The 56,217-nt window shown below is 58.7% G+C and carries 53 protein-coding genes, 1 other RNA gene and 1 riboswitch (1 of these 55 only partly in view); of the genes, 34 read left to right on the plus strand and 20 right to left on the minus strand.

What is annotated here, in order from left to right; genetic code table 11:
* Positions 1 to 219: 219 nt before the first annotated feature.
* The gene (pdxR, locus tag ACR0DJ_RS19470) at positions 220 to 1,680 is read right to left on the minus strand and encodes a MocR-like pyridoxine biosynthesis transcription factor PdxR (RefSeq protein WP_171725098.1); all 1,461 of its coding nucleotides are present in this window, start codon (positions 1,678 to 1,680) and stop codon (positions 220 to 222) included.
* A 133-nt stretch (positions 1,681 to 1,813) separates the two neighbouring features.
* Here pdxR and ACR0DJ_RS19475 point away from each other — a divergent pair, with 133 nt between their 5' ends.
* Positions 1,814 to 2,122: an ArsR/SmtB family transcription factor gene (locus ACR0DJ_RS19475; protein ID WP_170347301.1), complete on the plus strand. Its 309-nt coding sequence runs from the start codon at positions 1,814 to 1,816 to the stop codon at positions 2,120 to 2,122.
* Complete coding sequence (locus tag ACR0DJ_RS19480; protein WP_480686071.1) at positions 2,115 to 3,146, plus strand: permease; 1,032 nt, start codon at positions 2,115 to 2,117, stop codon at positions 3,144 to 3,146. Before ACR0DJ_RS19475 ends, ACR0DJ_RS19480 begins: the two co-directional genes overlap by 8 nt.
* A 56-nt stretch (positions 3,147 to 3,202) precedes the next feature.
* Here ACR0DJ_RS19480 and ACR0DJ_RS19485 read toward each other — a convergent pair whose 3' ends face one another.
* Positions 3,203 to 3,592, minus strand: coding sequence for a hypothetical protein (locus tag ACR0DJ_RS19485; RefSeq protein WP_209835528.1), 390 nt, complete (start codon positions 3,590 to 3,592; stop codon positions 3,203 to 3,205).
* 51 nt (positions 3,593 to 3,643) lie between these two features.
* Positions 3,644 to 4,405: a DUF1013 domain-containing protein gene (locus ACR0DJ_RS19490; protein WP_209835527.1), complete on the minus strand. Its 762-nt coding sequence runs from the start codon at positions 4,403 to 4,405 to the stop codon at positions 3,644 to 3,646.
* Between the two features lie 131 nt (positions 4,406 to 4,536).
* On the opposite strand from ACR0DJ_RS19490, the gene ACR0DJ_RS19495 reads away from it, so the two are divergent.
* On the plus strand, positions 4,537 to 5,178 hold the full coding sequence (locus ACR0DJ_RS19495) for a ribonuclease T2 family protein (RefSeq protein ID WP_425080278.1): 642 nt from the start codon (positions 4,537 to 4,539) through the stop codon (positions 5,176 to 5,178).
* On the opposite strand, the gene ACR0DJ_RS19500 is transcribed toward ACR0DJ_RS19495, so the two are convergent.
* The 5 genes from ACR0DJ_RS19500 to ACR0DJ_RS19520 all read right to left on the minus strand — a co-directional run bounded on the left by ACR0DJ_RS19500 (position 5,175) and on the right by ACR0DJ_RS19520 (position 9,475).
* Positions 5,175 to 5,663 carry a hypothetical protein gene (locus tag ACR0DJ_RS19500; protein WP_425080277.1) on the minus strand — a complete coding sequence of 163 codons (489 nt, stop codon included), beginning with the start codon at positions 5,661 to 5,663 and terminating at the stop codon, positions 5,175 to 5,177. The genes ACR0DJ_RS19495 and ACR0DJ_RS19500 overlap by 4 nt on opposite strands.
* 273 nt (positions 5,664 to 5,936) lie before the next feature.
* Positions 5,937 to 6,197: a hypothetical protein gene (locus ACR0DJ_RS19505; RefSeq protein WP_170347295.1), complete on the minus strand. Its 261-nt coding sequence runs from the start codon at positions 6,195 to 6,197 to the stop codon at positions 5,937 to 5,939.
* Between the two features lie 80 nt (positions 6,198 to 6,277).
* Positions 6,278 to 6,871 (minus strand): recombination mediator RecR, encoded by a 594-nt coding sequence (gene recR / locus ACR0DJ_RS19510; protein ID WP_170347294.1) that lies wholly within the window; start codon positions 6,869 to 6,871, stop codon positions 6,278 to 6,280.
* 61 nt (positions 6,872 to 6,932) lie between these two features.
* Positions 6,933 to 7,286, minus strand: coding sequence for a YbaB/EbfC family nucleoid-associated protein (locus ACR0DJ_RS19515; protein ID WP_170347293.1), 354 nt, complete (start codon positions 7,284 to 7,286; stop codon positions 6,933 to 6,935).
* A gap of 422 nt (positions 7,287 to 7,708) precedes the next feature.
* Entirely contained in the window at positions 7,709 to 9,475 is a 1,767-nt protein-coding gene (locus ACR0DJ_RS19520) for a DNA polymerase III subunit gamma/tau (protein WP_425080276.1), read from the minus strand.
* Positions 9,476 to 9,645: 170 nt separating this feature from the next.
* Here ACR0DJ_RS19520 and ACR0DJ_RS19525 point away from each other — a divergent pair, with 170 nt between their 5' ends.
* Positions 9,646 to 10,158, plus strand: coding sequence for a protein-tyrosine phosphatase family protein (locus ACR0DJ_RS19525; RefSeq protein ID WP_170347291.1), 513 nt, complete (start codon positions 9,646 to 9,648; stop codon positions 10,156 to 10,158).
* Here ACR0DJ_RS19525 and ACR0DJ_RS19530 read toward each other — a convergent pair.
* Positions 10,150 to 10,557 (minus strand): hypothetical protein, encoded by a 408-nt coding sequence (locus ACR0DJ_RS19530; RefSeq protein WP_425080275.1) that lies wholly within the window; start codon positions 10,555 to 10,557, stop codon positions 10,150 to 10,152. The two genes, ACR0DJ_RS19525 and ACR0DJ_RS19530, sit on opposite strands and share 9 nt — an antisense overlap.
* Positions 10,558 to 10,648: 91 nt before the next feature.
* Positions 10,649 to 10,870, minus strand: a riboswitch (cobalamin riboswitch).
* A gap of 70 nt (positions 10,871 to 10,940) precedes the next feature.
* Between ACR0DJ_RS19530 and ACR0DJ_RS19535 the strand changes: the two genes are divergently transcribed.
* Positions 10,941 to 11,861, plus strand: coding sequence for an alpha/beta hydrolase family protein (locus ACR0DJ_RS19535; protein WP_480686072.1), 921 nt, complete (start codon positions 10,941 to 10,943; stop codon positions 11,859 to 11,861).
* A 39-nt stretch (positions 11,862 to 11,900) separates the two neighbouring features.
* Here the strand turns inward: ACR0DJ_RS19535 and rsgA are convergent, their stop codons facing one another.
* From rsgA to ACR0DJ_RS19555, 4 genes are all read right to left on the minus strand, one after another.
* Positions 11,901 to 12,926 (minus strand): ribosome small subunit-dependent GTPase A, encoded by a 1,026-nt coding sequence (gene rsgA / locus ACR0DJ_RS19540; protein ID WP_480686073.1) that lies wholly within the window; start codon positions 12,924 to 12,926, stop codon positions 11,901 to 11,903.
* 168 nt (positions 12,927 to 13,094) lie between these two features.
* Positions 13,095 to 13,193, minus strand: an RNA gene (ffs, locus tag ACR0DJ_RS19545) — signal recognition particle sRNA small type.
* Positions 13,194 to 13,232: 39 nt separating this feature from the next.
* On the minus strand, positions 13,233 to 15,101 hold the full coding sequence (locus tag ACR0DJ_RS19550; RefSeq protein WP_480686074.1) for a bifunctional 2',3'-cyclic-nucleotide 2'-phosphodiesterase/3'-nucleotidase: 1,869 nt from the start codon (positions 15,099 to 15,101) through the stop codon (positions 13,233 to 13,235).
* Positions 15,098 to 15,229 carry a hypothetical protein gene (locus tag ACR0DJ_RS19555; RefSeq protein WP_480686320.1) on the minus strand — a complete coding sequence of 44 codons (132 nt, stop codon included), beginning with the start codon at positions 15,227 to 15,229 and terminating at the stop codon, positions 15,098 to 15,100. The genes ACR0DJ_RS19550 and ACR0DJ_RS19555 overlap by 4 nt, the downstream gene beginning before the upstream one ends.
* Before the next feature lie 54 nt (positions 15,230 to 15,283).
* Here ACR0DJ_RS19555 and nudC point away from each other — a divergent pair, with 54 nt between their 5' ends.
* Genes nudC through ACR0DJ_RS19575 form a run of 4 tightly spaced genes read left to right on the plus strand, consistent with a single transcriptional unit; the run spans position 15,284 to position 17,834 of the window.
* Positions 15,284 to 16,267: an NAD(+) diphosphatase gene (nudC, locus tag ACR0DJ_RS19560; protein ID WP_480686075.1), complete on the plus strand. Its 984-nt coding sequence runs from the start codon at positions 15,284 to 15,286 to the stop codon at positions 16,265 to 16,267.
* Positions 16,268 to 16,304: 37 nt separating this feature from the next.
* Complete coding sequence (locus ACR0DJ_RS19565; protein WP_480686076.1) at positions 16,305 to 16,775, plus strand: SRPBCC family protein; 471 nt, start codon at positions 16,305 to 16,307, stop codon at positions 16,773 to 16,775.
* Between the two features lie 24 nt (positions 16,776 to 16,799).
* Positions 16,800 to 17,267, plus strand: a complete 468-nt coding sequence (locus tag ACR0DJ_RS19570; RefSeq protein WP_480686077.1) for an N-acetyltransferase family protein — start codon at positions 16,800 to 16,802, stop codon at positions 17,265 to 17,267.
* 24 nt (positions 17,268 to 17,291) lie between these two features.
* Entirely contained in the window at positions 17,292 to 17,834 is a 543-nt protein-coding gene (locus tag ACR0DJ_RS19575) for a chloramphenicol phosphotransferase CPT family protein (protein ID WP_480686078.1), read from the plus strand.
* Positions 17,835 to 17,838: 4 nt separating this feature from the next.
* Here the strand turns inward: ACR0DJ_RS19575 and ACR0DJ_RS19580 are convergent, their stop codons facing one another.
* Entirely contained in the window at positions 17,839 to 18,672 is an 834-nt protein-coding gene (locus ACR0DJ_RS19580) for a prephenate dehydratase (RefSeq protein ID WP_480686079.1), read from the minus strand.
* 120 nt (positions 18,673 to 18,792) lie between these two features.
* On the opposite strand from ACR0DJ_RS19580, the gene ACR0DJ_RS19585 reads away from it, so the two are divergent.
* The 5 genes from ACR0DJ_RS19585 (at position 18,793) to ACR0DJ_RS19605 (ending at position 25,157) form a co-directional block, all read left to right on the plus strand.
* A complete protein-coding gene (locus tag ACR0DJ_RS19585) occupies positions 18,793 to 19,305 on the plus strand; it encodes a c-type cytochrome (protein WP_170347303.1) in 513 nt (170 codons plus the stop codon).
* 170 nt (positions 19,306 to 19,475) lie between these two features.
* Positions 19,476 to 21,380 (plus strand): extracellular solute-binding protein, encoded by a 1,905-nt coding sequence (locus ACR0DJ_RS19590; protein ID WP_425080267.1) that lies wholly within the window; start codon positions 19,476 to 19,478, stop codon positions 21,378 to 21,380.
* Between the two features lies 1 nt (position 21,381).
* Positions 21,382 to 22,476, plus strand: a complete 1,095-nt coding sequence (locus tag ACR0DJ_RS19595; RefSeq protein ID WP_152459198.1) for a microcin C ABC transporter permease YejB — start codon at positions 21,382 to 21,384, stop codon at positions 22,474 to 22,476.
* Complete coding sequence (locus tag ACR0DJ_RS19600) at positions 22,477 to 23,583, plus strand: ABC transporter permease (protein WP_170347282.1); 1,107 nt, start codon at positions 22,477 to 22,479, stop codon at positions 23,581 to 23,583.
* The gene (locus ACR0DJ_RS19605; RefSeq protein ID WP_480686080.1) at positions 23,580 to 25,157 is read left to right on the plus strand and encodes an ABC transporter ATP-binding protein; all 1,578 of its coding nucleotides are present in this window, start codon (positions 23,580 to 23,582) and stop codon (positions 25,155 to 25,157) included. Before ACR0DJ_RS19600 ends, ACR0DJ_RS19605 begins: the two co-directional genes overlap by 4 nt.
* Before the next feature lie 24 nt (positions 25,158 to 25,181).
* Here ACR0DJ_RS19605 and ACR0DJ_RS19610 read toward each other — a convergent pair whose 3' ends face one another.
* Complete coding sequence (locus ACR0DJ_RS19610; protein ID WP_480686081.1) at positions 25,182 to 27,110, minus strand: elongation factor G; 1,929 nt, start codon at positions 27,108 to 27,110, stop codon at positions 25,182 to 25,184.
* Positions 27,111 to 27,322: 212 nt separating this feature from the next.
* Complete coding sequence (gene hemN, locus ACR0DJ_RS19615) at positions 27,323 to 28,678, minus strand: oxygen-independent coproporphyrinogen III oxidase (protein ID WP_480686082.1); 1,356 nt, start codon at positions 28,676 to 28,678, stop codon at positions 27,323 to 27,325.
* A 61-nt stretch (positions 28,679 to 28,739) separates the two neighbouring features.
* Here hemN and fnrL point away from each other — a divergent pair, with 61 nt between their 5' ends.
* Both fnrL and ACR0DJ_RS19625 read left to right on the plus strand, forming a co-directional pair.
* Positions 28,740 to 29,483, plus strand: coding sequence for a transcriptional regulator FnrL (gene fnrL / locus ACR0DJ_RS19620; protein ID WP_480686083.1), 744 nt, complete (start codon positions 28,740 to 28,742; stop codon positions 29,481 to 29,483).
* Positions 29,484 to 29,554: 71 nt separating this feature from the next.
* Positions 29,555 to 29,809, plus strand: a complete 255-nt coding sequence (locus ACR0DJ_RS19625) for a GlsB/YeaQ/YmgE family stress response membrane protein (protein ID WP_170347277.1) — start codon at positions 29,555 to 29,557, stop codon at positions 29,807 to 29,809.
* 37 nt (positions 29,810 to 29,846) lie between these two features.
* Here the strand turns inward: ACR0DJ_RS19625 and ACR0DJ_RS19630 are convergent, their stop codons facing one another.
* Positions 29,847 to 30,686 (minus strand): universal stress protein, encoded by an 840-nt coding sequence (locus tag ACR0DJ_RS19630; RefSeq protein ID WP_480686084.1) that lies wholly within the window; start codon positions 30,684 to 30,686, stop codon positions 29,847 to 29,849.
* Positions 30,687 to 30,887: 201 nt separating this feature from the next.
* Here ACR0DJ_RS19630 and ccoN point away from each other — a divergent pair, with 201 nt between their 5' ends.
* The 10 genes from ccoN to nusG all read left to right on the plus strand — a co-directional run bounded on the left by ccoN (position 30,888) and on the right by nusG (position 39,990).
* Positions 30,888 to 32,495 (plus strand): cytochrome-c oxidase, cbb3-type subunit I, encoded by a 1,608-nt coding sequence (ccoN, locus tag ACR0DJ_RS19635; protein WP_480686085.1) that lies wholly within the window; start codon positions 30,888 to 30,890, stop codon positions 32,493 to 32,495.
* A gap of 14 nt (positions 32,496 to 32,509) precedes the next feature.
* Positions 32,510 to 33,238, plus strand: a complete 729-nt coding sequence (gene ccoO / locus ACR0DJ_RS19640; RefSeq protein ID WP_480686086.1) for a cytochrome-c oxidase, cbb3-type subunit II — start codon at positions 32,510 to 32,512, stop codon at positions 33,236 to 33,238.
* Between the two features lie 12 nt (positions 33,239 to 33,250).
* Positions 33,251 to 33,436, plus strand: coding sequence for a cbb3-type cytochrome c oxidase subunit 3 (locus ACR0DJ_RS19645; RefSeq protein WP_170347273.1), 186 nt, complete (start codon positions 33,251 to 33,253; stop codon positions 33,434 to 33,436).
* Positions 33,433 to 34,296 (plus strand): cytochrome-c oxidase, cbb3-type subunit III, encoded by an 864-nt coding sequence (gene ccoP / locus ACR0DJ_RS19650; protein WP_170347272.1) that lies wholly within the window; start codon positions 33,433 to 33,435, stop codon positions 34,294 to 34,296. The genes ACR0DJ_RS19645 and ccoP overlap by 4 nt, the downstream gene beginning before the upstream one ends.
* A gap of 431 nt (positions 34,297 to 34,727) precedes the next feature.
* On the plus strand, positions 34,728 to 36,155 hold the full coding sequence (gene ccoG / locus ACR0DJ_RS19655; protein ID WP_170347271.1) for a cytochrome c oxidase accessory protein CcoG: 1,428 nt from the start codon (positions 34,728 to 34,730) through the stop codon (positions 36,153 to 36,155).
* Positions 36,156 to 36,157: 2 nt separating this feature from the next.
* Positions 36,158 to 36,616 carry a FixH family protein gene (locus tag ACR0DJ_RS19660; protein ID WP_170347270.1) on the plus strand — a complete coding sequence of 153 codons (459 nt, stop codon included), beginning with the start codon at positions 36,158 to 36,160 and terminating at the stop codon, positions 36,614 to 36,616.
* Positions 36,617 to 36,618: 2 nt separating this feature from the next.
* Positions 36,619 to 38,796 carry a heavy metal translocating P-type ATPase gene (locus ACR0DJ_RS19665; protein WP_480686087.1) on the plus strand — a complete coding sequence of 726 codons (2,178 nt, stop codon included), beginning with the start codon at positions 36,619 to 36,621 and terminating at the stop codon, positions 38,794 to 38,796.
* A 5-nt stretch (positions 38,797 to 38,801) separates the two neighbouring features.
* On the plus strand, positions 38,802 to 38,960 hold the full coding sequence (ccoS, locus tag ACR0DJ_RS19670; protein ID WP_117872195.1) for a cbb3-type cytochrome oxidase assembly protein CcoS: 159 nt from the start codon (positions 38,802 to 38,804) through the stop codon (positions 38,958 to 38,960).
* A gap of 99 nt (positions 38,961 to 39,059) precedes the next feature.
* The gene (gene secE, locus ACR0DJ_RS19675) at positions 39,060 to 39,257 is read left to right on the plus strand and encodes a preprotein translocase subunit SecE (protein WP_050605011.1); all 198 of its coding nucleotides are present in this window, start codon (positions 39,060 to 39,062) and stop codon (positions 39,255 to 39,257) included.
* A 199-nt stretch (positions 39,258 to 39,456) separates the two neighbouring features.
* Positions 39,457 to 39,990 (plus strand): transcription termination/antitermination protein NusG, encoded by a 534-nt coding sequence (nusG, locus tag ACR0DJ_RS19680; RefSeq protein ID WP_152459924.1) that lies wholly within the window; start codon positions 39,457 to 39,459, stop codon positions 39,988 to 39,990.
* Between the two features lie 87 nt (positions 39,991 to 40,077).
* Here nusG and ACR0DJ_RS19685 read toward each other — a convergent pair whose 3' ends face one another.
* Entirely contained in the window at positions 40,078 to 41,307 is a 1,230-nt protein-coding gene (locus ACR0DJ_RS19685; RefSeq protein WP_425080257.1) for a peptidoglycan-binding domain-containing protein, read from the minus strand.
* A 382-nt stretch (positions 41,308 to 41,689) separates the two neighbouring features.
* On the opposite strand from ACR0DJ_RS19685, the gene rplK reads away from it, so the two are divergent.
* Together rplK and rplA are read left to right on the plus strand one after the other, a co-directional pair.
* A complete protein-coding gene (gene rplK / locus ACR0DJ_RS19690; protein ID WP_170347267.1) occupies positions 41,690 to 42,139 on the plus strand; it encodes a 50S ribosomal protein L11 in 450 nt (149 codons plus the stop codon).
* Between the two features lies 1 nt (position 42,140).
* Positions 42,141 to 42,839 (plus strand): 50S ribosomal protein L1, encoded by a 699-nt coding sequence (gene rplA / locus ACR0DJ_RS19695; protein WP_257599368.1) that lies wholly within the window; start codon positions 42,141 to 42,143, stop codon positions 42,837 to 42,839.
* Between the two features lie 65 nt (positions 42,840 to 42,904).
* On the opposite strand, the gene ACR0DJ_RS19700 is transcribed toward rplA, so the two are convergent.
* The gene (locus tag ACR0DJ_RS19700; protein ID WP_170347266.1) at positions 42,905 to 44,176 is read right to left on the minus strand and encodes a DUF2254 domain-containing protein; all 1,272 of its coding nucleotides are present in this window, start codon (positions 44,174 to 44,176) and stop codon (positions 42,905 to 42,907) included.
* Between the two features lie 330 nt (positions 44,177 to 44,506).
* Between ACR0DJ_RS19700 and rplJ the strand changes: the two genes are divergently transcribed.
* The 6 genes from rplJ (at position 44,507) to ACR0DJ_RS19730 (ending at position 55,789) form a co-directional block, all read left to right on the plus strand.
* Positions 44,507 to 45,025 carry a 50S ribosomal protein L10 gene (gene rplJ, locus ACR0DJ_RS19705; protein WP_170347265.1) on the plus strand — a complete coding sequence of 173 codons (519 nt, stop codon included), beginning with the start codon at positions 44,507 to 44,509 and terminating at the stop codon, positions 45,023 to 45,025.
* A gap of 79 nt (positions 45,026 to 45,104) precedes the next feature.
* Complete coding sequence (gene rplL / locus ACR0DJ_RS19710; protein ID WP_152459178.1) at positions 45,105 to 45,482, plus strand: 50S ribosomal protein L7/L12; 378 nt, start codon at positions 45,105 to 45,107, stop codon at positions 45,480 to 45,482.
* A gap of 250 nt (positions 45,483 to 45,732) precedes the next feature.
* Positions 45,733 to 49,869, plus strand: a complete 4,137-nt coding sequence (gene rpoB, locus ACR0DJ_RS19715) for a DNA-directed RNA polymerase subunit beta (RefSeq protein WP_170347264.1) — start codon at positions 45,733 to 45,735, stop codon at positions 49,867 to 49,869.
* Between the two features lie 50 nt (positions 49,870 to 49,919).
* Complete coding sequence (gene rpoC, locus ACR0DJ_RS19720) at positions 49,920 to 54,161, plus strand: DNA-directed RNA polymerase subunit beta' (protein WP_480686088.1); 4,242 nt, start codon at positions 49,920 to 49,922, stop codon at positions 54,159 to 54,161.
* A gap of 186 nt (positions 54,162 to 54,347) precedes the next feature.
* On the plus strand, positions 54,348 to 54,830 hold the full coding sequence (locus ACR0DJ_RS19725) for a hypothetical protein (protein WP_425080252.1): 483 nt from the start codon (positions 54,348 to 54,350) through the stop codon (positions 54,828 to 54,830).
* Between the two features lie 89 nt (positions 54,831 to 54,919).
* Positions 54,920 to 55,789 (plus strand): DMT family transporter, encoded by an 870-nt coding sequence (locus ACR0DJ_RS19730; RefSeq protein WP_480686089.1) that lies wholly within the window; start codon positions 54,920 to 54,922, stop codon positions 55,787 to 55,789.
* On the opposite strand, the gene ACR0DJ_RS19735 is transcribed toward ACR0DJ_RS19730, so the two are convergent.
* Positions 55,774 to 56,217: the 3' portion of a putative rhamnosyl transferase gene (locus tag ACR0DJ_RS19735; protein ID WP_480686094.1), read on the minus strand. The gene runs 363 nt beyond the window's last position; only the last 444 of its 807 coding nucleotides appear in the window; its start codon lies off the right edge, out of view — the gene reads right to left on this strand; it ends in the stop codon at positions 55,774 to 55,776. The two genes, ACR0DJ_RS19730 and ACR0DJ_RS19735, sit on opposite strands and share 16 nt — an antisense overlap.

Here is a 56,217-nt window from a genome sequence, read left to right on the forward strand (position 1 = left end):
TCGGCATCATCGCAGATCCAATGATCCCGAACGCATGCTCGATCCCGTGCATCTGCAAAACCTTAACAAACGCCTCTTCCGTCGTCATCTTCATGTGGGTGCTCTCCAAACAAGAGTGAGTGAAACCGGGCACTGTGCCCGGCGTTTGATATGGTTTTGGCGCAAGGGTGCGACCTGCGTTAGGGCCAAAACGAAAGCCGGATTAGGTCCAGATGAGGCTTAAACGGCCCGAATTGCATCTGCGATCAGTTTCACGCCGGGCGCGATGCGGTCTGTTGGAATGGAGGAATAGCCCAAGCGATAGAAATTCTGTGGCCTGTCGGGCCCCGAGAAAAACGGTGCGCCGGGCTCAATGTGAACACCCTGGTTTTGCAGTCTTAATGCCAGTTGAGTTGTGTCGACATGCTCAGGGGCTGACATCCACATTGAAGAGCCGCCGATCACACCCCGCCCAGCCACGGTCAGCCCACTTTCCGCGATGGCTTTGTCCATCGCGTCGCGCCGCTCTTGCAAGGCCTTCGACATACGCCGAATTTGCGCGTCGTAGTGGCCCAACGACAGGAAATACGCCGCCGTGCGTTGAATGTGGCCTGGTGGGTGGCGCAGGACCAATGAGCGCAGCGCACGTGCCTCGCGGATAAAAGGTTCCGAGCCGACCATGTACCCGAGTCGCAGCCCTGGAAACAGCGACTTGGAAAAACTGCCGACGTAAATCACGCGGCCATCCCGGTCCATGGATTTCAGCGCCGGCGAAGGCGCACCCCGAAAGGCCATCTCAAACTCGTAATCGTCCTCGACGACCATCGCGTCGAGTTCGCGTGCTCGATCCAGCAATTGGTTGCGGCGGTCGATCGGCATCGTCGCGGTCGTCGGGCTTTGATGGCTGGGGGTGGTAAAGATGACGTCCGCTTCGTCGGGAATCGCCTCGGGAGGCAGACCGTCCCGGTCCACGCTCAAGGGCGTGACCGCGCAGTCCCAATGGTTCAGAAGGCTGCGCAGCGCATAGTAACATGGGTCTTCTATGACGGCCGTGCGATTGTGGGTCAGCAAGATGCGCGATGCCAGCCAGAGCGCGTTCTGCGCGCCCAGAGTGATCAAGATCTCTTCGGGGCGGGCCGCGATGCCACGGCGTGGTAGAGTGTGACGGGCAATAAACTCGATCAACAACGGATCATCCAGATCCACGTAATCTCCGGTCAGTGAATCGAAATCTTTATGCCCCAGCGCGCGGACGGCGCATAACCTCCAATTGGCGTGGTCAAACAAGGTTCGGTCAGCCTGCCCGTAGATGAACGGGTAACGGTACTCTCGCCAGTCGCTGGGTTTTGGCAGAACGTCGCTGTCCAGAAAGCGGCGTGCCAGTGCCTTGTCCCAGTCGACGGATTCGGTGCCGCGCTGGACAGGTGAATACTTGGGGGGGACAGGTGCGTTTTGCGATACGTAGTACCCGGACCGCCCCTTGGCCGTCAGGTAGTCATTGGCCAACAGTTCGGTGTAGGCCAATGTCACCGTTATTCGGCTGACCCCCAGATGCGCGGCCAGTTTGCGTGACGAAGGGAGTTTTTCTCCGACGTGAAAGCGACCCGACAAGATGCCTTCGGCAATCATCTGCTGGATCTGGGCCTGCAATGTGCCCTGACCATTGAGTTCAAGAAAGAATGTATCGACCGAAATCCCCATGCCTGCTTATAGGGTGGACTTAAGGGCGGGGCAATCTGGACTTACATCGCAGTCACGAATTTTTGTCAGCAGGGTTGACCGAAGATCCCCTTCGAGCTAAATAACTAAAAATCTAGTTTAGTGGAGATAATGGATGTGGGAAGCTGCTGCTGCGGGGTTTTCTGCCATGGGCTCTGAAGCCCGGCTGAAAGTCCTGAAGACGCTGGTCCGGGCTGGCAAAGCCGGATTGACCGTTGGCGAGATACAGGACCGGACAGGGATTGCCCCTTCGACACTGGCCCATCACCTGCGGTTTCTTGCGGCCGGTGGTGTGGTCGAACAGGAAAAGGTCGGTCGCACCACGATCAACCGCGCCAGTTACGACGAATTGAGAAATCTTGCGCAATTCATTCTCAGCGAGTGTTGCGCCGACGAAGTTGGAAAGGCTGCGAACGATGGCTGAGTTGACACAGAACCCGCGCATGACTGCCAAAGGGGTGCTGGACCTGATCAAGACGCCCTGGACGCTGATCGTCGTCATTCTTGTGGCGGTGGCAATCCTGGATCCCGGAAACTTGACCGGGGTGGTGACATTCGCAGCCAAGGCTCTGGCGCATACAGGGCAATATATTCTGTTTGCAGTGCTTCTGCTGTCTTACCTCAAGGCGACCGGCGCAGAGGTGATGGTGGCGCGTGCCTTTGAGGGGCGCGAGACCCGGATGATCTTTCTGGCTGCCTTGTTCGGTGGTCTTGCGCCGTTCTGTTCTTGCGAGGTTATCCCCTTTATCGCGGGTCTTCTGGCCCTTGGTGCGCCGTTGTCCGCAGTCATGGCGTTCTGGCTCAGCTCACCCTTGATCGATCCGCCGACGCTTTTGATTACCGCCGGTGCGCTGGGATGGCCCTTTGCCATCGGCAAAGCTGTCGCTGCGGTTGCGCTTGGCCTGTTCGGTGGGTTCGCGGTTCGGTTGCTGATGCGCAAAGGTGCGTTTGCCCAGCCTTTGCGCGAATACAAGCCCGCCGGATGCTGCGGATGTGGTCCGAAAATGGACGACAAACCTGTCTGGAAATTCTGGCAGGAGCCCGAACGCTGCGTCCGGTTCCGTTCGGAATTCATGCACAACGGTCTGTTCCTGTTGAAATGGCTTGCGCTGGCTTATGTGCTTGAGGCTCTGCTGGTTAACTATGTGCCTGCCGACCTGATCGCCGGCGTGGTTGGCGGAGAAGGCGTGCTGCCAATCGTCGTTGCTGCGCTGGTGGGTATGCCGGCATACCTGAACTCGTACGTGGCACCGCCTTTGCTGGCAGGGTTGATGGAGCAAGGTATGACGGCGGGTGCTGCCATGTCTTTCATGGTTGCCGGTGCTGTCAGTTCCATCCCGGCGATGGCCGCGGTCTGGTCATTGGTCAAACCACGCGTCTTTGCAACCTATCTGACCCTGGGCGTCGGTGGCGCAATCGTTGCTGGTATCATCTTTCAATTGGTATGAACGCAAAAGCCGCCCGGTGTCACATCGGGCGGCTTTTATCCGTTCGGTTCCGTCGATCAACTGCCGTCGCAAAGACGCGGCAATTTGAACCGGTATCGGGCTTCTCCGCTTTCGACATATACGCGCTTTTCGATACAGGCCGTCGTGCCCACTGTCTGCGAAATCTGCGCATCCGTGGACGTAATCGATGTGGCGGAACCATCCGGCAAGCGGACCGATGCCACGACGCCATTCTTCAGGTCTCCGTTCACCGGAGTTGCAGACAGTACCGGGACGGTCAGGAACGCCTCATGCTCGTGTTCGCCTTCATCCCCCAGCAGGAACAATGTCGTGACGATGGCAATCATGACAACGCCGCCGGCCAGACCAAGCCCCCACGTTTTCAGAAAGGCATAGATTGTGACGGCGCGATGCGGGCCAAGAACCGCAGATAGAACGTTCAGCATGGCAAGTCCGTGAAAAAAGCCCCAGCCGAAATGGCCGAGGCTGTTTGCGTGTTATGTGCGAGGATCTTCTTCGTCTTCGTCATCCGCCCCACCCTTGGGCAGGTTGAAGAAGCTGTCTGCGTCGAGGATCGGCTCGTCGTCTTTCTCGTCCGACGGCTCGTCGGACAGCGAGAAGGTTTCCAGACCTTCAATTGCGGTCGGGATCTTCGGCGCTGCGTCCATTTCCAGCGACTGCTCGGTCGACACCAGCTTGCGACGTTCGTCATCGCTCATCACGCCGCCTTCAGCCGCTTTCTTGGCCGCCGCTTTCTGCACGGCGGTGTCCAGTTCGGACTGTTTGCACAGACCCAGAGCAACAGGATCAATCGGCTGCATGTTGGCGATGTTCCAGTGCGTGCGTTCGCGGATCGACTGGATGGTGGGCTTGGTGGTGCCTACCAGCTTGGCAATCTGGCCGTCGCTGAGTTCCGGATGGAACTTGACCAGCCACAGGATCGAGTTCGGACGGTCCTGACGCTTGGACAAAGGCGTATAGCGCGGACCACGACGCTTTTCCTCGCCAGCGGCCGACGGGTTGAACTTGAGCTTCAGCTTGTGAAGCGGGTTGTTCTGCGCCGCGTCGATCTCTTCCTGGGTCAGCTGGTTGTTGGCGATCGGGTCAAAGCCCTTGACGCCGGCGGCGACGTCGCCATCAGCAATACCCTGCACTTCCAACTCGTGCATTCCTACGAAATCCGCGATCTGCTTGAAGCTGATCGTGGTGTTGTCCACCAGCCATACGGCGGTTGCCTTGGCCATAAGCGGTTTTGCCATCAGCCCGTCTCCTATACATACATCTGTCCCGTCGCCGGAATTCGGCGGCCCCTTGGTTTTTGGGGCAGGTTTCCGTTGTCGGGGAACTTGGCCCGTATATAGTCGCGCAAAGGCAAGAAGGGAAGAGGCGAATGCGCCAAGGGATTATGGGGCTGGTTTTGTGGGTCTTAAGTGCGATGGCTGCGCTGGCCGAGGGCGAAAAGGCGGGCGAATTCGACTACTACGTTCTGTCGCTCAGCTGGTCGCCCAACTGGTGCGCGCGCGAAGGTGATGCGCGCGGATCGGATCAATGTGATGATCGGCATGATCACGGTTGGATACTGCACGGGCTTTGGCCACAGTTCCATCAGGGCTGGCCGTCCTACTGCCGTACCCCCGCAAGCCCACCTTCGCGACGCATGACGCGGGAAATGGAGGATATTCAGGGCAGTTCCGGCCTTGCTTGGCATCAATGGAAGAAACACGGCACATGTTCGGGATTGTCGGCATCCGACTACTTTGCCTTGTCCCGGCGGGCTTATGAAGCGGTCAAGCGCCCTGAGGTGTTCCGCAAGCTGGATTCATCCGTCAAACTGCCGGCTTCGGTGGTCGAGGAGGCATTCCTGAAGGCCAACCCAGAATTGGAGCGCGACATGATCACGATCACCTGCAAACAGGGCTATATCGAAGAGGTCCGCTTGTGCCTGTCCCGTGATCTTGCGCCCGTCCCCTGCGGTCGGGATGTGATCCGCGACTGCACAGCCAAGGACGCGCTGTTCGATCCGATTCGCTAGAGCTTTTTGTTCTGACAGTCCCGCGCATAATCCAGCGCCTTGGCGGTCCCTCTTAGGTCAATGGCCATCACCACCTCACCTGCCGGATTGTAGACCGTCATTGTCTTGTTCTGGGCGATGGCGTTCACGAAACTCCGGTCGGTGAAAAACACGGTTGCGCCCGGCACGTCGCGTTCGTTGAATCCAATCGCAGTGGCATCATAGCTTTTGCCGTCCAGATCAAAGCGGATCGGATAACTCTCACCCTGTTTAATGTCGCCCCAGGCTTTGTTGTAGACGGCGAAATACCCACGATTGCCCAGCGCGTCATAGCCCAGCCGCACCACCGAGAGATCCTGATACACCGTCTGGATCAGGCACCCGTTGCCAAGTGCGGGGTCCATCATGATGTTCCAGCCTTCGACGTAGCCTTTGTCAATGAGGTCTTGGGACAGCGCGGAAGTTGCGGTGAAGGCGGCGAAGGTAAGGGCAAGAAGGCGGGTCATATTGTGTTTCCCAGTACAGGAGTGGAATGGTGTCCACGTTACTAGTTAAATGAACCCTGCCAAGCATTTTCTCTGTGTGCGAAATTTCTGATTCAATGGCCAAAGTTGATCATGTCTGAAAAACACAAAAAGAGCTTGGCTTTGTGATGCCTGTATTTGCCGAAGCTAATAGTTTTAAAGGCATGACCCGCCGTACATCGACTTTAATTCGGTGACAACTCCACCTTGGTCTGTCCAAAAGACGCGCCAGAAAAGCATGCAGGGAAACTGTTGTTATTCAAAACTGGCGTAGTCTTTTTCATCAAAGACGGAGAACCCCTTCTGTTTTAGATTACGAACTAGCTCCCGCTCATTTAACGGCAGGCGGAACTCAGTGGCTATCCTTCGCGCGAACTCCTTGTCAGCCTCGGAAAAACTGCTAGGCAGCTCTCTTCCGATTTCTGGTGGCAAACGAAACGGTGTAAAAAGCAATAGATGCATGCCAATCACGATAATCAGCACCAATGCGCAGACCGTTACAATGAACTTTCGCATCAAACGCTCAAATTTCTGAAAACGAAAAGAAGAACAGTGGCGGCTGTCTTCAAGGTCCGCAAGGTCAACATAGCATCAACCTATATTTCCTTCCGTGCCCGCAGCGCCGCTGTAATCGTCCCGTCATCCAGATAATCCAGCTCGCCCCCAATCGGCACGCCCTGCGCCAGCGAAGTCAGGCGCACCTGTCCTTCCAACTGATCGGCGATGTAATGCGCGGTGGTCTGGCCGTCGACTGTCGCGTTCAGCGCCAATATGACCTCGGTGATACCCTCGGCTGTCACCCGATCCCTGAGGCGGGGAATGCGCAGTTCGTCCGGCCCGACCCCATCCAGCGCCGACAGCGTGCCGCCCAGAACGTGGTAGCGGCCTTTGAAGACCCCGGCGCGCTCCATCGCCCAGAGGTCGGCGACGTCTTCGACCACGCACAGCTCGCCGGTTGCGCGGGCCTCATCGTTGCAGATATCGCAGATATCGGTGGTGCCCACGTTGCCGCAATTCAGGCATTCGCGGGCGGTGATCGCGACCTGCTGCATGGCATCAGACAGGGGCGTCAGCAGCAGGGCACGTTTGCGGATCAGATGCAGAACGGCGCGTCGGGCCGAGCGGGGGCCGAGGCCGGGCAGCTTGGCCATCAGGTCGATCAGGTTGTCGATGTCGCTGTTCGAACTCATGGCCAATCCTGTCTTGCGCCGGAGGGAGCCTCCGGCGGGAGTATTTTGGAAAAGATGAAGCTCAGAACGGCAGTTTGATGTCTGCGGGCAAGCCCATGCTTTCGGTCAGCTTGGCCATTTCTTCCTGCGAACGTTCGGCTGCCTTGGTCTGGGCATCCTTGATGGCGGCCAGGATCAGGTCTTCGACCACTTCCTTGTCATCGCCGTTGAAGATGGATGGGTCGATATCCAGACCTTTGAGTTCACCCTTGGCTGTCGCCGTTGCCTTGACAAGGCCTGCACCGGATTCGCCGACAACCATCATGTTGTTCAGCTCTTCCTGCATCTCGGTCATCTTGGTTTGCAGGTCTTGCGCGGATTTCATCATCTTGGCCATGTCGCCCAGACCGCCAAGCCCGCCGAGTCCTTTCAGCATAGTATTCTCCTGTGTCTCCGTTTGCGCTCTAGATACGGGCAGCAGCCACATGGCACAAGGGTTCTCCCGCCGGTGGGTGGCTCAACCGTTACGGCCGGCATGTTGACCGGCGCAGGCGCCAGCAGGAACCTACCGCCCATCTGCGACGCCAAATTTGCCAGCAGGCCCGACAAGCGCAGATCGTCCTTGGCGCGCATTTGGTCTGCAACCGAGAGTGATTGAATGGGGCACAGAAACTCTGGGCGGGGTTTGAATGGCCAGGGAGCACCCGGATCAGAGTTGTCACGGGTCACCTTCCGCTGGCCGATGTCGCAACAAACGATCTGAGACATGCAGGCAGAGGGGATATGTGCACAAGTCCCTGCCTCACATCAAGGGTGGATGTGTTCGATTGAAACCGGGGGGGGAAGGGCGGCGCGAGGTCAATCTTCCTCGAACGGGTCCCACTCGTCTTCAACCTCGGGAAGCGCTTCGGTCTCGACCTTGGCGGCGCGTTGTTCCGGCGTTTCGATACTGGTGATTCTCGCCTTGGGGAATTGCGCCAGCACAGCCTGAACCAAAGGGTGTTTTTCAGCCTCGGATTTCAGCGCCAGCTCGGCCTCGTCCCGTATTTCTGCAATTGTGGGTGCATCCCCGTCCGAGACGATCGAGACCGCCCACCGGTTTCCTGTCCAGCGTTGCAAGGCAGAGCCCAGCCGTGGAGCCAGATCCGCCGGTGCCTGGGCGGCTGGTGTGAATTCGATTCGTCCGGGTTGATAGGAGACGAGGCGCACGCCGTTTTCCACCTCGACCAGCAGCTTCACGTCGCGATTGGTCCGGATCAGTTCGACCACGTGGTCGAAGGTCGGGTACCGCGCAAGGGCCGTTTGGGTATCCTGCGCCAAGGCTGCAACCGGCGCACCACCGGCACCGCGAGAGAGCGATGCGAAGGTAGGCGGATGGGCCGCGCCAGCCGGCGCCGGACCGGCGGCGCCCGGTCGGGATATCGAAACGCCGCCATTGGGCCCGCCCGGCGGCAGTGGCGGGGTATCCTGCAATCGCTTGATCAGTTCTTCGGGGCTGGGCAAATCAGCCACATGAGTCAGGCGGATAACGGCCATTTCGGCGGCCATCATGGCGTTGGGGGCAGCCGAGACTTCCTCGAGTGCCTTCAGCAGCATTTGCCACATCCGGGTCAGAACCCGCATCGGCAGAGCCTCGGCCATCTGTTGGCCCCGGGTCCGTTCGTCCGGAGAAACCGTCGGGTCCTGCGCCGCGTCAGGCGTGATCTTCACGACGGACACCCAATGCGTGATTTCGGCCAGATCGCGCAGCACCGCCAGCGGGTCCGCGCCTTCGGCGTATTGGCCGCTCAACTCGGTAAGTGCTCCGGCGGCATCGCCGCGCAGGATCATATCCATAAGGTCCATAACCCGGCCACGGTCTGCCAGTCCAAGCATTGCACGAACCTGATCGGCGGTCGTCTCGCCAGCCCCGTGCGAAATCGCCTGATCCAGCAACGAGGTCGCGTCCCGGGCCGATCCTTCCGCTGCTCGGGTGATCAGCGCCAGCGCGTCTTCGGCGATCCGGGCGTTTTCCGATTCGGCGATCTTGCGCAGAAGGCCAATCATGTCTTCGGGTTCAATCCGGCGCAGGTCGAAGCGCTGGCAGCGGGACAGCACAGTGACAGGCACTTTGCGGATTTCAGTGGTCGCGAAGATGAACTTCACATGCGCGGGCGGTTCTTCCAACGTCTTGAGCAGCGCGTTGAAGGCGCTGGTCGAGAGCATGTGGACCTCGTCGATGATATAAATCTTGTAACGCGCGCTGGCAGCGCGATAGCGCACGCTGTCGATGATCTCGCGGATATCGTTGACGCCTGTGCGGCTGGCGGCGTCCATCTCCATCACGTCGACATGGCGGCCTTCCATGATGGCGACACAATGTTCGCACTGACCGCAGGGTTCGGTTGTGGGGCCGCCGGTTCCGTCCGGACCGATGCAATTCATGCCCTTGGCGATGATCCTTGCGGTCGTGGTTTTGCCGGTGCCACGAATGCCAGTCATGATGAAGGCCTGCGCGATCCGATCGGCCGCGAACGCGTTTTTCAGGGTGCGCACCATGGCATCCTGACCCACCAGATCGGCAAAGGTTTCCGGGCGATATTTGCGGGCGAGAACCTGATAGGCGGGGCTGGAGCTGTCTGTCATGTCTTCTCGTTGGGATTCGGGGCTTGGGCACAGCGTAGTGGCCACCGTTGCCCGCGTCCACAGCGTGGTGTGATGATTTTTGTTTTAGAAACGAGTCGCTTTCGCACTAAACTGCGTTAGCAGATTTAATGACTCATTTTGTAAAGAGTTCTTTGGGGAGGACACGTTTCATGTCGCAGTTGGTGATCTACGCCCTGCAAGTCGGTGGCGGAACGCTTGCACTGACCTCGATGCCCGGACGTGGCGGGGATTATTTCAGCGATCTGGATATGATCGCAGGCTGGCAGCCGGGGCTTGTTGTATCCATGACAACGGATGTCGAGATGCTTCAGGATGGGGCGAAGGATTTCGGCAGCGACATTCAAAGCCGCGCCAGCAGATGGGTTCACCTGCCGATCGAAGATTTCGGAGCGCCGACACAGGCGATTGATGACGCGTGGCCGTCCGTCAGCGCCGCAGCCCGACACGCGCTGTCAGGAGGAGGTCGCGTTTTGGTGCATTGCCGTGGGGGCTGTGGCAGGTCAGGTATGGTTGTTCTGCGGCTGATGATTGAATGCGGCGAACGCGCGGACACAGCGCTGGAACGATTGCGGGCGGTGCGCCCCTGCGCCGTCGAAACGGATGCGCAACTGGCCTGGGCCTCGCAGCGTGCGCAGGCACAGGTCAGTCTGGACTCAGATTGAAATCTGCGCGGGCGCGCAAACAGGTTTTCGCGGCCGGATCGTGGAAACTTCGATCATCGCGCAGGGTGGGGTTTGCACGACGCCGGATGGCATCGCACTGACCGTGTTTCCGAAGACCAATTCGGCATAGAGGTTCAGGGGCTCAATTGCGGCTTCGGGCTGCGTGCCGCAAAAGACACGAATGCTGTCTGATTGCGCCCTGAAAACTGCGTGACATCCGTCGGTGCAATGTGACAGCTCGCTGCTGCCCTCAATCTCGAAATCATCACTTGTGGCCGAGGTCGCCTGGGTCATGGCTTCGGATATCGAGCGCGCCAGCCGCGCCAAAGCGGGGCAGGTTTTGCCCGTCCGCTGACATACTGTTGCACTGAATTCATGCGTTTTTGTCTTCCAGATCATCCTGCGCCCTCCGCGCGTGGTGGACAGGATATTTGGGACAGGTGGGACAGCGTGATGCCGTCAGGACCTGCCCGGACACCCCGTCCGAGTTTCGGTTTCGTTTCCGATGGCAGGTCTCCTGACTTGCGGGTCATCGCTTTGCCGACCTTCCCAGCCTTTCGGGCCAGTGGTGTTTTGGCATCGCTTACCGCTTACAGTTGCGGGGGCAGTCGCGGATTTGGTTGTTGCCTGCATGACCAGACATTACCGCACCGTGTTCCCTTTTCATCCCGACCCCTTGTGGAGGCCGGAAACCATCACACAACCGCTAGCGTTTGAGCACGCATCGAGTCAAGCCGATCTTTTGGCCGGACGCTTGGTCATGCTGGATACGATGTAGGTTCATGCATAGTGTCGAGGGTGTCGAGGTTCGGAAACCGGATTTACCAAGCGAAAAGCCAGAGATCATGTTGGATACAGAGCAAACGGTATTGACCGAGGAGTTTCGCTTTCCTTCCGGGCAGAAAACACTGTCTGCCCGGTTGTATAGCCCGCTGACTTCGCCCGAAATCGTCGTCGTGCTGAACAGTGCAACGGGTGTGCCGCGTGATTATTACCGTCATTTCGCACGATGGCTTGCCGCTGAGAAGGGTATGGCCTGCCTGACCTATGACTATCGGGATTATGGGCATTCCTTGACCGGCCGCCTGAAAGACTCGCGTGCGACCATGGCGGATTGGGCCTTGATCGACATGCCCGCGGCACGGGCGGAAATGCGTCGGCGATACCCGAATGCGAAACACTGGACCATCGGCCATTCCGTCGGCGCGATGTTGGGGCCTGTGCAACCGGATATCGATCTGATTGACCGGATGATCTGTGTGTGTTCGGGGCTTGTGACCCTGAGCGACCATCCGTGGCCCTATCGGGGTTTGGCGGGGTTGTTCTGGTACGGCCATGCTCCGCTTTTGGCCCGAGCCCTTGGCTACCTTCCCGGAAAGGCGATCGGGTTTGGCTCGGACCTGCCGGCATCGGTCTATTGGCAGTGGCGCAAATGGTGTACCGCGCCTTTGAATTATGTGCCTGAAATCGGGCATGAGTTACCTGCGGCGCAGTGGAAGGATTCTGGAACGCCCGTGGATTTGTTCACCTTCGAGGACGACCAGATGGTGCCGCCGGAAGCGGTTTGGCGGCTTGCGGACCTTTACGGCCCCGATGCCAACCGTCACCTGCTGAGCCCCGCCGATTTCGGGTTGCCTGAGGTTGGACATATCGGAGCATTTGCCCGGCGCAACGCAGCGGTTTGGCCGCGACTGATCGCCTGACCAGACGCGGCGCAGGACGGGCCGGGCACCGTCCTGCCATCACCGGTTACGAAGCTTCTTTTCCTTCATGACGCCACGGACCATCTTGCCGAACGCTTTGTCCCGCGCCCGGGACTGCGCGACAGTTTCTGAGTTGCGCTGATCTTCGCGCCGAAGCTTGCGCCACCGGTCCAATCGAGCCGGGTCAAGCGTGCCGTGGCTGATCGCCTTTTGCACGGCACATCCGGGCTCGGAGCTGTGCTGGCAATCCGAAAAACGGCAGTCCCGGCTCAACGCGGCAAGGTCCGAGAAAACGTCGTCGATCCCGTCCTGAGCGTCCAGCAGGCGCAACGCGCGCATACCGGGTGTATCGATCAACCAGCCGCCGTTGCGCATCCGGTGCAGTGCCCGAGCGGTCGTCGTGTGCCGGCCCCGCGCGTCATCCTCGCGAATGTCCGAGGTGGCGAGATCCTGACCGGTCATGGTATTGGCAAGCGTCGTCTTGCCAACGCCCGACGAGCCAACCAGCGCTCCGGTCTGGCTTTTGGGGCACCAGGACAGAACCTTTTCAACCTCTGCCGGGTCCAGCGCGTTGATCGCCAGAACCGTCAGGAACGGGTCCAGTGATTGTACCTGTCCCGTGAAACTTTCAGGGTCCGCCGATTTGTCGGCCTTCGTCAGAACGACGACCGGGTAACACCCGGCCTGATACGCAAGCGCCAGATATCGTTCCAGCCGGGGCAGATTGAAATCGGCATTGCAGGAACTGACGATGATCAGCACATCGACATTGGCTGCGATCAGTTGCGTCGCGGCACCTGTTCCGGCGGCGCGCCGGTGCAGCAGGCTGCGCCGGTCGAGCAAATGGCGCACGCGTTTGTCGTCGTCGGTGAGAACCCAGTCGCCAACGGCATAGGTGCCGGTTGATTGATCGAGGGTCAGCAACGGGACTTCACCATCCGGGTTCAGCCCGATCAGGCGGTCCCGATGAACGGAAGTGATGCGAAAAGGTGTGCAGGAAGGATAAGCCGCGTGTTGCGCAGCAAAGTGAGAGGACCATCCCAGGTCCGAAAGTGTAAGAAACATTGGTCTGCCTGTCGTCAGAAACAGCACTCCCGACGGATGGCAATCGCTCATCCCCGGGTCATGTGTTCAGGCAGTCAGTTGATACCGTGAGGTCAGAACCGTGCTGCCCGAAGGATCTTTGCTACAATCATAAAGCCCTCCTGCGGCCAAGGTTCATTAAGGTTCATAAAGTGAGAGGTTGGACATCGACCCAAGCGGGGCTCGTTGTGGCTGCTTCCTTCCGGACCTGACCAGGTTGGCGAGGCGCTCGCCCGCGCCAACCTCTCGACTCTGGATATAGGGAAGGCTTCGGAAAAAGACAACCCGTCAGAGCGTCAGGCGAATGCGCGCAAAACCCTGTTCGTCAGGTTCCAGAATCGTGGGGGCAAACCTGTTCAATTCGTCGACATATTTCAAAGCACCGGGCCCTGTCCGAAGAATGGTCTTCATCCCCGATTTCGGCATCAGCGAGAACGGATAAGGTTGCCGGGCCAATGGGTCGGGTGGCAGGCGGTGCGTCATGTAGTCTCGCAAAATGTCCCGGATATCCAGCGGGGGCAGATCTATGGCAGGGGCCGATGACACATGCGGGAAATGTCCGCCTCCGCTTGCGCGATAATTATCGAGCGCAACGACAAATGTCTGATCCGGCCGCACGGCTTGGCCCGCGCAAGTCAGATGATGCACTCGCCTGTGGCCGGGATGGATCATTTGCCCCCCGACATCGTAACGCGCCGGTTGCGACGGGTCGATCTGATAGGACAGGCCAAAGATGACATCGAAATTGTATCCCGCCCGATCCCGGTCGAACAGTTCTGCCTCGGCATCGGGGAATTGTTGGTTGAATGCACTGGCTGACATCTCCAACCATTCCAGCAGCTGCGCACCCGTGATCTGAACCGCGCGCAACTCGTTGGGAAAGACATGCAGGTCCGCCACGTGACGCAGACAGATTTCACCGGGTGGCACGTCCGTGTAGTGCCTGGGGCCAGAGCGTCCGCCGCATTTGGCTGGTGACGCGGCTGACAACAGCGGCAGCTCTGCAAGCGGGGTGCCGTGTAAAAAAGGGCGCAACGCGGCTGCTTGTGCGGCGGCAACAAGCGTCAATCCACGATCCGGCGCACAGAAGCTGAAATAGCTGTGCAATGTCTCCGAGACGTGCGCAACGGGCGCTGCCATGTCCTGACGGGTCTGCTGATGTGCGTGTTCAACCAGATGCGCGATTTCCAAATCTTCGCCAATCGCGGTGCCGCCCATCGAAATCGGGCGCAATTCGGCGTGGCTGTCAACAACACGCAGCCCCGACTGGGGCTGTAGGGTAACGGCGAGATCGATTACTCCAAGATATGCGCCTGCCGAGCCGGGCATGACAACCGGCGTTCCATGCACCAGCCCTTTCACGTAATCCACATTCGGGGTTTGCGCGCCGGTGCGTGCGGGAAGGGTCAGGTGAGTGTGCCCGGCGACCACAGCGTCGATGCCCTCGATCGCGGCCAGGGGAATAACGGCATTTTCAGTGTCGGTCGCTGTGTCCGGGTGTCCAAGCCCGGAATGGGCGAGCGCCACGATCAGATCGCACCCCTTTACGCGCAAAAGACGCGTCAGGGACCGGGCCGCGACAACGATGTCGTCCGCCTCTACGGTTTCGTTCAGATTGTGTTCTTCCCAACGTGTTGTCTGCGGTGGCAGAACCGAAAACACGCCGACGCGAATGGGTACATCCTTGTTTCCCACCGACACGATACGGTCGAGGATCGCAAAACGCTGCCATGATTGTCGTTCTCCGGACCGATGAAGATTGCCGCACAGAACCGGGCACGGAGCTTGCGCAAGGGTCTTGTCCAATGTAGGCAGCCCGAACCCGAAATCATGATTGCCCAGACCAATCGCATCATAGTCCAGCGCCTTGAATGCCTGCATCATCGGGTGGGGTTTGTCGTTCCGAACGGCCCATTCGCCCATCGGCGTTCCCTGGAGCGAATCCCCGTTGTCGAACATCAGTACCAGCGCGTCTGTGGCCTCGTGTCGGGCCTTGCGGATCAGGCTGGCGGTGCGAGTCAACCCAAGCGTTGGGTCTGGTGTGTCCGCGTAATAGTCAAAACCGGTCAGATGCATGTGCAGGTCGGAGGTGGCAAGAATACGAATACGCCCACGGTCTTTTGTGGGGTGAGCCTGCGTCGTTGGGTTTTGCTTCACTTTTGTTGTTCTGCTTTTGAATGTGGCAATGGGCTAAAATCATCAAAACGCAGTCTAGATGATTTTTCCGAGGCTGCCATGCGGCTTTTCGGCGGCGCGTCTCTGTGTTTTGCGTCTTGAATTGCCATTGCAACAGGGCCTGAGACATGGCAGCCCTGTGCGCAAGACCAGAAGGAATTCCAATGAAAAAAGCAGAGCAGGTGACTTTCGGCGGCTCGGGCCTGAATCGGGCAGCACATCTTCGTGGGGATTCCGAGAAGCTGTCCGAGATGGCGCGCAACCCTGCCGCGCGATGCATATTGTTGTGGCGAGGCAAGCTTCTGGTCGTGGGCGCGGCGCTGGATCAGCTTGCCCTGACGCAGATGACCCACCCGCTGGTCAGCGATGGCCCCGGCGGCGTAATCGAAGCACCGGTTTTTCTGGGTCTGAGTGCCGAGGGCGCTCCCCTGTTTGCCGCGGATATCTCGGCCTGGGCGGCAGAGGGATTGGATCTGACCGGCCTGGGAGAGTTCGTGGACAGATCCGAACAGCAGCACCCGGATTTGCCCCAAGGACATGTCTTTGCCGAGCTTCGCCGGATCATGGCGCGATTGTCGCCCCGTGATGCCGAACTGGCCGCATCGGCCAAGGCGGTCGTCGGTTGGCACGAAACACATCGCTTCTGTGCCCGCTGCGGCGCAGCCAGTGATGTGTCGCAAGGGGGGTGGCAGCGCAGTTGCCCGTCTTGCGGCGGGCAGCATTTTCCGCGCACGGATCCGGTTGTGATCATGTTGATTACGCATGGGGACAGTGTGCTTATGGGGCGATCTCCGGGGTGGCCCGAGGGGATGTTTTCCTTGCTGGCAGGATTTGTCGAACCCGGCGAAACGCTGGAAGCGGCGGTGCGCCGCGAGGTGATGGAAGAGGCAGGCGTACCTGTTGGCGCGGTGTCTTACCTGTCCAGCCAGCCCTGGCCTTTCCCGGCATCCCTGATGTTCGGATGCGCCGGCGAGGCCCTGTCGCGCGACATCGTGATCGATCCGGTCGAGATCGAAGAGGCGATGTGGGTCAGCAAATCCGAAATGATGCAGGCATTTGCCGGCGAACATCCCTGGTTGTTGCCGGCGCGCAAGGGGGCTATCGCTCATTTTCTGCTTCAGAACTGGCTTGCGGATACGCTGGACTGAAGAAAAACTGGTGAAGCCATAAACAGCAAAGGTCATTATGCAGTTTTCAGCGCGCGAAGATATCGAAGCCCCGATCAATTCGGTGTTCGACATGGTGTCGGATTTCGAAAGGTTCGAACGTATGGCGATGCGTCGTGGCATCGACGTGCGGCGTCTGGACACTGATGCGATGGTGATTGCCGGCACTGAATGGAAAACCGAATTCAAGTTGCGTGGAAAGCCGCGTCAGATGTCGGTGGTGATGACGGACTATGACAAGCCGTCGCAAATGCGGTTTGAAGCTGCCAGCAAAGGGATGACCGGCCTGACGACAGTGGATTTTCTGGCCCTGTCCCCGCGTCGGACACGCCTGAGCGTTGAGATGTCCTTGGCCGCAAAATCCTTGCCCGCGCGGTTGCTGTTGCAGTCCATGAAGCTTGGACAGTCAAAGTTCCGCAAGCAATTCCAGGTGCGGTTCAGCGAGTTTGCGCGTGAACTGGAGCAGCGCCATTTCCACAGCGGGCAGTAAGGCCCGGCGGAGGATGCTTTGCACATGTACGACATTAGAGAAGTGCGGGAAAGCGACGCAGACGGTCTAGCTGACGTACTGAGCGAGATATTCAAAGCAGGAAAACGTTTGACCGCAGGCAGCAAGGACTTTGTTCAACAGCGCTATATTCACGACCCCCAACGTATCAGGTGCACGGTCGCAGTTGATCCGGACGGTCGAATTCTGGGCTTTCAATCCCTGAAGGAGGCAGAGAAAGACAACCTGTACGGAACACCTGTTGGATGGGGCGTAATCGGAACGCATATCCGTCCGTCTGCTGCGCGGATGGGAATTGGTCGAAAGCTGTTTGCCTGCTCACTGGAAGCCGCTCGAGCGCATGGTTTGCCAGCCATCGACGCAACGATTGGCAAGGACAACGCCGAAGGTCTGGCCTATTACGAGGCGATGGGTTTCAGGGCATACAGGCATGCCCCCGGTGAGATATCCAAGGTATTCAGACTGGATGCCTAGCGGTTCGGACGCTGTGGAGGACGGATGGCGAGCATAATCTTCCTGCACGGGGCGTCGAGCAGCGGAAAGAGCACGATTGCGCGGGCATTGCAGCAGAGTATCAAGGAGCCGTTCTGGCATATCTCGATAGATCATCTGCGCGATTCCGGTGTTCTGCCTACGGCCGGGTACAAAAACGGAGCGTTTGACTGGAAGGCAGACCGCGCAAAGGTTTTTGACGGGTTTCATGCATCACTGGCCGCCTATGCGGATGCGGGTAACAACCTGATTATAGAACATATCCTGGACACCCCGAAATGGGCTGATGATCTGAGATCGCTGTTGGATCAGCACGACATCCTGTTCGTGGCGGTTCATTGCCCGCTGGCCCTGTTGGTTGAGCGCGAGCGCCTTCGGGGCGACCGCGAACTGGGCAGCGCTGCGCGCGACCATTCCTTGATTCACGACGGCAGGGTTTACGACATCGAGATCGACTCGGCCGAAGGTGTCGAGGCAAATGTTCAATCGATACTTCAGGCGTGGCGCGGTGATACGCGCCGATCCGAGTTTGGCAGGAATGCCGAATGATGTCTCAGCCGCGCGGATGGGCCGCTGGGTAGACGCCAAGAATCTCGACATTGGTCGTGAAATGTTCCAGCTCGTCCATGGCCAGCTGCACGTTACGGTCTTCGGGATGTCCAACGATGTCCGCATAAAACTGCGTTGCCGTGAAGGACCCGTCGACCATATAGCTTTCCAGCTTGGTCATGTTGATCCCGTTCGTGGCAAAGCCACCCATGGCCTTGTACAGCGCGGCCGGGATGTTGCGGACCTGAAACACGAAGCTGGTGATCATTTCATACTCACCCCGACGAGACAGATCCGCCTCTCGGGACATGACAAGAAAACGGGTCGTGTTGTCGTCATTGTCCTCGATATGGCGGGCCAGCACGTTCAGGTCGTAGATTTCAGCCGCAAGTTCGCTGGCCAGAGCGGCGGAATGCAAATCCCCGATTTCGGCCACTTCGCGCGCAGCGCGGGCATTGTCGGGACTGACACGGCCGCGAATACCGTGTTCTTTCAGGAAGCCGGAACACTGCGGCAGCAGCACCAGATGCGAATGCGCTTCGGTGATGTCCTCCAGCTTGGCGCCGGGTACACCAAGAAGGTTGATGTGAACACGCACGAACGCTTCATCGATGATATGAAGCCCGCTATGCGGCAGCAGCCGGTGAATGTCGGCAACCCGACCATAGGTCGTGTTTTCGACCGGCAGCATGGCCAGATCAGCCGCGCCCCAGCGAACTGATTCGATCACGTCCTCGAATGTGCGGCAGGGCAGGGCCTCCATTTCGGGGCGTGCGTTGCGGCAGGCCTCGTGACTGTAGGCGCCGGGTTCGCCCTGAAAAGCAATGCGATTGGTCATTTGGTCGATTCCATGCAACAAGTTCGCGATTTGGTCGTTTCGTCGCGGTGTCTATACCTTGCCTCTCGCAAGTGGAAGCCTTAGACACCTGCCCAGACAGCTGAAATGGACACGCGATCAATGTTCGACACGATGACAGTTACCAAGGCCGCCGCAGGCCTGTTCGGCACTTTCCTGGTGCTGCTTCTGGCCAAATGGGGGGCGGACATCCTCTATGCTTCCGGTGGCCATGGCTCGGCTGAGGCCGCCTACATTATCGAAACCGAAAGCTCGGGCGAAAGCGCCGACGGCGAAGAGGTGGTCTTCGAAGATCTGCTGGCCGCCGCTGACGTCGAGAAGGGCGCGAAAGTATTCCGCAAGTGCACCGCGTGCCACAAGCTGGAAGACGGCGCGAATGGCACCGGCCCTTATCTGTACGGCGTTGTTGATCGCCCGGTCGCTTCGGCAAAAGGTTTCACCGGTTATTCAGCCGCTATGCAGGCGCATGGTGGAAACTGGACGCCCGAAGCGCTGGATGCGTTCCTGACCAAGCCCAGCAGCTATATCTCGGGCACTTCGATGAGCTTTGCCGGCTTGAAAAAACCGCAGGACCGCGCAGACGTGATTGCCTATCTGCAAACAATCGGCAACTGATTGCCTGACAGGCCAGACAAGTTGAGAGCCGCTGCCCCGCGCAGCGGCTTTTTTTATCTGAAGGGAACTTCACAAAGCGCACACGCATTCTAAACTTGAAACTGTCAGCGTTGGCACTTTAGCTAGCGTATGCGACAAAAAAGATGACAATGACCCAGAGGATGAGCCACATGATATCCCTAATGCCTGCTGCACGTGATCTTAAGGTCAGGCCATTGGCTGGCATATTCGGGCTTTGTGCTGTTCTGCTCTCACCGCAAGCCGCTTTGGCATTGGACGAGGGGGTTACCCGCAGTCATGGATATTCGTATTTCGGAAATCTGGATTACCCTGCTGACTATCCGCATCTGAATTACGTGAATCCAGATGCGCCCAAAGGTGGCGAGTTGTCCTTGGCGGCTTCAGGGACGTTCGATTCCCTCAATCCCTATTCCCGCAAGGGGCGCGCAGGCGCCTTGACGACGCTGCAATATGACCGCCTGTTCGAAAGCTCGGATGACGGAGTCGGGCAGTATTACGGCGTGCTGGCGGAAAGCCTGGAATATGATGAAGGGCGCAACTACGTCATTTTCCATTTGCGACCCGAAGCAACCTTTTGGGATGGCACGCCGGTGACGGCCGAGGATGTTGTTTACAGCCACCGCCTGTTCATCGAACAGGGCCTGCCTTCGTACGCCCAGGCCGTGGGCCGCATGGTGACGGGGGCCGAAGCGCTGGATGATCACACGGTCAAGTTCACGTTCAATCCGGAAGTCACCCGCCGCAGTTTGATCGAAACCGTTGGGTCGACCCCCGTCTTTTCGAAAGCATGGTTCGAGGCGGACGAGTCCCGGCGCCTGGATGAGCCGCGGCTGGAAGTGGCGGTCGGATCGGGCCCCTACAAACTCGACAGCTATGACATCAATCGCCGTATCGTTTACAAGCGACGAGACGACTATTGGGGTAAGGATCTGCCATTCAATGTCGGTCGCAACAATTTCGATACGATCCGCGTCGAGTATTTTGCCGATCAGACAGCGGCGTTCGAGGGGTTCAAGGCCGGTGAATACACGTTGCGGATTGAAAGTGATCCCAAGCTTTGGGCGACGGCGTATGATTTCCCGAAGATGAACGAAGGTGTGATCGTACGGGACGAGATACCGGATGGCAGCCCGCCAACACCGTCAGGCTTCGTCTTCAACCTCGGAAAACCGCAGTTTTCCGACAAGAACGTACGCAAGGCCCTTGCCCTGGCCTTCAATTTCGAATGGGCCAATGAATCCCTGCTGTTTGGTCTGAATTCACCGCGCAATTCCTTTACACAAGGCACCCCGCTGGAAGCGCATGGCTTGCCCGAGGGCGATGAGCTGGCGTTTCTTCAAGGGCTGGGTGAGGTTGTGCCCGAGGACCTTCTTTCAGAACCTGCCGTGACGGTACACGAGTCAAACCCCGCGCGTCTGAATGATCGCAGAAATCTGCGAAAAGCCGCGAAACTGCTGGACGAGGCCGGGTGGCCGGTCGGCGATGGCAACGTGCGGCGCAACGCGGAAGGGCAGACGCTCAGGGTGGATTTCCCCTATCCTTCAAACCTGCCGACTTCGACGGCCACGATGATTGAAACCTATGTCCAGAACCTGCAAGCCATTGGTGTGGATGCATCGGCGGAAAAGGTTGACCCGGCACAATACACGCTGCGCAGCCGCGAGCGGGACTATGACATGGTCTATTCCACACGATACGGGTCTTTTTTGTCGACCGGCGGCGGGTTGAGCCAGATGTACGGGTCGAAAGAGGCTGCATTCAGTCTTTTCAACCCGGCCGGATTGGCCAGCCCTTTGGTTGACGCAATCATCGAAGCATCCTTTGATACCGACAATCAGGCGGATCAGGACGCGGCGTTGAAGGCGTTGGATCGCGCCCTCAGGTATGAGTTCTTCGTGATCCCCGTAGGATACATCGCTGACCACTGGGTGGCATATTACGATATGTATGAATACCCGGAAAACCTGCCGCCTTATTCGCTGGGCTATCTGGATCTGTGGTGGATCAATCCGGAAAAAGAGGCTGCACTGAAAGCGAAAGGCGCGCTGCGATAACATGGGCGCCTATATTCTAAGACGTTTGTTGCTGATCATCCCGACCCTTCTGGGCATCATGATCGTCAACTTCACGCTGGTACAATTCGTGCCTGGCGGTCCGGTCGAGCAGATCATTGCCCAGATCGAAGGTCAGGGGGATGTATTCGCCGGATTTGCAGGTGCGGGCGATGCCGGCGCGGGTTCAGAGCCGGCGGGCGGCGTTTTCGACGACAAATATGTCGGTGCGCGAGGCCTGCCGCCCGAGTTCATTGCTGAACTTGAAAAGGAATTCGGCTTCGACAAACCGCCTCTGGAGCGGTTCCTGATCATGATGGGCAACTATCTGACGCTGGACTTCGGCGAAAGCTATTTCCGCTCGATCAGCGTGATTGATCTGGTGCTCGAGAAAATGCCGGTCTCGATCTCGCTGGGCCTGTGGTCAACATTGATTGCCTATCTGGTTTCGATCCCTCTGGGCATTCGCAAGGCGATCAGGGACGGTTCGCAGTTCGACACGTGGACCAGCGCTGCGATCATCGTGGCCTATGCGATCCCTGGCTTTCTGTTTGCCATTCTGCTGCTGGTGCTTTTCGCCGGTGGATCCTATTGGCAGATCTTCCCGCTGCGGGGGCTGACATCCGACAACTGGGACAGCCTGAGTCTCTTTGGCAAGATCGCGGATTACTTCTGGCATATCGCGCTGCCGACGATTGCGCTGACGATCTCGGCCTTTGCGACGCTGACGCTGCTGACCAAGAACTCGTTTCTCGATGAGATCAAAAAGCAATATGTCATGACCGCCCGCGCCAAAGGTCTGAGCGAACGCAAGGTGCTGTATGGCCATGTGTTCCGCAACGCGATGCTGATCGTCATAGCCGGATTTCCGGCCGTGTTCATCGGCGTGTTCTTCGGAGGCTCGATCATCATTGAAACGATCTTCTCACTTGATGGTCTGGGACGTCTGGGTTTTGAAGCTGCCGTGGCGCGGGATTACCCGGTGATCTTCGGCACGCTGTTCATCTTTGGCCTGATGGGCCTGGTCGTCGGTATCATCAGCGACCTGATGTATGTGCTGGTCGACCCGCGCATCGATTTCGAAAAGCGGGAGGGGTAAATGGCATTGTCCCCCCTGAACCAGCGCCGCTGGAGCAATTTCTGCCGCAACAGGCGCGCTTTCTGGTCATTGATCATTTTCTCAGTGCTGTTCGGCCTGTCGCTGTTTGCCGAGTTCATCGCCAACGATAAACCGATCCTCGTGAAATACCGGGGTGAGTTCTATACGCCGGTCTTCAACTTCTACGCGGAAACCGATTTTGGCGGAGACTTCCAGACAGAGGCGATCTATCGCGACCCCGAGGTTCAGTGCCTGATAGACAGCGGCGGCCTTGAAGAATGTTTTGACGATCCTGAAGGCATTATCGAACAGATCGACGCCGGCACGTTCCAGGCGGAAGGGTTCGAGCGTGGCTGGTCGATTTGGCCGTTGATCCCTTATTCCTACAACACATCGGTCGATCGCCCCGGGGCTGCGCCCTTGCCACCCAACGGCCAGAACCTGCTGGGCACCGATGACACCAAGCGCGACGTTCTTGCCCGCGTGATCTATGGTTTCCGCCTGTCGATCCTGTTCACGCTGATCGTGACGGGCGCCGCCAGTCTGATCGGTATTTTCGCCGGTGCCATACAGGGCTTCTTCGGCGGTTGGCTGGATCTGATCTTTCAGCGGATCATCGAGATCTGGTCAGCGACGCCCTCGCTTTACGTCATCATCATCATGTTCGCGGTGCTGGGGCGCAGCTTCTGGCTGCTGGTCGCGTTGATGATCCTGTTCAGCTGGACCGGGCTGGTTGGTGTGGTGCGCGCAGAATTCCTGCGGGCGCGAAACCTTGAATATGTGCGCGCTGCGCGGGCGCTGGGCGTGGGCAACATGACCATCATGTTCCGCCACATGCTGCCCAACGCGATGGTGGCCACGCTGACCTTCATGCCCTTCATCGTCACGGGCACCATAGGCGGGCTGGCTTCGCTGGATTATCTGGGTTTTGGCCTTCCCTCTTCGGCCCCCTCGCTGGGAGAGCTTACCTTGCAGGCGAAACAGAACCTTCAGGCCCCGTGGCTGGCCTTCACGGCCTTTTTCACCTTTGCCATCATGCTGTCCCTGCTGGTCTTCATCTTTGAGGGCGTGCGGGATGCGTTCGATCCCAGAAAGACCTTCTCATGAGCCTGCTGGATGTAAACAACCTGAAGGTCTCGTTCCGGCAGGACGGTCAGATCAGTGCTGCGGTTCGGGGCGTGTCGTTCCATGTCGATCGCGGGGAAACCGTGGCGCTGGTGGGCGAATCCGGATCGGGCAAATCTGTCACCGCGCTCAGTACCGTATCGTTGCTGGGCGACAGCGCCATCGTCGACGGGTCTGTCACCTATGACGGGCAGGAGATGATCGGCGCCTCGGAGCAGCGTCTGATGGATGTGCGCGGCAATGACATCAGCTTCATTTTCCAAGAGCCGATGACATCGCTGAACCCACTGCACACGATCCAGAAGCAGATGGCGGAATCGTTGGCCCTGCATCAGGGGGTGACGGGTGATGTCGCGCGCGAACGGATTCTTGAACTGTTGTACAAGGTCGGTATCCGCGACCCCGAAGACCGGCTGGACAGCTATCCGCACCAGTTGTCAGGCGGACAGCGGCAGCGGGTGATGATCGCCATGGCGCTGGCGAACAAGCCGGACATCCTGATCGCCGATGAACCGACGACGGCGTTGGATGTAACCATTCAGGCACAGATCCTCGAGTTGCTGGCCAGTTTGCAGAAATCCGAAAACATGGGGATGCTGTTCATCACCCACGATCTGGGCATTGTGCGCCGGATCGCTGATCGGGTCTATGTGATGAAGGATGGTGAGATCGTCGAGACCGGTGCGACTGCCGAGATCTTCGACAACCCGCAGCACCCCTATACCCGCAAGCTCTTGGCCGCGGAACCTTCGGGTCAGCCAGACGCCGTTGCAACAGATGCCGAGGAAGTCGCGCGCACCGATCATCTGAAGGTCTGGTTCCCGATCCAACGGGGATTTCTGAAACGCACGGTCGGCTATGTGAAGGCGGTGAATGACGCCTCGCTGAGTGTACGCGCGGGTGAGACTTTGGGGATCGTGGGTGAAAGCGGGTCGGGCAAGACCACGCTGGCGCTGGCGATCATGCGTCTGATCGCGTCCGAAGGCGGCATCACCTTCCGTGATCAGGATGTTCGAAAATGGTCCACGCGAGAGCTGCGCCGGCTGCGCAAGGATATGCAGATCGTGTTTCAGGACCCGTTCGGCAGCCTCAGCCCACGTATGACCTGTCAGCAGATCATCGCGGAAGGTCTGGCCATTCACAACGTCGATCCTCATCGCGCGCCGCGCGAGCTGGTCGCTGAGGTGATGAACGAAGTGGGCCTGGATCCTGCGGCGATGGACCGGTATCCGCACGAGTTTTCGGGCGGGCAGCGTCAGCGCATCGCGATTGCGCGCGCGATGGTCTTGCGACCCAAGCTGCTGGTACTGGACGAACCGACCAGCGCGCTGGACATGACGGTTCAGGTTCAGATCGTCGATCTGCTGCGCGATCTGCAAAAGAAATACGGGCTGGCCTATCTGTTCATCAGCCATGATCTGAAAGTTGTGCGGGCGATGTCGCACAACGTGATCGTCATGCGAAACGGAGATGTGGTTGAAATGGGCACGGCCGAGGATTTGTTCGAAAATGCCCAGACCGACTATACCCGTGAATTGATTGCTGCGGCGGGCTGAAATCAGCCCGCCACCGTCAGGCCGTCAGGCGCTTGCCTTTTCTTTGGATGCCGCTTTCGGCACCGGTCCGCGCAGTTCTTCATAGTGATCAAAGCTCAGCTTGACCCACCCGGTTCCGCGCGTGGCGCTGGCAAGAGTGCGATGCAACTCATCCTCGGCCACGGCGGGTATCAGGGCGTTGAAAATCTCCCAGCCTGATGCGTTTGGGTTGCCCTCAAATCTCAGAACCTGTCCTTGCAGAGAGCTGATCGTCGGCACCAGGTCGCCAACAAAATCAGAAGGCAGGTGGATTTCGGCGTTCAGGATCGGCTGCAAAACAACGGGCTTGGCCTGTGGCAGCGCTTCGCGCACGGCGTTCTTGCCCGCGGTGCGGAAGGCATAATCGGAACTGTCCACGTTGTGATGCTTGCCGTCATGCAGCGTGACCTTCACATCCACCACCGGAAAGCCCTCGGGGCCTTGCTCCAGCGCGTCCCTGGCGCCCTGTTCCACGGATGGGATGTAATTCTTGGGCACCGCGCCTCCCTTGACCACCTCTTCGAACTGGAACCCAGATCCGCGCGGCAGCGGCGCGACCGAGATCACGACATCCGCGAATTGCCCGGCCCCGCCGGATTGTTTGCGGTGTCTGTGGCGATGTTCGACAGGTGTTCGGATGGTTTCGCGATAGGCGGTTTCGACTTGGTCAGCTTCAATCTCGATCCCGAAATCCTCGGCCAGCTTGGCGGTCACGCGTCGCATGTGCTGCGGACCCTGAGACCCAAGAACGGCGTGGCCGGTAAGCTCATCCTGTTGCAGGTGAAGGCCGGGGTCGATCTCGGCCAGACGGCTCAGGGCGTTGGACAGGCGCACATCGTCCCGCTCATGCGCAGGCGAGACGATCTGACGATGCGCCACCGGATGCGAGGCCGCCCATTCCGGCAGTTCCGTCGCCGAATTGCTGTCGTAGATATAGCCGGGTTTGAGGTGATCGGATTTCACCGCCAGACCAATCTGCCCGGCCTCAAGCGTGGCGATCTGGGTTTTGGCATCCAGCGTTGTCAGATTGCCGACGGTCTCACCACCCAAGGCTTCATGGGCTTGCACGCCGTCCCCCAGGCCGCGCAGTACGACGATTTTTCCGATGTGTTTTTTGACATCCGCAAAACCGGCAATGGCGCGGGCGCTGTCTCCGGCCTCGTCGCGCCCGGCGGCGATATCAAATTCGGGGGCTTCGTGTCGCAGGGCCTTCATCAGGCGCGTCAGCCCGTTGCCGTGGCTTGCGGCACCCAGACAGGCGGGAATCAACTGATGATTCTTCAGGACCTGTGCCGCCAGGTCATAGACCTCGTCGCTTGGCGGCTGTTTGTCTTCGATGAGCTGTTCCAGCAGGGTGTCATCGAAATCGGACAGGGTTTCCAGCAACTCGGTTCGGGCCTCCTGCTCACGGTCTTCGACGGATTGAGGCAGTTCGATCAGGGCCGAGGGCTGGCCCTCCTGATACTTCCAGGCCCGTTCCGAGATCAGATCAACCGCCCCGATGATCGTATCCCCTTCGCGGATCGGGACCTGACGCAGGGCGATGTGATGGGTGCAGTATGTTTGCAATGCGGCGATGATATCGCGGATGCGGCCGTTGGGATTGTCCATCCGGTTGATGAAGAGAAAACACGGGATGCCGGCCTCTTCTAGCAGTCGCAGGTAGGGCGCGCACAAAACGGCGGCATTCGGGTCGGGGGGCACGACAACTACGGCAGCGTCCGATATAGCCATTGCGGGTCCGACATAGGCCAGAGCATCGCCGCCCCCGTCAACGTCGATCGCGCACCAGGGCTCGTCCAGGTAAGAAAAACCGTGCAAATGCACGGTTTCGGAAACATCGAATGTGGTGGGGCGCCCGTCGAGGCGGCTGATGGCCTCGACAAGCGTAGATTTGCCCGATTGACTGGGCCCGAGGACGGTGAATACGCGCATGAGTGTTGTCCCTCTTTCAGGTTGCAGATTGGCTGCACGAAAGGGACCGACCGACGCGTTGGCGTCGACAAGGATTGTCTGTATTTTGCCCGCCTCAGGCCGCAGAGCGAGATGCCGCCCTACAGCATGAGTGTGGGAAAAACCGCAGGCGTGCGTCAAGCCCCTGATGTGTTTTGCGCGTGACGGGCCGAATGCTGCCCGCCGAAAAAGGGTCAGATGGCCGAGCTGTGCCCGGCTTTGCTGAGGTCATAGGCGTCAAAGCTGCGGGCGATCATCCGGGTCAGCGCCCGCGCTTCGGGCGGTATGAAAAGCCCGGTTTCTGTGATTTGCAGCATCCCGTCGAAAGATGCATTGGCTGCGTGATACATCTCGTCCAGTTCAGCGGCTGATACATCGTGATCCCGCAGGATTTCTGCCGTGTCGATTTTGAAATCGCACATCAGTGCCTCGATCAGGCGGGCACGCAGAATGTCCTGACCCTTGAAGAGGTGCCCTCGGGATGTCGAAAACTGCCCATCGCGAATGGCTTTGGTGTGGACAGAGGTGGCCGGAGCGTTTTGCGCATAGCCTTGCGGGAAGCGCGAGATCGAGCTGGCCCCGACACCAATCAGAACATCGGCCTGATCGTCGGTGTAACCCTGGAAGTTCCGCTTGAGGCGGCCCGTGCGCAAAGCGTGGGTCAGCCCGTCATCCTGAGTGGCGAAATGGTCGATGCCGATTTCGGCATAATTGTCCCAAAGAAACAAACGCCGGGCCGTGTCGAACAGCTCGAGGCGCTGTTCCGGTGTGGGCAGGGCGTCCGACGGAATAAGCTGCTGCCGCTTGGCCATCCAAGGCACATGGGCATAGCCGTAAAGCGCCACGCGATCCGGGCTGAGCGACAGGAGCTTCTGTACGCTTTCCGTCATGCGCGCCTTGGTCTGATGCGGCAGGCCGTAAAGAATATCCGCATTCAGGCTGGCGATGCCGCGTGCGCGGATCATGTCGATGGCGTCGCGCGTGGTATCATAGCTTTGGATGCGGCCGATGGTTTTCTGGATTTCGTCGTCGAAATCCTGCACCCCGATCGAAGCACGGTTCATGCCCGCGTCTGCCAGCGCATCCAGACGCGCCTCGTCAATCTCGTTCGGATCGATCTCGACCGAGAATTCGGCATCAGGCCCCATGGGCACGATACCCAGGATGTGTTGTGCCAGTTCACGCATCAGTTGGGCGTTCAGCAACGTTGGCGTGCCACCGCCCCAGTGCAGGCGCGACAGAACCACACCTTCGGGCAAACGTGCTGCCAGAAGATCCAGTTCGGCCTTCAGAACGTCGACATAGGCGATCACCGGATTGTCGGTTTGTGTTCCTTGTGTCCGGCAGGCACAGAACCAGCATAGCCTGCGGCAGAATGGAACATGGATGTACAAGGAAATGGCACTGCCGGGTTTGATCCCGGAAATCCAGTCGCCAAACATATCTGCTCCCACGTCGTTGCTGAAGTGGGGGGCGGTGGGATAGCTTGTGTAACGCGGTACTTTCGCGTCAAATAGTCCAAGCTTTGCCAATTGTGGTTTCACTATCATGGCGATACCCTTAGGGGACAGAGGACACTGGTGCTTTGATGGAGATCAAGTGGGAACGCGCATGACAGTAAAAGCACAATTTGACCATTCAAATTGCGGAGATTGCCCGATTCGTCATCGCGCCGTCTGTGCCCGGTGTGATGCTGACGAGCTGGAAGAGCTTGAAAGCATTAAATATTACCGCAGTTTTGAAGCGGGTCAGACGATCATCTGGTCTGGGGATCAGATGAGTTTCGTCGGCTCGGTCGTGGCCGGAATCGCGTCGTTGACCCAGACGATGGAAGATGGCCGCACCCAAATGGTTGGTCTGCTGCTGCCCAGCGATTTCGTTGGCCGGCCGGGTCGCGATACTGCACCTTATGATGTCCAGGCGACGACGGATGTCGTGATGTGCTGTTTCCGCAAGAAACCGTTCGAAGAGCTGATGGACCAAACCCCACATATTGCGCATCGTCTTTTGCAGATGACGTTGGACGAGCTTGATGCCGCTCGCGAGTGGATGCTGGTTCTGGGGCGCAAAACGGCGCGTGAGAAGATTGCCAGCCTGCTGTCGATCATTGCGCGCCGGGACGCTTCGGTCAGCCAAAAGGGTCTGACTGGATCTATAGTGTTCGACCTGCCCCTGACCCGAGAAGCAATGGCGGATTACCTTGGTTTGACACTGGAAACGGTCAGTCGCCAGATTTCGGCTTTGAAAAAAGACGGGGTGATCACACTTGAAGGAAAGCGACACGTGACCATCCCCGATCTGGGCCGCCTGATGGAAGAGGCAGGTGACGATTCGGATGGCGGCTTTCCGGTCTGACGCGAACGGTTTTTGACCGCCAACAGCCGTCGCGGTCTTGTTCGCAGGAATGTCTGATTCAGGAGATCGACATGGAATTTACCAGTTTGTTGGCAATGCTTTTGGTCGGCGCAATCGCCGGTTGGCTGTCTGGCAAGATCATGGAAGGCCGGGGGTTCGGTCTTTTCGGCAACATCATTGTCGGAATCGTCGGCGCGTTTCTTGCGGGGTTGATTTTTCCGGCACTTGGATTTGCCGTTGGCGGCGGCCTGCTGTCGTCTATCTTCTTCGCAACAGTAGGCGCCGTGATCCTGTTGTTCCTGATAGGCCTCATCCGCAGAGGATGACAAAAGCCGCCAAGTCAGGCGGCTTTTGAAGGGCGGATCAATGGGCAAGGAATACGGGTACGCTAGACTGCTCCAGCATGTTGCGTGTTGCGCCGCCCAGAATGGCCTCGCGAAAACGGGAATGACCGTAAGCGCCCATGACGATCAGATCCGATTCTGTATCGGATGCGTGGCGGTTGAGAATATCCGACACGCGCGTCATGCTTTTGCTCAGCACATCAATCTCACATTTGACCCCGTGTCGGGCCAGCATCTGTGACAGCAATCCGCCGGGGTCAGACCGGTCGGGTCCATGACGGGGTGGATCGATGACCACGATTCGGACCAGCTCGGCCTGTTTCAGGAAGGGCAGGGCGTGACGAATGGCGCACATGGCCTCGACGCTTTCGTTCCAGCCTATCATGATATTGCGCGGCACCGTCAGGGGTTCGACGTCGTCCGGTACGACCAGAACCGGGCAATGCCCTTCGAACATGGCTGCTTCGATGATGGGCTCGGCCTCGGCCCCACGGTCTTTGCCGTAGGGGTGCGGCAGGATCACCAGATCGGAAAACCGTGCCCTATGCGCAACATGGCGTCCGATATCAGCGATTTGCGCGACGCCATGCTCGGCGGACCAGCGAACGCCGGACTTGCCAAGGTAATCATTGGCAAAATTCAACAGCTCCTTGGCCTCGGCGTTGGCCCGGCTCAGTGTTTCCTGAACGATAAGCGCATTGGCACCCGCATAGTAATAACCTGTCTGACTGCGATCGACCCCCAGGCACAGGGCTTCGGCATGGGCATCCTGAGATTCTGCCAAGGCCACCATCTGCGCCAGAGCGGCGGGTGCTGTCTTCGTTTCGGTCATGACAGTGAGTAGAGATTTGTAAGTCATCGCGACCTCATGATTCGGGCATTTGGTCTCATGTGACCAGTTGGCCTGTTTCCTCTACAATGCGTGTCACAGAAAACGCAGAACTGTCTTGATACAGATCAAAGCAGTAACAGCCGCCGTGCTTCAGAACGGCAGCCAGTCAAATGGGTTTCGCGCGTCACAAGAATCAAAAGCGCGCGGGGCATGGCAAAGGGACGCAATATGTCGAATTACATCAAGCTGATCGTGCTTGGTCTGATCGCGCTGTTTGCAGCGATCGGAACCAATTATGCACGTGATTTGGCGTATCAGGTACATGCGCTGCTGGTGATGCTTATCGCCGGTGGCTTGTTCATCTGGACGCTTCGAAACACTGACGAGCCAGATATTCTAGTCGACCGCTCGGGCGAATACATGGATGACGTGATCCGCTATGGCGTGATCGCAACCGCCTTCTGGGGCGTGGTCGGGTTCCTGGCCGGGACCTTCATCGCGTTTCAGCTCGCCTTTCCGGTGCTGAACTTTGAATGGGCACAGGGTTATCTGAACTTTGGTCGTTTGCGTCCGCTGCACACGTCGGCAGTGATTTTTGCCTTTGGTGGCAACGCGCTGATCGCAACGTCGTTCTACGTCGTTCAACGTACCAGCGCCGCGCGTCTTTGGGGCGGCAATCTGGCCTGGTTCGTTTTCTGGGGCTATCAGCTGTTCATCGTGCTGGCGGCGACCGGCTATGTTCTGGGCGGAACGCAGTCCAAGGAATATGCCGAACCTGAATGGTATGTCGATCTGTGGCTGACCATTGTCTGGGTCGCCTACCTGGCCGTGTTCCTGGGCACGATCGTCAAGCGGAAAGAGCCGCATATCTATGTGGCCAACTGGTTCTACCTGGCCTTTATCGTCACCGTTGCGATGCTGCACCTGGTCAACAACATGACCGTTCCTGTCAGCATCTGGGGTTCGAAATCGGTCATCGTCTGGTCGGGCGTACAAGACGCCATGATCCAGTGGTGGTACGGCCACAACGCCGTGGGCTTCTTCCTGACTGCCGGCTTCCTGGGCATGATGTACTATTTCATCCCGAAACAGGCCGAGCGCCCTGTATTCTCGTACAAGCTGTCGATCATCCACTTCTGGGCACTGATCTTCCTGTATATCTGGGCCGGTCCGCACCACCTGCACTATACCGCGCTGCCCGACTGGGCTTCGACGCTGGGCATGGTGTTCTCGGTGGTCCTGTGGATGCCGTCTTGGGGCGGTATGATCAACGGTCTGATGACCCTGTCGGGCGCATGGGACAAGCTGCGCACAGACCCGGTGATCCGCATGATGGTGATCTCGGTCGGTTTCTACGGCATGTCCACCTTCGAAGGCCCGATGATGTCGATCCGCGCAGTGAACTCGCTGTCGCATTACACCGACTGGACCATTGGTCACGTACATTCCGGCGCGCTGGGCTGGAACGGCATGATCACCTTCGGCGCGCTGTACTTCCTGGTGCCCGTCCTGTGGAAGCGTGAGCGTCTGTACTCGCTGCAAATGGTCAGCTGGCACTTCTGGCTCGCCACCATCGGCATCGTGCTTTACGCTGCGTCGATGTGGGTCACCGGCATCATGGAAGGCCTGATGTGGCGCGAAGTGGATGCCAACGGCTTCCTGGTGAACTCGTTCGCCGACACCGTGGCCGCCAAGTTCCCGATGTATGTGGTACGTGCGCTGGGTGGCGTGATGTTCGTCGCTGGCGCCTTGATCATGTGCTACAACCTGTGGATGACCGTCCGGCGGGCCCCGGCCAAAGAGGCCAGCCTGACCGTCGCGGTCCCGGCTGAATAAGGAGGGCGGGAGCAATGGCAATTCTCGACAAACACAAGATCCTCGAGACCAACGCGACCCTCCTGCTGATCTTCAGCTTCCTGGTCGTGACCATCGGTGGCATCGTTCAGATCACCCCGCTGTTCTACCTTGAGAACACAATCGAGAAGGTGGAGGGCATGCGCCCTTACACCCCTCTCGAGATGGCGGGGCGTGAGATCTACATCCGCGAAGGCTGCTATGTCTGCCACAGTCAGATGATCCGCCCGATGCGGGACGAGGTCGAACGGTACGGCCACTACTCGCTGGCGGCGGAATCGATGTACGATCACCCGTTCCAGTGGGGGTCCAAACGCACCGGGCCGGATCTGGCTCGTGTGGGTGGCCGCTACTCGGATCAATGGCACGTGGACCATCTGCGTGATCCGCAATCGGTGGTGCCGGAATCGGTGATGCCGAAATACGGCTTCCTCGAGCATCGCAAAATTGACGGCAAGTACATCGGTGATGTGATGGCCACCAATGCTCTGGTCGGGACACCCTATTCCGAAGAGATGCTGGAAAACGCACAAGCCGACTTCGTCGCTCAGGCCGACCCGGACAGCGACTATGACGGGCTGCTGGAGCGCTATGGCGACAAGGTCAACGTGCGCAACTTCGACGGCCAGCCCGAGTTGACCGAAGCTGATGCGTTGGTTGCCTATCTTCAGATGCTGGGCACGTTGGTCGATTTTTCGACCTTCACCCCGGACGCAAGCCGCTAAAGGAGAATCGTGATGGAAGAATACACAATTCTCAGGCAGTTCGCGGATAGCTGGATGTTGCTGCTGTTGTTCGCCTTCTTCGTTGGCATCGTCATCTGGGTTTTCCGCCCCGGTGCTAAGCAGGAATACAAGGACACCGCCAACATCCCCTTCCGGCATCAAGACAAACCCGCCACATCCAAGGAGGCGCGGCAATGAGCAAGACACCTGAAAAACAGCCGGGTGATCCGAACACAACCGGGCACAGCTGGGACGGGATCGAAGAGTTCGACAACCCGATGCCGCGCTGGTGGCTGTGGACATTCTATGTGACCATTATCTGGGCCGTGATCTACACGATCTTGTATCCAGCATGGCCCCTGGTGCAGTCGGCAACCGCCGGCGTCCTGGGCTGGTCTACGCGGGCTTTGGTCCAGCAGGAGATGGTTGCATTCGAAGAGGCAAATGCACCCTGGAACGCCAAACTGGTGGAAACACCGCTGGAAGACATCGCAAAAGACGCTGAGCTTCAGCAATATGCCGTGAACTCTGGCGGTGCCGTGTTCCGTACCTGGTGTGCGCAGTGCCACGGTTCCGGTGCACAGGGCGCGCCTGGTTTCCCGAACCTGCTGGATGACGCCTGGCTGTGGGGTGGTACGATGGAAGATATCGTCTACACCGTCAGCTATGGTATCCGGAACGAAGAAAGCGACGATGCGCGCTATTCCGAGATGCCTGCCTTCGGTGAAATCCTCGAGCATGATGAAATCACGCAGGTGGTTCAGTATGTCATGTCGCTGAGCAACGCACAGACCGATGACGCGGCGGCACAGGCGGGCAAGGTTGTCTTCGAAGACAATTGCGCGTCCTGCCATGGCGAGGATGGTACGGGTGACATCTTCCAGGGGGCACCGAACCTGACCGACGCAATCTGGCTATATGGTGGCAGCGAAGAGACTTTGACTGAAACTGTGACCTACAGCCGCTTTGGCGTCATGCCGAACTGGGATACCCGCCTGACCGAGGCGCAGATCCGTGCGGTATCCGCCTATGTCCACCAGTTGGGTGGTGGCCAGTAAGACCTAGAGGGCAACCTTCGGGCGGTTCGCCGCCCGAAGGCTGTAGCACCGGCTGTTCCATCTGTTCGCGCGTTTCCTGAACAGCCGGTGCTTTTTTACACTGAATTCCTGTTGTTTTGCCATTCCGTTCTTTGCAACGACGGCTGACCATCCGCATTCGGGCAGGTCTGACCCGGGGCTGCGACAATTGGTCGGTACTTGGAAAACCGCATGTACCACGTGCAGCCGGTATCGCGCCACAAGCAGTTTTTCCGCCAAAATCGGCTGAAAATCGGCTGAAAATCGGGTAAAATACTTCATTTCCTGCGCCGGCAAGATGGGGCGATCTTCAAAAGATGTTTGCTCGATGCGCTTTTTGACCCATGTCAAAGTTCGCCTGTGCATGATCTGGAACAAGACGTCTTCAGAAGACCCATTTGTGGAGCCAGCCAGTGAGCGATTCCGATCCCGCCCCCAGCCTTTACGCCGCGCGTGAACCGATCTTTCCAAGACGTGTTTCGGGCAAGTTCCGCAACCTGAAATGGATCATCCTCATCGTGACGCTGGGCATCTACTACGTGACGCCTTGGATCAGATGGGATCGTGGCCCCAGCCTGCCGGATCAGGCTGTTCTGCTGGATCTGGCGAATCGGCGTTTCTATTTCTTCTGGATCGAGATCTGGCCGCACGAATTCTACTTTGTCGCCGGTCTGCTGATCATGGCAGGTTTGGGTCTGTTCCTGTTTACGTCAGCCCTGGGTCGCGTGTGGTGCGGATATGCGTGCCCGCAGACCGTCTGGACGGATCTGTTCATTCTGGTCGAGCGGTGGATTGAAGGTGACAGAAACGCCCGCCTGCGCCTGCACCGTCAGGAAAAGCTCGATTTCCGCAAAGCTCGCTTGCGGATCACCAAATGGACGGTCTGGTTTCTGATCGGATTGGCGACGGGTGGTGCCTGGGTGTTCTATTTCGCGGATGCACCGACGCTGGCCCGCGATCTTGTGACGGGCAACGCGCATCCCGTAGCCTACACGACGATGTTGATCCTGACGGGTACAACCTTCTTCTTCGGCGGGTTCGCCCGCGAGCAGATCTGTATCTATGCCTGCCCATGGCCGCGCATTCAGGCGGCGATGATGGATGAGGACACGCTGGTTGTCGGCTACCGCGAATGGCGGGGTGAACCGCGTGGCAAAGGCAAACGGACGGCCGATTCTGAATTGGGAGATTGTATCGACTGTATGGCCTGCGTGAATGTCTGCCCTGTCGGGATCGATATCCGGGATGGTCAGCAGCTGGAATGCATCACCTGTGCCCTTTGCATCGACGCGTGTGACGACATGATGGCCAAGATCGGTAAGCCACGAGGGCTGATCGACTACATGGCGTTGAGTGACGAAGCCCATGAGCGATCCGGTAAACCCGCCAAGAATGTCTGGAAGCACATTCTGAGGCCGCGGACAATCATGTATACCACGTTATGGGCGCTGGTCGGATTCGGGCTGCTGTTTGCACTGTTCATCCGTTCTGACATCGATCTGACTGTTGCGCCGGTGCGCAACCCCACCTTCGTCACCCTGTCGGACGGTACGATCCGCAACACCTATGACGTTCGTCTGCGCAACAAGCACGGTGAGGACCGTCTGTTCAAACTGTCTTTGGCGGGCGATCCGGCGATGCGACTGGAAATCGAGGGAACCAAGATCGATACTGTGAATGTCACGGCGGATACGGCACAATTGACCCGTGTATATGTGTTGGCACCTCGCGACAGCGGTCCGGCCGCAGCAGAGGCGACACCAGTGCGGATCTGGGTCGAAGACCTCAGCAGCGGCGAACGCGCCTACAAGGACACCACGTTTAACGGACGAGGGAACTGATCATGGCCGAACGGAAATTCACCGGAAAGCACGCTTTGGCCGTGTTTGTCGGCGCTTTTGGCGTGATCATCGCGGTGAACCTCGTGCTGGCCTACAATGCGGTGAAAACCTTTCCCGGGCTCGAGGTGAAGAACTCCTATGTCGCCAGTCAGGAGTTCAACGAGCGCCTGAAAGAGCAACAGGCGCTGGGCTGGACCGTTCGGGCTGAAACCAAAGGTGGCCTTCTGATCCTGCACATCACCGACGAAAGCGGTGCGCCGGTTGAGGTGCGCGAATTGCAGGCCGTGGTCGGCAGGGCAACCCATGTGCGCGACGACTTTGTGCCGGATTTTACGTTTGATGGCACGGCCTATGCCACGCCTGCCACACTGGGCAAGGGCAACTGGAACATCAGATTGGTGGCGCGTGACGGAAACGGGGCCGAATTCTCGCAGCGCGTTCCGCTATACGTGAAGGGGTAGGCATGACGGCTCAGCTTTCATCCGGTACAGCGGCCTGCCCGGGCTGCCTTGCGGCCCCGGCAGAACCCGCCCGGCCCATACCGGAGGATGTGCAGATCGCCTTGTCGCTGCCGGGCATTCATTGCTCGGCCTGTATCGCGACGGTCGAGCGTGAACTGAACGCGCATCCCGGCGTCGAAGATGCCCGGGTGAACCTGACGCTCAAACGCGCGATGATCAAAGCCACGCCGGAAACGCGCGCAAGCGATCTGATCCCGGTGCTTGAACAGGCAGGATTCGAAGCACATGAGCTTGATCCGGGGGCTTTGTCCGCAACGCAGACGGACAAGGCCGGGCGTGATCTTCTGATGCGCCTGGCCGTGGCCGGGTTTGCATCCATGAACGTGATGTTGCTGTCGGTGTCGGTGTGGTCCGGTGCGACGGATGCAACACGGGACATGTTCCACTGGATTTCAGCGGCCATTGCACTGCCGGCCATTGCGTTCTCGGCCCAGCCGTTCTTTGCCAATGCCTGGAGCGCCCTGCGCGTGCGACGGCTGAATATGGATGTGCCGATTGTGCTGGCGATCCTGTTGGCGCTGGTCACGTCGCTTTGGGAAACCGCGTTGAGCGGCGAGCATGCCTATTTCGACGCCGCTCTAACATTGACCTTCTTTCTGCTGGCCGGACGGTATCTTGATTACCGCACCCGTGCCGCAGCGCGATCTGCGGCCGAGGAATTGACAGCGTTGGAAGTTCCCCGCGCCATTCGTGTGGTCGATGGGGCCGAAGATGAAGTTCCCGTAGCCGAATTGTGTGTCGGAGATCTGATCCTTGTGCGACCGGGTGGGCGCATGCCGGTGGACGGCCAGATCGTGTCGGGTCAGTCCGAATTGGATCGATCCCTTCTGACGGGTGAAACGGTGCCTGTTTTTGCCGAAGCCGGGCAGGTTGTGAGCGCGGGTGAAGTCAACCTGACGGGTCCGCTGACAATCCGGGCAACGGCGGTGGGTGAAGACACGTCGCTCCATCGTATGGCTGATCTGGTCGCTATCGCCGAGTCTGGCCGGTCCCGCTATACCTCGTTGGCCGACAAGGCTGCCAAGCTCTATGCGCCCGGGGTTCATATTCTGTCGGCGCTCAGCTTTGTTGGGTGGTACATCTATTCCGGTGACGTGCGCACGGCACTGAACATCGCGGCGGCTGTTCTGATTATTACCTGCCCCTGTGCGTTGGGCCTTGCCGTGCCTGCGGTAACCACGGCCGCGTCGGGCCGGTTGTTCCGCAAAGGGATGCTGATCAAGCACGCCACTGCACTGGAGCGGCTGTCCGAAGCCGACACGGTTGTATTCGACAAGACGGGCACGCTGACATCCGGCGCGCCGGAACTGGTCAATCTAGGAGACCATGCCCGCGCCAAGGTCGAGGTCGCTCTGGCGCTGGCCGAGGCTTCTGCGCATCCCTTGTCCGTGTCATTGGCAAAAGCGGCGCGTGCGGCGGGGATCAAACCAGCAAATGTGCGGGGAATAGCCGAGGTTCCCGGCTATGGCACCGAGGGGGAATTCCGCGGTCAACGCGTTCGCCTGGGTCGGGCGGCCTGGGTCGGCGCGGATCAGGGCACCGACACTTCGGCCTGGTTGGCAATCGGCGAGGACGCACCCGTGGCCTTCCGATTCTCGGACGCGTTGCGCCCGGGCGCCGCTGAGGCGGTGGATGCCCTGCGTGCTTCGGGCAAACATGTGCTTTTGATGTCAGGGGATTCGCAGGGGGCGGTGCGTGCCTTGGCTGAAAAACTTGGAATCACGGATTGGATCGCCGAGGCATTGCCGCAGGACAAGGCAAGACGCATTCAGAATCTCAGCGATGAAGGCCACAAAGTTCTGATGGTTGGCGACGGGCTGAACGATACCGCTGCTTTGGCGGCGGCGCATGTGTCGATCTCTCCGGCCTCTGCGCTGGATGCGGCGCGGGTCGCGTCGGATATCGTGCTGTTGGGCAACGATCTTTCACCCATTGCGGATGCGTGCGACACGGCCGTCAAGGCCACCAGGCGCATTCGCGAGAACTTCAGAATCGCAACAATTTACAACGTGATCGCTGTTCCTCTGGCCGTTGCCGGACTGGCGACACCACTGATCGCGGCCTTGGCGATGTCGACCTCGTCCATTACCGTGTCCCTGAACGCCCTGCGGCTGAGGTAACCTGAATGGAAGTGCTTGCCTATCTGATCCCGATTTCCCTGTTTCTGGGGGGCGTTGGTCTGGCCGCCTTTGTCTATACCGTTCGTTCGAACCAGTACGAAGACCCAGAAGGTGACGCGCGCCGGATCCTGAGCGACGAATGGGATGACAAACCCAAACCCTGAACGAATGCCCGATACAGGCAGAGTTGAACCAACTGCCCTTGAAATTGCCGCAATGCCCGGCTATGTCCGGCCCATCCGCTAGCAGAGAGAACACGCCAAATGGCCACCACCAATCCGATCCAGTTCATTCAGCAGGTCCGAGCCGAAGTCTCAAAGGTCGTCTGGCCGACCCGGCGCGAGGTGCTGTTGACCACGGTAATGGTCTTCATCATGGCGGCGTTGACGGCTGTATTTTTCGCTTTGGTCGATCTGGGTATCCGGGGTGGTCTGCAACTGATCCTGGGTGCTTTTAGCTAGACGGAATCGGCGCGCTGAAACGTCTCTGCCCCCTTGCGCTGCGGGCAATGTCAGAGTAGGTGACGCGGTACTATTCGGAATGGGCGTGTGGCGATTCGGGCTGCGCGCCGCTTTTTATTCCGGATGGCGTGACAAGATTTTAATGACGGGTGTGTCCGGTACGCTTGATGCCCCGAAGACAAACAAGGACGACAGGTTCATGGCGAAACGGTGGTACTCGGTCAGCGTTCTTTCGAATTTCGAAAAGAAGATCGCAGAACAGATCCGCACGTCGGTGGCTGAACAGGGCCTTGAGGACGATATCGACGAAGTTCTGGTGCCCACCGAAGAGGTGATCGAAGTGCGCCGGGGCAAGAAGGTCACGACCGAACGCCGCTTTATGCCCGGCTACGTGCTGGTGCATATGGAAATGTCGGATCAGGGGTACCACCTGATCAACTCGATCAACCGCGTCACCGGTTTCCTGGGCCCGCAAGGCCGCCCGATGCCGATGCGCGATGCTGAGGTCAATCAGATCCTCAATCGTGTTCAGGAAGGTGAAGAAGCACCCAAGCTGATGATCAGCTTCGAGGTCGGTGAGAAGGTCAAGGTCAACGACGGCCCGTTCGAGGATTTCGACGGCATGGTCGAAGGTGTGGACGACGAAAACCAGAAACTGAAGGTTTCGGTTTCGATCTTCGGACGGGAAACTCCGGTCGAGCTGGACTTCACGCAGGTCACCAAGCAGAGCTGAGGAAACTCTCCCAAAGAATTGAAACGCCGCGATGCCAAGGGCAACGCGGCGTTTTTTCGTTCAGGTATTCGCTGAAAACGTATCGACCTATTGCGCCTGAACCATGGCCGCGCGCAAGAGTTGCGGGCGGTCGGTCTGGGATGGCAGGAACACAGCCTGCGATCCGGCATCCAGTGCCGAAAGGCTCGCGTCATACCACTGCATCGCAAGGTCGCGACGTTTCTGCACACCGAAGCCTTCGCGCAGATGGTGGCCAATCAGCTCGCCATAGGCCGGCTCACCCATTGCGACCAGCATCAGGGCAGATCCAAGCGCGGCATCCATGTTGTCCTGACGATAGCCGATCGCCAGGCAGACCTTGCTTGTCGCGGCAAGATCTTGGGGGCTGAGGCCCGAGTCCAGCGCCAGCTTGCGCATCTGGGTTTCAGCCTCAGTTTTCGAGTTGATCGACAGAGCATCAACCTGAGGCGCCACCATTTCACCATATGAATCGCATTGGGCGCTGACCTGCTCCGGTGTCAGTCCCTGGATATCCTGAATCAGATCTTCACCGCGCGCCATCGCGTAGCTGCGGGCAAGGCAGAACTGTTCACTGAGCGCAAAGTCGGGATCGGACATGTTCGACAGGGTCGTATAGCCGCCATTGGTAGATGTTTGCAGCATGACCCCGCTACAGCGATTGGCCAGCGACGGGCCTCCGGTGCCGCCGGAAAACAGGCTCGGCAGGCTGGCAGACGTTGTTTCGGTTGTCTCGGGCTCGGGTGCTTGCGGTGTCGCAACCGGAACAGGTTGTGCCGGGGCGGTTTGTGCCGGAGCCTGAGGGGCAGCAGCCAAAGCAGATCCCGTTTGCACCTGACGGCGATACGCCATCAGAAGCGGTTGACCCGCAAGTTGCGTCGTCGCCTGTCCACCGCTTGTAGCCCAGTAATAGGCTTGCATCAGAAAGTCATACTGATACGGCTGAAAATCATAGCCGTTTACAGGATAACCCATCGAGGCCTGATAGCGTTCGATTGCGGACCGGGTGCCGCGACCGACCTGACCATCGACCCTTCCTGCATTGTACCCGAAGTAATTGAGCGCGGTCTGGGTTTGCGCACCTTGCGTGGTCGATGGAATACCTGACCGATAGGTGCGGTTCGATGTGGTTGTTCGCTGAGATTTCTTCTTTTGTTGGTCCTTGCCAATTGCGTAACCAACGATCCCGCCGACGACCGCACCACCAAGAAACTCTCCAGCGTCGGCCCGCGCCGTTTGAGGGATGGCCGCAGCAAGAGAAAAGGCGATGCCAAGAGTTAAAGCCAAACGAAGTATCATAATTAACCTCCACCAATAATCACATTTTTTACGGATTATAGCACGGTCATCCATGTTGTGGGGAAGCAAGCGCCAATGTTGCGATTGATCGGCGGCGAACTGGTGGTTTTTCACGTCTTTGCAAATTGTTAGAGGAATTCGAAACTGTACGGAGACACGCGTGCAGCCTCGCAGGCGGCAAGAATCCTCTCGGGGTTTGATTCGGTGTTGTCCGATTGGCGCGCCAACCACTTGTCATCTCTCCTGATCCCATGTAAACGCCGCCTCTATCGTCTTCGGGCGAGATTCTCTCGTGGGAGGTTGCCGGGGTCGCGATCCCGGACCGGACCACGCAACATAATCTGGGTGGGACGCGTTTCACCCAAGTTGAAAGGAAAACCAAATGGCCAAGAAGCTTGCTGGTACAATGAAACTGCAGGTTCCTGCAGGTCAGGCGAACCCGTCGCCGCCAGTTGGTCCGGCGCTGGGTCAGCGCGGCATCAACATCATGGAATTCTGCAAGGCGTTCAACGCCAAGACAGCAGACATGGAGCCCGGCGCTCCGTGCCCGACCGTGATCACCTATTATCAGGACAAGTCCTTCACCATGGACATCAAGACGCCGCCCGCGTCTTATTACCTGAAAAAAGCGGCTGGTCTGAAGCCGGTCGGCAAGCGTAACCGCCCCCGTGGCGCGGAGAACCCCGGCCGTGAGACCGTGGCAACCGTGACCACCAAGCAGGTGCGCGAAATCGCCGAAGCCAAAATGAAGGATCTGAACGCGACCGACGTTGAAGGCGCAATGAAGATCATCCTGGGCTCGGCCCGTTCCATGGGCATCGAGGTGAAATAAGATGGCAAAACTCGGTAAACGTACCCGCGCTGCGCGCGAAGCTGTCGCCGGCAAGGAAAACCTGTCGGTTGAAGAAGCAGTTGCCCTGGTCAAAGCCAACGCAACCTCGAAATTCGACGAGACCATAGAAATCGCGATGAACCTGGGCGTTGACACCCGTCACGCAGACCAGATGGTTCGCGGTGTTGTCGGCCTGCCGAACGGCACAGGTAAAGCGATGCGCGTTGCCGTGTTCGCACGTGGCCCCAAGGCGGACGAGGCGAAAGAAGCAGGCGCGGATATCGTTGGTGCAGAAGACCTGATGGAAAGCATCCAGGCCGGCAACATCGACTTTGACCGTTGCATCGCAACCCCGGACATGATGCCGATCGTCGGTCGTCTGGGTAAGGTTCTGGGCCCCCGCAACCTGATGCCGAACCCCAAGGTCGGCACCGTGACCATGGACGTGAAAGCGGCCGTGGAAGCAGCCAAGGGTGGTGAAGTTCAGTTCAAGGCGGAAAAAGGTGGTGTCGTGCACGCAGGCGTTGGCAAGGCGTCGTTCGACGAAGCCAAGCTGGCGGAAAACGTTCGTGCCTTCATCTCGGCCGTTGCCAAGGCGAAACCGTCGGGCGCCAAGGGCACCTATATGAAGAAAATCGCGCTGAGCTCGACCATGGGCCCAGGCGTGACCGTGGATGTGGCGCAAGCTTCGGGCGAATAAGCCGACGCGTTCTTTCGGAAAGTCGAGCCCCGGGCGGTCATCCTGCCCGGGGTTTTCTTTTGCTCTCAGATAGCAGGTTCGACTGTGACCTGATTGGGTATTTCGCGCACGCGTGCCTTGTCGGCCTCCAGCCTGAGGTCGCGCTCGGCAACGGTCAATGCCTGGTTCGCAGCCGCCCGGGCCGCGGTTGTCATTGCTCCGTCTTGAGTCTGCGTCAGTCGGGTCAGCGCGCTGAGAATGGCCTCGTGGACTTCGACTTTGTCACCGGCATCCCGGGAAATGGCCGCATAAGCGTCACGCAGGAACGTGTCGATCGCGATCTCGGGGGCATGGATTCTCGGGAATTGCGGGTCGGCGGGTTGGGTGGGCCGCGAGCCAAGTGGCAGGAGAACCCGCAGCAACCTCTCGACCATCTGAATTGCCGTCATTGGGTCGTTGATACCCGGCGAGAGTGCGCGCTGCGCGATTTCGGACAGGGTTTGAATGCCAAAGCGGGGGTCTTGATTGAAGCTGCGCTCGGTCCCGATCACGAAGGCTTCCCCGATGGTTTCACCATCCATTTTCCGGGTCGCTCTGGCCAGGGGCTGGCCTTCCGTCACGAATTGCCCCGGCAGCGCCATGATCCAGATCTCGCAGTCATTCTCTTCGGCGCAGGAGTTCAGCATACCGACATCCACGTGGCGCACATTCCCTGTCGAACTGGCCCGCACGTCGTGACCTGTTTGCGGAACATCCGCGGCGGCTTGATACGGAATGGCTCCGAGGCACGGCAGTTCTATGGCTCGGGCCATGGTGCCCCTGGCGTTGTTTTCTATCTTGCGCGCCGTTTCGGAGATGCTGCCATAGCTGGGCAATTGGTCGATCCAGAGCAAGAGCGCCAGTGTCACCAAAAAGATCACCACCAAGGTGAACGCAAGCGCAACGGCGATGGACTGCTGGGTGTAGACCCCAGTTTCGACAAGGATCAGCGATACGAGCGCGAAGATGAATGCGCCGAGAAACGTGGCCAGCACGTTTTGCGAGACACTGTCTTCTTCGATCACCTGCTGGGCGCGCGGGGAGGACTGGTTCGAGGCCCATCGCTGTGCCGCGACCATGATCGACAGCGAAAAGGTCGTGACCGCCAGCATGGACGACGCCAGAATGCCGAGGATCTTTGCCACGGCCTCGGTGCTCAGCCGTTGTGTGAGAAAGTCGGGGACGAAGCCGCCGAGGTAGGTGCCAATCCCTGCGCTGACCACGGCGAGAGCGGCGATCAGGCTGGTGCGAACCCACAATTGGCGAGAAATCTGACGAAACAGGAATTGCGGCTTGGAAATGGATTTCAACTTGATCATCCGTTGATCCTGTTCGGGGTTGCGGTCATTGTCCACCGGCTTGGGGTTCGGGCCAATTTACCCCTTGGAAACCCCGGCCATCTGCCCTAATAAGACCTGCGGAACAAAGCGTGCGATTCGTCGTGCGCTTTGTTTTGTTTCGTCCAAGACGGTGGGTGGGTCCATTCGGCCCCTTAATTCCCTGCCTGAGACGGGTAAGACCAAAGAATTCTGGGGGTCCCACCCTCGGGCGCATTTTGGCCAATCCCGTAACAAGGACCTGAACGCCGAAGCGAAAGCTGCGGCAAATATGAGCCGGGGTGAGATTTCGCCCCTAACTTGGAGAGAACTGTGGATAGAGCCCAGAAAGAGAAAGTGGTCGAGGAACTCGGCCAAATCTTCGAAAGCTCTGGCGTCGTAGTGGTTGCCCACTACGCCGGTCTGACAGTTGCCGAGATGCAGGACCTGCGCGCGCGTGCACGCGAAGCGGGCGGTTCCGTGCGTGTTGCCAAGAACAGGCTCGCCAAAATCGCCCTCGAGGGTAAGCCGTGTGAAAACATGGCCGACCTGCTGACAGGGATGACCGTTCTGACCTATTCCGAGGACCCTGTGGCAGCAGCCAAGGTGGCCGAGGACTTCGCCAAGGAGAACAAGAAGTTCGAAATCCTTGGCGGTGCAATGGGCGAGAACGCTCTGGACCGCAAAGGCGTCGAAGCTGTTTCGAAAATGCCGTCTCGCGAGGAGCTTATTGCTTCGATCGTGGGCTGCATTGGCGCACCTGCTTCGAACATCGCCGGCGCGATTGGCGCACCTGCAAGCAATATCGCAAGCATCCTTTCCACCATCGAAGAGAAGGCGGAAGCTGCGTAAGCGGTTGGCACTGAATGATCTGCGTGGGGCGCATGCCCTGACGTTGGAACACACACTGTAAACGGAAAGAGCTGATAAAATGGCTGATCTGAAAGCACTCGCAGAAAGCATCGTGGGTCTGACCCTGCTGGAAGCACAAGAACTGAAAACCATCCTCAAAGACGAATACGGCATCGAGCCCGCAGCTGGCGGCGCCGTAATGGTCGCAGGTGCAGCTGGCGACGCCGGCGGTGCAGCTGAGGAAGAAAAAACCGAATTCGACGTCGTTCTGAAGAACGCCGGCGCATCGAAAATCAACGTCATCAAAGAAGTTCGCGGCATCACCGGCCTGGGCCTGAAAGAAGCCAAGGAACTGGTCGAAGCCGGCGGCAAGATCAAAGAAGGCGTGGACAAAGCAGAAGCAGAAGACGTCAAAGCCAAGCTGGAAGCAGCTGGCGCCGAAGTCGAGCTGGCCTAAGCTTGGTCTCAGGTGCATCGCTGATGTGCCGAAAAATTTGGCTGGGTCCGGAGAAATCCGGGTCCAGCCGAACCTGTCTTAGAAAGGGCCTCAAGACCTGAGGCGTTTTCTAAGACACGGTTTTCGGATCGGGAGGCCGCCTTCGGGACGGTGGCCATGAATTGATCCGGACGTGTTGTCTCGATTGTGCAAGATGCCGGGGCCCGACGGTGTCTTTGCCCGCTGAGAACATCGAAAGGTGACATCTGACATGGCTCAAACGTTCCTTGGCCAGAAACGTCTTCGTAAATACTACGGCAAAATCCGCGAAGTGCTGGAAATGCCGAACCTCATTGAGGTACAGAAATCTTCTTATGATCTTTTCCTGCGCTCCGGCGATGCAGAGCAGCCGACAGACGGCGAAGGCATCAAAGGTGTGTTCCAGTCGGTTTTCCCGATCAAGGATTTCAACGAAACCTCCGTTCTGGAATTCGTGAAATACGATCTGGAAAAACCCAAATACGACGTCGAAGAATGTATGCAACGCGACATGACCTACAGCGCGCCGCTGAAGGTTACACTGCGTCTGATCGTGTTCGATGTCGATGAGGATACCGGTGCTAAATCGGTAAAAGACATCAAGGAACAGGATGTCTTCATGGGCGATATGCCTTTGATGACGCCGAACGGCACCTTTGTCGTGAACGGGACCGAGCGTGTGATCGTATCGCAGATGCACCGTTCGCCCGGCGTGTTCTTTGACCATGACAAAGGCAAGACCCATTCCTCGGGCAAGCTGCTGTTTGCCTGCCGTATCATCCCGTATCGCGGCAGCTGGCTGGACTTTGAGTTCGACGCCAAGGACATCGTGTTCGCCCGGATCGACCGCCGCCGCAAACTGCCTGTGACAACCCTGCTTTATGCGCTGGGTCTGGATCAGGAAGCGATCATGGACGCGTATTACAACACCGTGTCCTACAAGCTGGACAAGAATAAGGGTTGGGTCACTCCGTTCTTCCCCGAGCGCGTGCGCGGCACCCGCCCGACCTATGATCTGATCGACGCCAAATCAGGTGAAGTGATTGCTGAAGCGGGCAAGAAAGTAACGCCTCGCGCGGTCAAGAAGCTGATCGACGAAGGCACCGTTACCGATCTGCTGGTTCCGTTTGATCACATCGTTGGCAAGTATGTCGCCAAGGACATCATCAACGAAGAAACCGGCGCGATCTATGTCGAAGCCGGTGATGAACTGACGCTGGAATATGACAAAGATGGCGACCTGATCGGCGGTACCGTCAAGGAACTGATCGACGCGGGCATCACCGACATCCCGGTTCTGGACATCGACAACGTCAATGTCGGCCCGTACATGCGCAACACCATGGCTCAGGACAAGAACGTGAACCGTGAAAGCGCGCTGATGGATATCTACCGCGTCATGCGTCCGGGTGAGCCGCCCACCGTCGAGGCTGCGTCGGCCCTGTTCGACACGCTGTTCTTCGACAGCGAGCGTTATGACCTGTCCGCCGTCGGCCGCGTGAAGATGAATATGCGTCTGGCACTGGACGCGCCCGACACCCTGCGTACTCTGCGCCGCGAAGACATCGTGGCCTGCATCAAGGCGCTGGTGGAACTGCGTGACGGCAAAGGCGATGTGGACGATATCGACCACCTCGGCAACCGTCGTGTGCGTTCGGTCGGCGAACTGATGGAAAACCAGTACCGCGTCGGCCTGCTGCGCATGGAGCGCGCCATCAAGGAGCGCATGTCGTCGGTCGAGATCGACACCGTCATGCCGCAGGATCTGATCAACGCGAAACCGGCCGCGGCCGCGGTGCGTGAATTCTTCGGCAGCTCGCAGCTGTCGCAGTTCATGGACCAGACCAACCCGCTGTCGGAAGTCACCCACAAACGCCGTCTTTCGGCGCTTGGCCCCGGTGGTCTGACCCGTGAGCGTGCGGGCTTCGAGGTGCGCGACGTTCACCCGACCCACTATGGCCGGATGTGCCCGATCGAAACGCCGGAAGGCCCGAACATCGGTCTGATCAACTCGCTGGCCACCTTTGCCCGCGTGAACAAGTACGGCTTCATCGAAACGCCTTATCGCGTCGTGAAAGACGGGCAGGTGACCGACGAGGTCCACTACATGTCCGCGACCGAGGAAATGCGTCACACCGTGGCGCAGGCCAACGCGACGCTGGATGAAAGCGGCAAGTTCATCAACGATCTGGTCTCGACCCGTCAGGCGGGTGACTACACCCTGGCCCCGCGCGAGAATGTCGACCTGATCGACGTGTCGCCGAAACAGCTGGTGTCGGTTGCGGCCTCGCTGATTCCGTTCCTGGAAAACGACGACGCGAACCGCGCTCTGATGGGCTCGAACATGCAACGTCAGGCGGTTCCGCTGCTGCGGGCCGAGGCACCGCTGGTCGGCACCGGCATCGAAGAAAAGGTTGCCATCGACTCGGGCGCTGCAATTCAGGCGAAACGCGCCGGTATCATCGACCAGGTCGATGCCCAGCGTATCGTGATCCGCGCCACCGAAGATCTGGAACTGGGCGACGCTGGCGTGGACATCTATCGTCTGCGCAAGTTCCAGCGGTCGAACCAGAACACCTGCATCAACCAGCGTCCGCTGATCAAGGTGGGTGACACCGTCCAGAAGGGCGAGGTCATTGCCGATGGTCCGTCGACCGATATGGGTGAACTGGCTTTGGGTAAGAACGTGGTCGTCGCGTTCATGCCGTGGAACGGTTACAACTACGAAGACTCGATCCTGATCTCGGAACGTATCGCGCGTGATGACGTCTTTACCTCGGTCCATATCGAGGAATTCGAAGTCGCCGCCCGTGACACCAAGCTGGGCCCGGAAGAGATCACCCGCGACATCCCGAACGTTGGTGAAGAAGCGCTGCGCAACCTCGACGAGGCGGGCATCGTTTACATCGGCGCGGATGTGGAGCCGGGCGATATTCTGGTCGGCAAGATCACTCCGAAGGGCGAAAGCCCGATGACCCCGGAAGAAAAGCTGCTGCGCGCCATTTTCGGTGAAAAAGCATCTGACGTGCGCGACACCTCGCTGCGCGTGAAGCCGGGCGATTACGGTACGGTCGTCGAGGTTCGCGTCTTCAACCGCCACGGCGTCGAAAAAGACGAGCGTGCGTTGCAGATCGAGCGTGAGGAAGTCGAACGTCTGGCCCGTGACCGGGACGACGAGCTGGCGATCCTTGACCGCAACATCTATGCACGTCTGCAAGGTCTGATCCTGGGCAAAACCGCTGTCAAAGGCCCGAAAGGCGTCAAGGCGGGGTCGGTGATCACCGAGGAGCTGCTGGAAACCCTGACCCGTGGTCAGTGGTGGCAGCTGGCGCTGGAAGACGAGAAGGACGCGCAGATCGTCGAAGCTCTGAACGAGCAGTACGAAGTGCAAAAGCGTGCTCTGGACGCCCGTTTCGAAGACAAGGTCGAGAAAGTCCGTCGTGGCGACGATCTGCCGCCGGGTGTGATGAAGATGGTCAAAGTCTTCATCGCCGTGAAACGCAAGTTGCAGCCGGGCGACAAGATGGCCGGTCGTCACGGGAACAAGGGTGTGATTTCCAAGGTTGTTCCGATGGAAGACATGCCGTTCCTGGCCGATGGTACGCCGGTTGACTTCTGTCTGAACCCGCTGGGTGTGCCTTCGCGTATGAACGTTGGTCAGATCCTTGAAACCCACATGGGTTGGGCCGCACGCGGTCTGGGTCTGAACATCGATGAGGCGCTGCAGGAATACCGCCGTTCAGGCGACCTGACGCCGGTCCGTGACGCGATGAAACACGCCTATGGCGAGGATGTCTATGAAGAGGGCATCAGCGGCATGGACGAGGATCAGCTGATCGAAGCGGCCAGCAACGTCACCCGCGGTGTTCCGATCGCAACCCCGGTCTTTGACGGCGCCAAAGAGGCGGACGTCAACGATGCGCTGGTGCGTGCGGGCTTCTCGCAAAGTGGTCAGTCGATCCTGTTCGACGGTCGTACGGGTGAGCAATTCGCACGTCCGGTGACCGTGGGCATCAAGTACCTGCTGAAACTGCACCACCTGGTGGACGACAAGATCCACGCGCGTTCGACCGGGCCGTACAGCCTGGTCACCCAGCAGCCGCTGGGTGGTAAGGCGCAATTCGGTGGTCAGCGCTTTGGTGAGATGGAGGTCTGGGCTCTGGAAGCTTACGGCGCCGCCTACACCCTGCAGGAGATGCTGACGGTGAAATCGGATGACGTCGCCGGCCGGACCAAGGTCTATGAGTCGATCGTCAAGGGCGAGGATAACTTTGAAGCGGGCGTACCGGAATCGTTCAACGTTCTGGTGAAAGAAGTCCGTGGCCTCGGCCTGAATATGGAACTCCTGGATGCGGAGGTTGAGGAGTGAGGGCGCTGCCCTTTCTCCCGTCCCCCCTTCCGCAAGATTTGAGGTAACAAATGAACCAGGAAATCACCAACAACCCGTTCAACCCGCTGACGCCGCCGAAAGTCTTTGACGAAATCAAAGTCTCATTGGCCAGCCCTGAACGGATTCTGTCTTGGTCCTATGGTGAGATCAAGAAACCCGAAACCATCAACTACCGGACGTTCAAGCCCGAGCGTGACGGTCTGTTCTGCGCGCGTATCTTTGGCCCGATCAAAGACTACGAATGTCTGTGCGGCAAATATAAGCGGATGAAGTATCGCGGCGTTGTCTGCGAGAAATGCGGTGTGGAAGTCACCCTGCAGAAAGTCCGCCGCGAGCGTATGGGCCATATCGAACTGGCCGCGCCCGTTGCACATATCTGGTTCCTGAAATCGTTGCCGTCCCGCATCGGTCTGATGCTGGACATGACGCTGCGCGATCTGGAACGTGTTCTGTACTTTGAAAACTATGTCGTCATCGAGCCCGGTCTGACTGACCTGACCTACGGCCAGATGCTGACCGAAGAAGAGTACATGGATGCGCAGGATGCCTATGGCATGGACGCGTTCACCGCCAATATCGGTGCCGAAGCCATCCGTGAGATGCTGGCCCAGATCGATCTGGAAGCCGAAGCCGAGCAGCTGCGCGCTGATCTGGCCGAAGCAACCGGCGAGCTGAAGCCCAAGAAAATCATCAAGCGTCTGAAGGTTGTTGAATCCTTCCTCGAGTCGGGCAACCGGCCTGAGTGGATGGTGATGACCGTGATCCCGGTCATTCCGCCGGAACTGCGTCCGCTGGTTCCGCTGGATGGTGGCCGTTTCGCGACCTCGGATCTGAACGATCTGTATCGCCGCGTCATCAACCGGAACAACCGCCTGAAGCGTCTGATCGAGCTGCGCGCGCCTGACATCATCGTCCGCAACGAAAAGCGGATGTTGCAGGAATCCGTGGATGCTCTGTTCGACAACGGCCGTCGTGGCCGCGTGATCACCGGCGCCAACAAGCGTCCGTTGAAATCGCTGTCGGACATGCTGAAAGGCAAGCAGGGCCGCTTCCGTCAGAACCTTCTGGGTAAGCGCGTCGACTTCTCGGGCCGTTCGGTCATTGTGACCGGTCCGGAACTCAAGCTGCACCAGTGTGGTCTGCCCAAGAAGATGGCGCTGGAGCTGTTCAAGCCGTTCATCTACTCGCGCCTTGAAGCCAAGGGTCTGTCTTCGACCGTGAAACAGGCGAAGAAACTGGTCGAGAAAGAGCGTCCCGAAGTGTGGGATATCCTCGACGAGGTGATCCGCGAACACCCTGTCATGCTGAACCGTGCGCCGACGCTGCACCGTCTTGGCATTCAGGCGTTCGAACCTGTCCTGATCGAAGGCAAGGCGATCCAGCTGCACCCGCTGGTCTGTTCGGCCTTCAACGCCGACTTCGACGGCGACCAGATGGCCGTTCACGTCCCGCTGAGTCTTGAGGCACAGCTGGAAGCGCGTGTTCTGATGATGTCGACGAACAACGTTCTGTCGCCTGCAAACGGCGCGCCGATCATCGTTCCGTCGCAGGACATGATCCTGGGTCTGTACTATGTGACCCTGGAACGCGAAGGCATGCCGGGCGAAGGCAAGGTCTTTGGGTCGATCGACGAAGTTCAGCATGCGCTGGACGCGGGCGAGGTGCATCTGCACTCGAAAATCACTGCCCGGATCGCGCAGATCGACGAAGAAGGCAACGAAGTTCAGAAGCGTTATGAAACCACTCCGGGCCGTCTGCGTCTGGGTGCGTTGCTGCCGATGAACAACAAGGCACCGTTCGATCTGGTCAACCGTCTGCTGCGGAAAAAAGAAGTGCAGCAGGTGATCGACACCGTCTACCGTTACTGCGGTCAGAAAGAGTCGGTGATCTTCTGTGACCAGATCATGTCGATGGGCTTCAAGGAAGCGTTCAAGGCGGGCATCTCGTTCGGCAAGGATGACATGGTCATCCCGGACGACAAGTGGAGCATCGTCGATGAAACGCGCAGTCAGGTGAAAGACTTTGAACAGCAGTACATGGACGGCCTGATCACTCAGGGCGAAAAGTACAACAAGGTTGTCGATGCCTGGTCGAAGTGTAACGACCGCGTGACCGAGGCGATGATGAGCACGATCTCGGACGTTGCCAAGGCCGAAGATGGCTCGGACATGGAGCCGAACTCGGTCTACATGATGGCCCACTCGGGTGCGCGTGGCTCGGTCACTCAGATGAAACAGCTGGGCGGTATGCGCGGCCTGATGGCCAAGCCGAACGGTGACATCATCGAGACGCCGATCATCTCGAACTTCAAGGAAGGTCTGACCGTTCTCGAGTACTTCAACTCGACCCACGGTGCCCGTAAGGGTCTGTCGGATACCGCTCTGAAGACCGCGAACTCGGGTTACCTGACCCGTCGTCTGGTGGACGTGGCGCAGGACTGCATCGTTCGTGAGATCGACTGCGGCACCGAGCGTGCGATCACCGCCGAAGCAGCCGTGAACGACGGTGAGGTTGTCGCCTCGCTGGCCGAACGTGTGCTGGGCCGTGTAGCCGCTGACGATGTTCTGCGTCCGGGCACCGATGAGGTGATCGTCGCAGCCGGCCAGCTCATCGACGAACGTATGGCCGACATGATCGACGAAGCCGGTGTTCAGTCGATGCGCATCCGCTCGCCTCTGACCTGCGAATCCGAGGAAGGCGTCTGTGCGACCTGCTATGGTCGTGACCTTGCACGCGGTACCATGGTGAACACGGGTGAAGCTGTCGGTATCATCGCGGCGCAGTCCATCGGTGAACCCGGTACACAGCTGACCATGCGGACCTTCCACATCGGTGGTGTTGCGCAAGGTGGTCAGCAGTCGTTCCAGGAAGCCAGCCAGGAAGGTGTCGTTTCCTTCGAGAACCCGCAGATTCTGGTCAACGCAGCAGGCGAAAGCCTGGTCATGGGCCGGAACATGAAGTTGGTGATCAAGGACGAACACGGCGAAGAGCGTGCCAGCCACAAGCTGGGCTACGGCTCCAAGCTGTTCGTCAAGGACGGCACCAAGGTGGCTCGTGGCGACAAGCTGTTCGAGTGGGATCCCTACACCCTGCCGATCATCGCCGAGAAAGCCGGTACTGCAAAATATGTCGATCTGGTTTCGGGCCTCGCTGTCCGCGACGAGACCGACGAAGCAACCGGCATGACCCAGAAGATCGTGATCGACTGGCGCGCCGCCCCCAAGGGCAGCGACCTCAAGCCCGAGATCATTCTGGTGGACGACAACGGCGAGCCGGTCCGCAACGACGCGGGCAACCCGGTTCACTATCCGATGTCGGTGGATGCGATCCTGTCGGTCGAAGATGGCCAGAAGATCGAGGCCGGCGACGTCGTCGCGCGTATTCCGCGCGAAGGTGCCAAGACCAAAGACATCACCGGTGGTCTGCCGCGTGTGGCCGAACTGTTCGAAGCGCGCCGTCCCAAGGATCACGCGATCATCGCCGAGGCAGATGGTTACGTGCGCTTTGGCCGCGACTACAAGAACAAGCGCCGCATCAGCATCGAGCCGGCGGACGAGTCCATGGAGACCATCGAATACATGGTGCCCAAGGGCAAGCACATCCCGGTCGCCGAAGGGGATTTCATCCAGAAGGGTGAATACCTGATGGACGGTAACCCTGCGCCGCATGACATCCTGTCCATCATGGGTGTCGAAGCGCTGGCGGATTACATGATCGACGAAGTGCAGGACGTGTATCGCCTGCAAGGCGTGAAGATCAACGACAAGCACATCGAGGTCATCGTGCGCCAGATGTTGCAGAAGTGGGAGATCCTGGATTCGGGCGACACCACCCTGCTGAAAGGCGAACATGTCGACAAGCAGGAGTTCGACGCGGCCAACGAGAAGACCATCGCCCGCGGTGGTCGCCCTGCTCAGGGTGAGCCGATCCTGCTGGGGATCACCAAAGCTTCGTTGCAGACGCGCTCGTTCATCTCGGCGGCGTCGTTCCAGGAGACCACCCGCGTGCTGACCGAAGCTTCGGTTCAGGGCAAGAAGGACAAGCTGGTCGGCCTGAAAGAGAACGTCATCGTCGGTCGCCTGATCCCCGCCGGTACCGGTGGGGCAACCCAGGCCGTCCGCCACATCGCGCAGTCGCGTGACAACGTGGTGATCGAAGCACGCCGGGAAGAGGCCGAGGCCGCCGCCGCCCTGGCCGCACCGATCATGGATGATGATATGGTCGGGGATGAGCTGGACGTTCTGGTCGAAACACCGGAAAGCCGCGAATAAACCGCGTCATTCAAAACCAAAAAAAGGCCCTGCGATTTCGTGGGGCCTTTTTTGTTGCCGCTTCAGGTACGCAATTGTGAACCTTCGTGACAGAGCGCAGCCTTTGACCCTATTGCATCTGGCTTGTGGTTCTGCAATCGGTGGTTTAGCGCTGTACTGTGTTTTCGGATTATTTCGAGCTGACCCATGGACATCAAAAGCAACTCTTTCGAGGACCGTGTGGCGCGGATCAAACAGCGTTCGGAAGAAAACACGCGCAAGTCGCCTCTGCCTCGAACCGAGAGTATCTGGCAACGCCTGGGTTATCCCGCTGCGTTTCTGGGGGCCTTTTTTCTGGGTGTTTTTGCGGTCTTCCTGTCCCGCCTGATTCAATATCAATCGGTTGGCATTCCGGTGCCCGGCAAGGTAGGAACGCAGGATTTCGTCAGCCTCGGCCTTGCAGGCGGGGCCTGCATCATGGTCATGCTGTTTCTGAAAGGAAAACTGCGAGAGTTCGCCGGGGCGCTCACTGTTGGCGCGTTGGTGACGACCTTTTCCTTTCATAATTTCGTGTGGAAATATCCAGTGTTTTTCGAACTTGTATACGGAGAAGACTGGGTGGAGTTTGTAAAAGACACGACAGAGCCTTCAAGCCTGAATCTGTTCGGGACCATCCTCCCGTTCGGTTGATGATCTCTGCACCCCTTGTGCGTTGTTGACATCCAGCCCGACTCGGCGGCCAATGCGGGGCGATCTATAGCCTCGGAGCCCGAAGCAGCATGACTCCAAACACAAAAGGCGCTTTGCTGATGATGGGCAGCATGGCTGCCTTTACGCTGAACGACACGCTGGTGAAGGTTGCCTTGCAGGACCTGCCATTGTTTCAGTTGGTGGCCATGCGCGGGTTTCTGGCGGTATTTCTGATCTATGTACTTGCCCGGTCACTAGGCGCGTTGCATCTGAATTTTTCGCGCCATGACAAGTGGCTGGTTGCACTGCGCTGCCTTGCAGAGCTGGCGGCGACATTCTTTTTCCTGACGGCGCTGAAGAACATGCCGCTTGCCAATGTTACGGCCATTCTTCAGGCATTGCCTCTTACGGTAACCCTGGGTGCTGCGTTGGTTTTTTCCGAACAGGTTGGTTGGCGACGTGCATTGGCAATCGCCGTGGGTTTCGCCGGAATGCTGCTGATCGTAAGACCCGGGCCAGAGGGGTTCAGCGTGTATTCCATCTATGCGCTGGTTGCAGTGGCCTCGATTACAGTTCGGGACCTCATCACGCGACGCATGTCAGCCGACGTGCCGTCAATGCTGGTTACGCTGGCCACTTCGGTTTCCATTGCAGGGGCCGCGGCAATGGCCTCGGTTTTCGAAGGATGGGTTCCGGTTTCGGCAACAGCGGGTTCCCTGGTCGCGGCGGCGGCCGTGTTTGTGCTGCTTGGCTATTTGTTCAGCGTCATGGTCATGCGTCAGGGAGATGTCGGATTCGTTGCACCGTTCAGGTATTCCAGCCTGATCTGGGCGCTCGGGTTGGGTTGGGTCGTGTTTGACGAATGGCCCGACAGCCTGACGATGCTGGGTGCTGCACTGATCGTGGGTGCTGGCCTGTTCACGTCGTTCCGGGCACGTGCGCGTCAGGGCTTGGCGTGACTCCGTCTGACCGTGTCCGGATCAATGGCGAAACGGGTTTGAAACTCGAGCTCTTGCTGCCGGGTAAGAGGGTTGAGCGCGACACCCATGTTTCTGGTTCGTGGTGAGTCATTGAACCGGTTCAATCCTCGTACCCACATCGGACTATCGGGTCGGGTCACAACGGGCATCGCGCGGTTGATCCTGTTATGGGCAAAATTCATGATGGATTTCTGTTGCCCGCCCCGCACGTACATTCCCAGACCGGCTGTTATCAACGGGCGGTGTACGCGAACGGCTTGAATCCCATCAGCATTGGCGCGAGCCAGATAACCGCAGTTGAAGTCAACGGCGACCATCGCGTGCTTTTCGAACAAGCCGATGCAGTCCCTGACACACCCCCGGAACCGCTCGACAAAATCCACGGCCACTGCATCATCGTCGTCGTG

The sequence above is a fragment of the Ruegeria sp. BF10 genome (assembly GCF_056538725.1).

Bases quoted from the DNA above. Each gene is read 5' to 3' on its own strand.
- pdxR (WP_171725098.1), bottom strand. From the start codon at position 1,680: ATGGGGATTTCGGTCGATACATTCTTTCTTGAACTCAATGGTCAGGGC.
- ACR0DJ_RS19475 (WP_170347301.1), top strand. From the start codon at position 1,814: ATGTGGGAAGCTGCTGCTGCGGGGTTTTCTGCCATGGGCTCTGAAGCC.
- ACR0DJ_RS19480 (WP_480686071.1), top strand. From the start codon at position 2,115: ATGGCTGAGTTGACACAGAACCCGCGCATGACTGCCAAAGGGGTGCTG.
- ACR0DJ_RS19485 (WP_209835528.1), bottom strand. From the start codon at position 3,592: ATGCTGAACGTTCTATCTGCGGTTCTTGGCCCGCATCGCGCCGTCACA.
- ACR0DJ_RS19490 (WP_209835527.1), bottom strand. From the start codon at position 4,405: ATGGCAAAACCGCTTATGGCCAAGGCAACCGCCGTATGGCTGGTGGAC.
- ACR0DJ_RS19495 (WP_425080278.1), top strand. From the start codon at position 4,537: ATGCGCCAAGGGATTATGGGGCTGGTTTTGTGGGTCTTAAGTGCGATG.
- ACR0DJ_RS19500 (WP_425080277.1), bottom strand. From the start codon at position 5,663: ATGACCCGCCTTCTTGCCCTTACCTTCGCCGCCTTCACCGCAACTTCC.
- ACR0DJ_RS19505 (WP_170347295.1), bottom strand. From the start codon at position 6,197: ATGCGAAAGTTCATTGTAACGGTCTGCGCATTGGTGCTGATTATCGTG.
- recR (WP_170347294.1), bottom strand. From the start codon at position 6,871: ATGAGTTCGAACAGCGACATCGACAACCTGATCGACCTGATGGCCAAG.
- ACR0DJ_RS19515 (WP_170347293.1), bottom strand. From the start codon at position 7,286: ATGCTGAAAGGACTCGGCGGGCTTGGCGGTCTGGGCGACATGGCCAAG.
- ACR0DJ_RS19520 (WP_425080276.1), bottom strand. From the start codon at position 9,475: ATGACAGACAGCTCCAGCCCCGCCTATCAGGTTCTCGCCCGCAAATAT.
- ACR0DJ_RS19525 (WP_170347291.1), top strand. From the start codon at position 9,646: ATGTCGCAGTTGGTGATCTACGCCCTGCAAGTCGGTGGCGGAACGCTT.
- ACR0DJ_RS19530 (WP_425080275.1), bottom strand. From the start codon at position 10,557: ATGATCTGGAAGACAAAAACGCATGAATTCAGTGCAACAGTATGTCAG.
- ACR0DJ_RS19535 (WP_480686072.1), top strand. From the start codon at position 10,941: ATGCATAGTGTCGAGGGTGTCGAGGTTCGGAAACCGGATTTACCAAGC.
- rsgA (WP_480686073.1), bottom strand. From the start codon at position 12,926: ATGTTTCTTACACTTTCGGACCTGGGATGGTCCTCTCACTTTGCTGCG.
- ACR0DJ_RS19555 (WP_480686320.1), bottom strand. From the start codon at position 15,229: ATGGCAATTCAAGACGCAAAACACAGAGACGCGCCGCCGAAAAGCCGC.
- nudC (WP_480686075.1), top strand. From the start codon at position 15,284: ATGAAAAAAGCAGAGCAGGTGACTTTCGGCGGCTCGGGCCTGAATCGG.
- ACR0DJ_RS19565 (WP_480686076.1), top strand. From the start codon at position 16,305: ATGCAGTTTTCAGCGCGCGAAGATATCGAAGCCCCGATCAATTCGGTG.
- ACR0DJ_RS19570 (WP_480686077.1), top strand. From the start codon at position 16,800: ATGTACGACATTAGAGAAGTGCGGGAAAGCGACGCAGACGGTCTAGCT.
- ACR0DJ_RS19575 (WP_480686078.1), top strand. From the start codon at position 17,292: ATGGCGAGCATAATCTTCCTGCACGGGGCGTCGAGCAGCGGAAAGAGC.
- ACR0DJ_RS19580 (WP_480686079.1), bottom strand. From the start codon at position 18,672: ATGACCAATCGCATTGCTTTTCAGGGCGAACCCGGCGCCTACAGTCAC.
- ACR0DJ_RS19585 (WP_170347303.1), top strand. From the start codon at position 18,793: ATGTTCGACACGATGACAGTTACCAAGGCCGCCGCAGGCCTGTTCGGC.
- ACR0DJ_RS19590 (WP_425080267.1), top strand. From the start codon at position 19,476: ATGATATCCCTAATGCCTGCTGCACGTGATCTTAAGGTCAGGCCATTG.
- ACR0DJ_RS19595 (WP_152459198.1), top strand. From the start codon at position 21,382: ATGGGCGCCTATATTCTAAGACGTTTGTTGCTGATCATCCCGACCCTT.
- ACR0DJ_RS19600 (WP_170347282.1), top strand. From the start codon at position 22,477: ATGGCATTGTCCCCCCTGAACCAGCGCCGCTGGAGCAATTTCTGCCGC.
- ACR0DJ_RS19605 (WP_480686080.1), top strand. From the start codon at position 23,580: ATGAGCCTGCTGGATGTAAACAACCTGAAGGTCTCGTTCCGGCAGGAC.
- ACR0DJ_RS19610 (WP_480686081.1), bottom strand. From the start codon at position 27,110: ATGCGCGTATTCACCGTCCTCGGGCCCAGTCAATCGGGCAAATCTACG.
- hemN (WP_480686082.1), bottom strand. From the start codon at position 28,678: ATGATAGTGAAACCACAATTGGCAAAGCTTGGACTATTTGACGCGAAA.
- fnrL (WP_480686083.1), top strand. From the start codon at position 28,740: ATGACAGTAAAAGCACAATTTGACCATTCAAATTGCGGAGATTGCCCG.
- ACR0DJ_RS19625 (WP_170347277.1), top strand. From the start codon at position 29,555: ATGGAATTTACCAGTTTGTTGGCAATGCTTTTGGTCGGCGCAATCGCC.
- ACR0DJ_RS19630 (WP_480686084.1), bottom strand. From the start codon at position 30,686: ATGACTTACAAATCTCTACTCACTGTCATGACCGAAACGAAGACAGCA.
- ccoN (WP_480686085.1), top strand. From the start codon at position 30,888: ATGTCGAATTACATCAAGCTGATCGTGCTTGGTCTGATCGCGCTGTTT.
- ccoO (WP_480686086.1), top strand. From the start codon at position 32,510: ATGGCAATTCTCGACAAACACAAGATCCTCGAGACCAACGCGACCCTC.
- ACR0DJ_RS19645 (WP_170347273.1), top strand. From the start codon at position 33,251: ATGGAAGAATACACAATTCTCAGGCAGTTCGCGGATAGCTGGATGTTG.
- ccoP (WP_170347272.1), top strand. From the start codon at position 33,433: ATGAGCAAGACACCTGAAAAACAGCCGGGTGATCCGAACACAACCGGG.
- ACR0DJ_RS19660 (WP_170347270.1), top strand. From the start codon at position 36,158: ATGGCCGAACGGAAATTCACCGGAAAGCACGCTTTGGCCGTGTTTGTC.
- ACR0DJ_RS19665 (WP_480686087.1), top strand. From the start codon at position 36,619: ATGACGGCTCAGCTTTCATCCGGTACAGCGGCCTGCCCGGGCTGCCTT.
- ccoS (WP_117872195.1), top strand. From the start codon at position 38,802: ATGGAAGTGCTTGCCTATCTGATCCCGATTTCCCTGTTTCTGGGGGGC.
- secE (WP_050605011.1), top strand. From the start codon at position 39,060: ATGGCCACCACCAATCCGATCCAGTTCATTCAGCAGGTCCGAGCCGAA.
- nusG (WP_152459924.1), top strand. From the start codon at position 39,457: ATGGCGAAACGGTGGTACTCGGTCAGCGTTCTTTCGAATTTCGAAAAG.
- ACR0DJ_RS19685 (WP_425080257.1), bottom strand. From the start codon at position 41,307: ATGATACTTCGTTTGGCTTTAACTCTTGGCATCGCCTTTTCTCTTGCT.
- rplK (WP_170347267.1), top strand. From the start codon at position 41,690: ATGGCCAAGAAGCTTGCTGGTACAATGAAACTGCAGGTTCCTGCAGGT.
- rplA (WP_257599368.1), top strand. From the start codon at position 42,141: ATGGCAAAACTCGGTAAACGTACCCGCGCTGCGCGCGAAGCTGTCGCC.
- ACR0DJ_RS19700 (WP_170347266.1), bottom strand. From the start codon at position 44,176: ATGATCAAGTTGAAATCCATTTCCAAGCCGCAATTCCTGTTTCGTCAG.
- rplL (WP_152459178.1), top strand. From the start codon at position 45,105: ATGGCTGATCTGAAAGCACTCGCAGAAAGCATCGTGGGTCTGACCCTG.
- rpoB (WP_170347264.1), top strand. From the start codon at position 45,733: ATGGCTCAAACGTTCCTTGGCCAGAAACGTCTTCGTAAATACTACGGC.
- rpoC (WP_480686088.1), top strand. From the start codon at position 49,920: ATGAACCAGGAAATCACCAACAACCCGTTCAACCCGCTGACGCCGCCG.
- ACR0DJ_RS19725 (WP_425080252.1), top strand. From the start codon at position 54,348: ATGGACATCAAAAGCAACTCTTTCGAGGACCGTGTGGCGCGGATCAAA.
- ACR0DJ_RS19730 (WP_480686089.1), top strand. From the start codon at position 54,920: ATGACTCCAAACACAAAAGGCGCTTTGCTGATGATGGGCAGCATGGCT.